At 62.7% G+C, this 56,307-nt stretch carries 55 protein-coding genes (2 of these 55 running past the window's edge); 40 read left to right on the forward strand and 15 right to left on the reverse strand.

Going from position 1 to position 56,307, the window contains the following annotated elements; genetic code table 11:
* Positions 1-198, forward strand: the 3' end of a protein-coding gene (locus tag GDH07_RS26320) for a LysR family transcriptional regulator (protein ID WP_152899383.1). Its footprint begins 711 nt before the window's first position; 198 of the gene's 909 nt are visible here — the last part of the coding sequence; its start codon lies off the left edge, out of view; the stop codon is at positions 196-198.
* A 71-nt stretch (positions 199-269) separates the two neighbouring features.
* Here GDH07_RS26320 and GDH07_RS26325 read toward each other — a convergent pair whose 3' ends face one another.
* Positions 270-1,022, reverse strand: a complete 753-nt coding sequence (locus tag GDH07_RS26325) for an outer membrane beta-barrel protein (RefSeq protein ID WP_152899384.1) — start codon at positions 1,020-1,022, stop codon at positions 270-272.
* 184 nt (positions 1,023-1,206) lie between these two features.
* Here GDH07_RS26325 and GDH07_RS26330 point away from each other — a divergent pair, with 184 nt between their 5' ends.
* From GDH07_RS26330 to GDH07_RS26340, 3 genes are all read left to right on the forward strand, one after another.
* Positions 1,207-1,662, forward strand: coding sequence for an RDD family protein (locus GDH07_RS26330; RefSeq protein WP_152899385.1), 456 nt, complete (start codon positions 1,207-1,209; stop codon positions 1,660-1,662).
* Positions 1,663-1,723: 61 nt separating this feature from the next.
* The gene (locus tag GDH07_RS26335) at positions 1,724-2,059 is read left to right on the forward strand and encodes a DUF6388 family protein (protein WP_085598566.1); all 336 of its coding nucleotides are present in this window, start codon (positions 1,724-1,726) and stop codon (positions 2,057-2,059) included.
* Positions 2,060-2,099: 40 nt separating this feature from the next.
* Positions 2,100-2,804 carry a YoaK family protein gene (locus GDH07_RS26340; protein WP_152899386.1) on the forward strand — a complete coding sequence of 235 codons (705 nt, stop codon included), beginning with the start codon at positions 2,100-2,102 and terminating at the stop codon, positions 2,802-2,804.
* A 12-nt stretch (positions 2,805-2,816) separates the two neighbouring features.
* On the opposite strand, the gene GDH07_RS26345 is transcribed toward GDH07_RS26340, so the two are convergent.
* A complete protein-coding gene (locus GDH07_RS26345) occupies positions 2,817-3,566 on the reverse strand; it encodes an SDR family oxidoreductase (protein ID WP_152899387.1) in 750 nt (249 codons plus the stop codon).
* A 173-nt stretch (positions 3,567-3,739) separates the two neighbouring features.
* Here GDH07_RS26345 and tusD point away from each other — a divergent pair, with 173 nt between their 5' ends.
* The 6 genes from tusD to GDH07_RS26375 all read left to right on the forward strand — a co-directional run bounded on the left by tusD (position 3,740) and on the right by GDH07_RS26375 (position 7,212).
* Complete coding sequence (gene tusD / locus GDH07_RS26350; protein ID WP_031320135.1) at positions 3,740-4,132, forward strand: sulfurtransferase complex subunit TusD; 393 nt, start codon at positions 3,740-3,742, stop codon at positions 4,130-4,132.
* A 1-nt stretch (position 4,133) separates the two neighbouring features.
* Complete coding sequence (tusC, locus tag GDH07_RS26355; RefSeq protein ID WP_152899388.1) at positions 4,134-4,496, forward strand: sulfurtransferase complex subunit TusC; 363 nt, start codon at positions 4,134-4,136, stop codon at positions 4,494-4,496.
* Entirely contained in the window at positions 4,496-4,792 is a 297-nt protein-coding gene (tusB, locus tag GDH07_RS26360) for a sulfurtransferase complex subunit TusB (RefSeq protein ID WP_022639620.1), read from the forward strand. Before tusC ends, tusB begins: the two co-directional genes overlap by 1 nt.
* Complete coding sequence (locus GDH07_RS26365) at positions 4,789-5,124, forward strand: TusE/DsrC/DsvC family sulfur relay protein (protein WP_022639621.1); 336 nt, start codon at positions 4,789-4,791, stop codon at positions 5,122-5,124. Before tusB ends, GDH07_RS26365 begins: the two co-directional genes overlap by 4 nt.
* Positions 5,121-6,122 (forward strand): glycosyl transferase family protein, encoded by a 1,002-nt coding sequence (locus tag GDH07_RS26370; protein ID WP_152899389.1) that lies wholly within the window; start codon positions 5,121-5,123, stop codon positions 6,120-6,122. Before GDH07_RS26365 ends, GDH07_RS26370 begins: the two co-directional genes overlap by 4 nt.
* A gap of 88 nt (positions 6,123-6,210) precedes the next feature.
* The gene (locus GDH07_RS26375; protein WP_152899390.1) at positions 6,211-7,212 is read left to right on the forward strand and encodes a glutathione S-transferase family protein; all 1,002 of its coding nucleotides are present in this window, start codon (positions 6,211-6,213) and stop codon (positions 7,210-7,212) included.
* A gap of 43 nt (positions 7,213-7,255) precedes the next feature.
* Here the strand turns inward: GDH07_RS26375 and cysG are convergent, their stop codons facing one another.
* The 6 genes from cysG to GDH07_RS26405 form a co-directional block, all read right to left on the reverse strand.
* A complete protein-coding gene (gene cysG / locus GDH07_RS26380; protein ID WP_152899391.1) occupies positions 7,256-8,650 on the reverse strand; it encodes a siroheme synthase CysG in 1,395 nt (464 codons plus the stop codon).
* On the reverse strand, positions 8,651-9,931 hold the full coding sequence (gene serS / locus GDH07_RS26385; protein WP_053136610.1) for a serine--tRNA ligase: 1,281 nt from the start codon (positions 9,929-9,931) through the stop codon (positions 8,651-8,653).
* A 16-nt stretch (positions 9,932-9,947) separates the two neighbouring features.
* Positions 9,948-10,322: a fluoride efflux transporter CrcB gene (crcB, locus tag GDH07_RS26390; RefSeq protein ID WP_022639626.1), complete on the reverse strand. Its 375-nt coding sequence runs from the start codon at positions 10,320-10,322 to the stop codon at positions 9,948-9,950.
* Positions 10,319-11,644 (reverse strand): replication-associated recombination protein A, encoded by a 1,326-nt coding sequence (locus GDH07_RS26395; protein ID WP_103325604.1) that lies wholly within the window; start codon positions 11,642-11,644, stop codon positions 10,319-10,321. The genes crcB and GDH07_RS26395 overlap by 4 nt, the downstream gene beginning before the upstream one ends.
* A 114-nt stretch (positions 11,645-11,758) precedes the next feature.
* Complete coding sequence (gene lolA, locus GDH07_RS26400; RefSeq protein ID WP_022639628.1) at positions 11,759-12,382, reverse strand: outer membrane lipoprotein periplasmic chaperone LolA; 624 nt, start codon at positions 12,380-12,382, stop codon at positions 11,759-11,761.
* 62 nt (positions 12,383-12,444) lie between these two features.
* Entirely contained in the window at positions 12,445-14,853 is a 2,409-nt protein-coding gene (locus tag GDH07_RS26405) for a DNA translocase FtsK (protein WP_031320136.1), read from the reverse strand.
* Between the two features lie 294 nt (positions 14,854-15,147).
* Between GDH07_RS26405 and trxB the strand changes: the two genes are divergently transcribed.
* From trxB to infA, 4 genes are all read left to right on the forward strand, one after another.
* On the forward strand, positions 15,148-16,098 hold the full coding sequence (trxB, locus tag GDH07_RS26410) for a thioredoxin-disulfide reductase (RefSeq protein WP_053136613.1): 951 nt from the start codon (positions 15,148-15,150) through the stop codon (positions 16,096-16,098).
* Positions 16,099-16,171: 73 nt separating this feature from the next.
* On the forward strand, positions 16,172-16,852 hold the full coding sequence (gene aat / locus GDH07_RS26415; protein ID WP_152899392.1) for a leucyl/phenylalanyl-tRNA--protein transferase: 681 nt from the start codon (positions 16,172-16,174) through the stop codon (positions 16,850-16,852).
* A 58-nt stretch (positions 16,853-16,910) separates the two neighbouring features.
* Positions 16,911-17,618: an arginyltransferase gene (locus GDH07_RS26420; protein WP_053136616.1), complete on the forward strand. Its 708-nt coding sequence runs from the start codon at positions 16,911-16,913 to the stop codon at positions 17,616-17,618.
* A 100-nt stretch (positions 17,619-17,718) separates the two neighbouring features.
* The gene (gene infA, locus GDH07_RS26425; RefSeq protein WP_002553999.1) at positions 17,719-17,937 is read left to right on the forward strand and encodes a translation initiation factor IF-1; all 219 of its coding nucleotides are present in this window, start codon (positions 17,719-17,721) and stop codon (positions 17,935-17,937) included.
* Between the two features lie 141 nt (positions 17,938-18,078).
* Here the strand turns inward: infA and clpA are convergent, their stop codons facing one another.
* Both clpA and clpS read right to left on the reverse strand, forming a co-directional pair.
* Positions 18,079-20,349 (reverse strand): ATP-dependent Clp protease ATP-binding subunit ClpA, encoded by a 2,271-nt coding sequence (gene clpA, locus GDH07_RS26430; protein WP_053136619.1) that lies wholly within the window; start codon positions 20,347-20,349, stop codon positions 18,079-18,081.
* Between the two features lie 29 nt (positions 20,350-20,378).
* Positions 20,379-20,741, reverse strand: a complete 363-nt coding sequence (clpS, locus tag GDH07_RS26435) for an ATP-dependent Clp protease adapter ClpS (RefSeq protein WP_011062173.1) — start codon at positions 20,739-20,741, stop codon at positions 20,379-20,381.
* A gap of 223 nt (positions 20,742-20,964) precedes the next feature.
* On the opposite strand from clpS, the gene cspD reads away from it, so the two are divergent.
* Complete coding sequence (gene cspD / locus GDH07_RS26440) at positions 20,965-21,222, forward strand: cold shock domain-containing protein CspD (RefSeq protein ID WP_031320140.1); 258 nt, start codon at positions 20,965-20,967, stop codon at positions 21,220-21,222.
* Between the two features lie 79 nt (positions 21,223-21,301).
* Here cspD and icd read toward each other — a convergent pair whose 3' ends face one another.
* Complete coding sequence (icd, locus tag GDH07_RS26445; protein ID WP_011062175.1) at positions 21,302-22,558, reverse strand: NADP-dependent isocitrate dehydrogenase; 1,257 nt, start codon at positions 22,556-22,558, stop codon at positions 21,302-21,304.
* Between the two features lie 507 nt (positions 22,559-23,065).
* Here icd and GDH07_RS26455 point away from each other — a divergent pair.
* The 23 genes from GDH07_RS26455 to GDH07_RS26565 all read left to right on the forward strand — a co-directional run bounded on the left by GDH07_RS26455 (position 23,066) and on the right by GDH07_RS26565 (position 49,753).
* Complete coding sequence (locus GDH07_RS26455; protein WP_022639636.1) at positions 23,066-25,291, forward strand: NADP-dependent isocitrate dehydrogenase; 2,226 nt, start codon at positions 23,066-23,068, stop codon at positions 25,289-25,291.
* 190 nt (positions 25,292-25,481) lie between these two features.
* On the forward strand, positions 25,482-25,928 hold the full coding sequence (locus GDH07_RS26460) for an NUDIX hydrolase (RefSeq protein WP_022639637.1): 447 nt from the start codon (positions 25,482-25,484) through the stop codon (positions 25,926-25,928).
* Between the two features lie 71 nt (positions 25,929-25,999).
* Complete coding sequence (gene mnmA / locus GDH07_RS26465; protein ID WP_031320144.1) at positions 26,000-27,133, forward strand: tRNA 2-thiouridine(34) synthase MnmA; 1,134 nt, start codon at positions 26,000-26,002, stop codon at positions 27,131-27,133.
* A complete protein-coding gene (hflD, locus tag GDH07_RS26470; RefSeq protein ID WP_022639639.1) occupies positions 27,130-27,753 on the forward strand; it encodes a high frequency lysogenization protein HflD in 624 nt (207 codons plus the stop codon). The genes mnmA and hflD overlap by 4 nt, the downstream gene beginning before the upstream one ends.
* 128 nt (positions 27,754-27,881) lie before the next feature.
* Complete coding sequence (gene purB / locus GDH07_RS26475) at positions 27,882-29,252, forward strand: adenylosuccinate lyase (protein ID WP_152899393.1); 1,371 nt, start codon at positions 27,882-27,884, stop codon at positions 29,250-29,252.
* A gap of 83 nt (positions 29,253-29,335) precedes the next feature.
* Positions 29,336-30,505, forward strand: a complete 1,170-nt coding sequence (locus GDH07_RS26480; protein ID WP_022639641.1) for a ribosomal protein uL16 3-hydroxylase — start codon at positions 29,336-29,338, stop codon at positions 30,503-30,505.
* Positions 30,498-30,920 carry a GNAT family N-acetyltransferase gene (locus tag GDH07_RS26485; RefSeq protein ID WP_022639642.1) on the forward strand — a complete coding sequence of 141 codons (423 nt, stop codon included), beginning with the start codon at positions 30,498-30,500 and terminating at the stop codon, positions 30,918-30,920. Before GDH07_RS26480 ends, GDH07_RS26485 begins: the two co-directional genes overlap by 8 nt.
* A 168-nt stretch (positions 30,921-31,088) precedes the next feature.
* The gene (locus tag GDH07_RS26490) at positions 31,089-31,859 is read left to right on the forward strand and encodes a secretin N-terminal domain-containing protein (protein ID WP_152899394.1); all 771 of its coding nucleotides are present in this window, start codon (positions 31,089-31,091) and stop codon (positions 31,857-31,859) included.
* A gap of 483 nt (positions 31,860-32,342) precedes the next feature.
* Entirely contained in the window at positions 32,343-33,668 is a 1,326-nt protein-coding gene (aceA, locus tag GDH07_RS26495) for an isocitrate lyase (protein WP_022639644.1), read from the forward strand.
* Between the two features lie 594 nt (positions 33,669-34,262).
* Positions 34,263-34,676, forward strand: a complete 414-nt coding sequence (locus GDH07_RS26500) for an NADH-quinone oxidoreductase subunit A (protein ID WP_022639645.1) — start codon at positions 34,263-34,265, stop codon at positions 34,674-34,676.
* 10 nt (positions 34,677-34,686) lie between these two features.
* Entirely contained in the window at positions 34,687-35,361 is a 675-nt protein-coding gene (locus GDH07_RS26505; RefSeq protein ID WP_022639646.1) for a NuoB/complex I 20 kDa subunit family protein, read from the forward strand.
* 71 nt (positions 35,362-35,432) lie between these two features.
* The gene (gene nuoC / locus GDH07_RS26510) at positions 35,433-37,214 is read left to right on the forward strand and encodes an NADH-quinone oxidoreductase subunit C/D (RefSeq protein WP_031320145.1); all 1,782 of its coding nucleotides are present in this window, start codon (positions 35,433-35,435) and stop codon (positions 37,212-37,214) included.
* A gap of 2 nt (positions 37,215-37,216) precedes the next feature.
* Complete coding sequence (gene nuoE, locus GDH07_RS26515) at positions 37,217-37,714, forward strand: NADH-quinone oxidoreductase subunit NuoE (RefSeq protein ID WP_012313767.1); 498 nt, start codon at positions 37,217-37,219, stop codon at positions 37,712-37,714.
* Positions 37,711-39,090, forward strand: a complete 1,380-nt coding sequence (gene nuoF, locus GDH07_RS26520) for an NADH-quinone oxidoreductase subunit NuoF (protein WP_022639648.1) — start codon at positions 37,711-37,713, stop codon at positions 39,088-39,090. The genes nuoE and nuoF overlap by 4 nt, the downstream gene beginning before the upstream one ends.
* A 132-nt stretch (positions 39,091-39,222) precedes the next feature.
* Positions 39,223-41,937 carry an NADH-quinone oxidoreductase subunit NuoG gene (gene nuoG / locus GDH07_RS26525; RefSeq protein WP_053136634.1) on the forward strand — a complete coding sequence of 905 codons (2,715 nt, stop codon included), beginning with the start codon at positions 39,223-39,225 and terminating at the stop codon, positions 41,935-41,937.
* Positions 41,934-42,941, forward strand: a complete 1,008-nt coding sequence (gene nuoH, locus GDH07_RS26530; RefSeq protein ID WP_022639650.1) for an NADH-quinone oxidoreductase subunit NuoH — start codon at positions 41,934-41,936, stop codon at positions 42,939-42,941. The genes nuoG and nuoH overlap by 4 nt, the downstream gene beginning before the upstream one ends.
* Before the next feature lie 11 nt (positions 42,942-42,952).
* A complete protein-coding gene (nuoI, locus tag GDH07_RS26535; RefSeq protein ID WP_022639651.1) occupies positions 42,953-43,501 on the forward strand; it encodes an NADH-quinone oxidoreductase subunit NuoI in 549 nt (182 codons plus the stop codon).
* A 9-nt stretch (positions 43,502-43,510) separates the two neighbouring features.
* The gene (gene nuoJ, locus GDH07_RS26540; RefSeq protein ID WP_022639652.1) at positions 43,511-44,011 is read left to right on the forward strand and encodes an NADH-quinone oxidoreductase subunit J; all 501 of its coding nucleotides are present in this window, start codon (positions 43,511-43,513) and stop codon (positions 44,009-44,011) included.
* Between the two features lie 4 nt (positions 44,012-44,015).
* Positions 44,016-44,324: an NADH-quinone oxidoreductase subunit NuoK gene (nuoK, locus tag GDH07_RS26545; RefSeq protein WP_022639653.1), complete on the forward strand. Its 309-nt coding sequence runs from the start codon at positions 44,016-44,018 to the stop codon at positions 44,322-44,324.
* Entirely contained in the window at positions 44,321-46,174 is a 1,854-nt protein-coding gene (gene nuoL / locus GDH07_RS26550; protein ID WP_022639654.1) for an NADH-quinone oxidoreductase subunit L, read from the forward strand. Before nuoK ends, nuoL begins: the two co-directional genes overlap by 4 nt.
* A gap of 39 nt (positions 46,175-46,213) precedes the next feature.
* Positions 46,214-47,746 (forward strand): NADH-quinone oxidoreductase subunit M, encoded by a 1,533-nt coding sequence (nuoM, locus tag GDH07_RS26555; RefSeq protein WP_022639655.1) that lies wholly within the window; start codon positions 46,214-46,216, stop codon positions 47,744-47,746.
* Positions 47,747-47,753: 7 nt separating this feature from the next.
* Positions 47,754-49,217, forward strand: coding sequence for an NADH-quinone oxidoreductase subunit NuoN (gene nuoN, locus GDH07_RS26560; RefSeq protein ID WP_022639656.1), 1,464 nt, complete (start codon positions 47,754-47,756; stop codon positions 49,215-49,217).
* Positions 49,218-49,435: 218 nt separating this feature from the next.
* Positions 49,436-49,753 (forward strand): helix-turn-helix domain-containing protein, encoded by a 318-nt coding sequence (locus GDH07_RS26565; protein ID WP_085598525.1) that lies wholly within the window; start codon positions 49,436-49,438, stop codon positions 49,751-49,753.
* Between the two features lie 69 nt (positions 49,754-49,822).
* Here the strand turns inward: GDH07_RS26565 and cysS are convergent, their stop codons facing one another.
* The gene (cysS, locus tag GDH07_RS26570; protein WP_022639658.1) at positions 49,823-51,205 is read right to left on the reverse strand and encodes a cysteine--tRNA ligase; all 1,383 of its coding nucleotides are present in this window, start codon (positions 51,203-51,205) and stop codon (positions 49,823-49,825) included.
* 18 nt (positions 51,206-51,223) lie between these two features.
* Complete coding sequence (locus tag GDH07_RS26575) at positions 51,224-52,921, reverse strand: glutamine--tRNA ligase/YqeY domain fusion protein (RefSeq protein ID WP_152899395.1); 1,698 nt, start codon at positions 52,919-52,921, stop codon at positions 51,224-51,226.
* Positions 52,922-53,191: 270 nt separating this feature from the next.
* Here GDH07_RS26575 and GDH07_RS26580 point away from each other — a divergent pair, with 270 nt between their 5' ends.
* Together GDH07_RS26580 and lpxH are read left to right on the forward strand one after the other, a co-directional pair.
* Positions 53,192-53,695, forward strand: coding sequence for a peptidylprolyl isomerase (locus tag GDH07_RS26580; protein WP_022639660.1), 504 nt, complete (start codon positions 53,192-53,194; stop codon positions 53,693-53,695).
* Positions 53,692-54,444 carry a UDP-2,3-diacylglucosamine diphosphatase gene (lpxH, locus tag GDH07_RS26585; protein WP_343038343.1) on the forward strand — a complete coding sequence of 251 codons (753 nt, stop codon included), beginning with the start codon at positions 53,692-53,694 and terminating at the stop codon, positions 54,442-54,444. The genes GDH07_RS26580 and lpxH overlap by 4 nt, the downstream gene beginning before the upstream one ends.
* 114 nt (positions 54,445-54,558) lie before the next feature.
* On the opposite strand, the gene GDH07_RS26590 is transcribed toward lpxH, so the two are convergent.
* Entirely contained in the window at positions 54,559-56,088 is a 1,530-nt protein-coding gene (locus GDH07_RS26590; RefSeq protein WP_053136644.1) for a DHA2 family efflux MFS transporter permease subunit, read from the reverse strand.
* A gap of 68 nt (positions 56,089-56,156) precedes the next feature.
* Positions 56,157-56,307 carry the final stretch of an HlyD/EmrA/EmrK family protein gene (locus GDH07_RS26595; protein WP_053136648.1) on the reverse strand. Its footprint extends 1,049 nt past the window's final position, so the window shows 151 of its 1,200 coding nt (coding positions 1,050-1,200); its start codon lies beyond the right edge, outside the window — the gene reads right to left on this strand; it ends in the stop codon at positions 56,157-56,159.

Below are 56,307 nucleotides of genomic sequence, written 5' to 3' on the forward strand. Positions count from 1 at the left end.
ATCACCCTGGTGCCGGCCTCGGTACAGGTGCTGCACCGCGACGACATCGGCTTTTGCCCGCTGCTGGAAACCGAGGCCACCTCGCCGATCATTCTCAGCCGCCGGATCGGCGAACCCTCGCCAGGGCTCACCCACTGCCTGCACCTGATCGCCCAGCTGCGTGCAGAGATCGGGCGCGAACCATCCGCGCTCAGCTGAAAGCACAACCGCCGGCCCCATCGAAGGACGGGGCCGGCGGTTCTGTCGCGGCTTGAGGCGAGCTGCCGCCCTTAGAAGGTCAGGCCGACCTTGAAGCCGTACTCGTCACGCTTGAGCTTGGTGTTGTCGGCCACAGGCGTATCCTCGTCCAGCTTGTACTCGGTGTGGGTGTAGTAGACCCCGGCCATTACCGGCAACGAACCGTTCTGGTTCATCAGGAAATTGACTTCGGCATAGGGGTTGGTGCGGTTCTTCAGGTCCACGGTGTCGCTGCCGACATCATCCACCTTCAAGCGTGCCCGGCCATTGATGGTATGACGGGCCCCCAGCTCCACACGCATGGTCACGTCGTCGAACTGGTGGTTGTAACCCAGGGCCGCCTTGGCGAAGGGTGACTTGTTGGTGAGCTTCATGTCGTAGTCGCCGGTGTCCGGCTCGTAGCGGGTCCAGGTGTAGCCGCCACCCACCAGCACATCGACGAAGTTGCGCGCATCCAGGGCGGCGCGCCAGCCCAGGTCGAGGTCGGCCTGGCCTTCCTTGAGCTTGTTGTCGTTCTTCTTGCCGAACTTGGCTTCGATCCCGGCCTGGTAGATCAGACCCGACTCGGCGGTCATCTTGTTGCCGAAGTTGTAGAACACGCCACCCTCGCCCAGGTGTTCCTTGTCGCTCTTGCTACCGCCTTCGAGCTTGAAGTCGTTGTAGCTGCCGAGAATCCCCAGGGTGGAGATCGGCCCGGTGTTCGGTGCGGCCATGGCATTGCTGGAAAGCGCCAGCAAGGTGGCTGCAGAAGTGCTGGCCAGGAGGGTTGCGAATACCTTTGACATCGTGTGTGAATCTCCCTGTTTGAGAAAGGCAAATGCTGCAGGAGCCTTTTCGAGGGAAACCAAAAGCAAAAGGTTCTATTTATTTTTCACGCTTTTTTCACATCCCTGTAGCGCCTCGCCACCCGTGGGGGCTTTAGGTCGTACAATAGGCCGCTCAATACAGAGCGTAGTCCTGGGGCAATGCATGGAAGTATCGAGAGCCGGCCTGATCATCCGGCGCATTCTGGCCTACCTCGCCGACGGCATGCTGGTACTGCTGCTGTGGTTTGTCCTGTGCCGGCTGGCCGAACACCTCCAATACCCGGATCTGGAGCAATTCTCCACCTGGTGCCTGTTGGCCACCTGGTGCCTGTATTTTCCCCTCAGCGAATACCTGTTGCGTGGCTACACCGCCGGCAAGGCCCTTTGCGGCCTGCAAGTGATCAATGGCATCGGCCAGCCACCGTCGCTGTTGCAGGTGCTGATCCGCTCGGCGACCCGGCCGTTCGAAGCCGCCATCAGCCCCGCGACCCTGCTGATTTGCTGCGAATCCAGCCGCTGCCAGCGCATTGGCGATCGCCTGGCGCGGACCTATGTCATCCCGCGCAAGGACCTGGTGCGGCTCCGTGGCTTGATGGCCGCCCAGACGGGCCTGCCCTGAGCATCTGCCCGTAACGAACTCAATCTCGCGCCTTGGCGTGGCGCTCTTTCCAGGAGTATTCATGACAATCGATCAATACCCGCATGAACAGGCCTTGGGCACGTTCCTCGAGCAGCGCCCCGAGTTGCGCGAACAACTGGACAACCTCAACCCGCTGGAAGCCCGGGCCCGGGGCGAAACCCCGGCGCAATACCGCGCCGAACGCCTGCACGAGGCGTTCGAGGCCGAAGCCGAGCGCCTGGGACTGTTCGCCTGGGAACTGAGCCTGCAACTGACCGCCGCCAGCCCGGAGGAATTCCACGCCCAGCGCCTTGAAGTGCACAAGGAGGTGGCGCAAATGGCCGGCATGCCATGGGACGAATATTGCACCCTGCATCACCTCGACCCACGGCCTTGAACCGCATCGCCCCCGCTGTCCCGGTACAGGAGAACCGCCGATGTTGCCTTCGACTTCCACTCACGCCGCCAACGCAGCCCTGCGGCACACGCAGAAATGGCGCGGGCGGATCGGCCTCGGACTAGTGGCGTGTCTCTCGGTACTGGCCGGGATGACCGACGCCATCGGCTTCATGGCCACCGGGGATTTCGTGTCCTTCATGAGCGGCAACACCACGCGCATGGCAGTGGCCATCAGCGATGGCGAGCCGGGCCTGGTACTGCGCCTGCTGATGCTGGTGGCGACGTTCATCGTCGGCAATGCGCTGGGGGTGATCGTCAGCCGCCTGGCTGGACATCGCACCCTGCCCTTGCTACTGAGCATCGCCGCCCTGTTGTGTGCCTCGGCGGCCTGGCCTTTCGAGCAGCAAATGCCGGCCCTGCTGGCGGCAATCGCCGCCATGGGCATGCTCAATGCCGTGGTGGAAGAAGTGAACGGCCTGCCCATTGGCCTGACCTATGTCACCGGCGCCCTGTCGCGCTTCGGGCGTGGCCTGGGCCGCTGGCTGCTGGGGGAGCGGCGCAATGGCTGGCGGGTACAGCTGATTCCCTGGACGGGAATGTTCGCCGGGGCGGTGCTGGGGGCACTGCTGGAACATCACCTGGGGCTCAAGGCGCTGTATGCCAGCGGGGCGTTCGCGGCGCTGCTGGGGGTGGCGTCGTTGAAGATTCCACGCCGCTGGCAACTGGGCTACAAGACCCGCTGACAACAGATGTGATCAGCTGAACAGGCCACCGTTGTCGGTATCGATGACGATGGACGACAAGCTCACATGCCGTGGCCGGGTGAGCGCGAAGATCACCGCCTCCACCACATCGCGGTTGGTCCCTGAATCGCCCTTGCGTCGCTCCGGCACCCGCTCCCAGGCCTCATCCAGGGGCGAGATGTCCTCCAGATAGGGCGGATGCACGCACAACGAGCGGACCGGCGTGCCCCGCAGGACCTGGCGCAGGCCATCGGCCAGGGCCAGTTGTCCATGCTTGGCCGCATAGAACGGCAGCGACACGCTGTGCAGGGGCGCATTGGGCAGGCCGCTGATGGAGCCTATGGTGACGATGTCCGGGCGGCTGGAGGCCTTGAGCGCCGGCAGCAGGCCCTGGGTCAGGAGGAAGGTGCCACTCAGGGCCGCGTCGATCACCCCGGTGACTTCGGCAACACTGTGGGGTCGCTCGCTCGCCTCCAGCCACATGGCACCGTTGTTGATCAGGATATCCACCTGGGGCTGGCGTACATGGATCTCGGCCAGGGCCGCCTTGACGCTGTCGCTGTCGGCCAGGTCCACCACCACTTGTTCGGCAGTGCACCCGGTGCGCTGCTCGATGGTGGCGGCGACTTCCGCCAGTGCCTGCGGGTTGCGCCCGCAGAGAATCAACTTGCAGCCCTGGTCCGCCAGGCTGATGGCCAGCGCCGCCCCCAATCCGCGCCCTGCGCCTGTTACCACGACTACCGCCGAATTCAAGCCAGTCATCCCTTGCTCCTTGTACCTGGTCGATTGAAGGCGCGAGTCTATCCACATCATGAGGTGGTGGCTGGGGTAAAGCTTTTCCCGATATGTCCCACCCCGGCAGCCAGCCGAAACGGGTTTAGCCGATCCCCGGATAAAGCTTTATCATGGCCGCCGAGTTATCCATCGAGGCCGTCATGAAGTTCGCCATCGCCCTGTTCTCCGCCGCCCATGCGCCCTCTTCGCGCCGCGCCCTGCTGTTCGCCCAGGCGGCGCTGGCGGGCGGACACGAGATCGTCCGGCTGTTTTTCTACCAGGACGGCGTATACAACGCCGTCAACAGCATCGTCACGCCCCAGGACGAGCAGGACCTGCCCCGGGAATGGCGCGAATTCGTGCGCCAGCATCAGCTGGACGCGGTGGTGTGCATCGCCGCCGCCCTGCGCCGGGGCACGCTGAATGCCGACGAGGCCCAGCGTTACCAGCGCGCCGCGGTGAACGTCGAGGCACCCTGGGAGCTTTCCGGGCTTGGCCAGTTGCATGACGCGGTGCAGAGCGCCGACCGCCTGATCTGTTTTGGAGGAGCCTGAGATGGCCAAGTCCCTGCTGCTGGTCAGCCGCCAGGCGCCCTGGTCCGGTCCCGGAGCCCGCGAGGCCCTGGATATCGTCCTGGCCGGCGGCGCCTTCGACCTGCCCATCGGCCTGCTGTTTCTCGACGATGGCGTGCTGCAACTGATGCCCGGCCAACAGGCCAAGGCCCTGCGCCAGAAGGACCTGGCCGCCAACCTGCAGGCGCTGTCGCTGTTCGGGATCGACGAGGTCTTTGCCTGCCGCAGCAGCCTCGACGCCCGGGGCCTGGACCCGAGCACCCTGGGCCTTAATGCCGTACAACTGCTCAGCAGCCCGGAACTGGCCGGGATCATCGACCGTTATGACCAGGTGATTACCCTCTGATGTCGACCTTGCATGTGTTGTCCCACTCACCCTTCACCGACGATCGCCTGGCCAGTTGCCTGCGCCTGCTGGGGAGCGCCGATGCGCTGCTGCTGTGCGGCGACGCGGCCTATGCCCTGCAACCCGGTACCGCGCCCGGCAATGAACTGGAAGCACGCGACGGCCTGAAACTCTACGTCCTGGAAGAAGACCTGCGCGCCCGGGGCCTGGCCCTGCCCGCCTGGGCCGAAGCCGTGGACTATCCGGGGTTCGTCGAATTGTCGATCCAGCATGACAAGGTCAATACCTGGCTATGAATACCCTGACCCTGGGCGAGCGCGCCATCGAACTGGACAAGGACGGCTACCTGGTCGACCTCGCCGACTGGTCCGCCGAGGTGGCCCAGGCCCTGGCGGCCACCGAGGAACTGGAGCTGGGCCCGGAGCACTGGGAAATCATCGAGCTGCTCCAGGCTTTCTACCGGGAGTTCCAGCTGTCGCCTGCCACCCGCCCCTTGATCAAGTACACCGCCCTCAAGCTGGGACCGGACAAAGGCAACAGCCTGCACCTGAACCGCCTGTTCAAGGGCACTCCCGCCAAACTCGCCGCCAAGCTGGCAGGCCTGCCGAAGCCGACCAATTGCCTATGAACGATCATGCCCCGCTGCTCATGCAAACCCCGGACGAACATCCTTTCGCCCAGTTCGTACGGATTCTCGGCAAGGGCAAGCGCGGCGCCCGCGGCCTGACCCAGGAAGAAGCCCGGCAAGCCATGGGCATGCTGCTGGACGAACAAGTCGAGGATACCCAGCTGGGCGCCTTCCTCATGCTGCTGCGGCACAAAGAGGAGAGCCCGGAGGAACTGGCCGGCTTCACCCAGGCCCTGCGCGAGCGCCTGGACGCCCCGGCCATCCGGCTCGACCTGGACTGGCCGAGCTATGCCGGCAAGAAGCGCCACCTGCCCTGGTACCTGCTGGCAGCCAAATGCCTGGCCCAGAACGGCGTGCGTATCCTGCTCCACGGCGCCGGCGCCCACACCGCCGGACGCCTGTATGCCGAACAACTGCTGGAGCCCCTGGGCATTCCCCTGTGCCGTGACTGGCAAGCGGTGGGCGCGGCCCTGGACCGGGGCAACCTGGCGTTCATCCCCCTGGTCGACTGGGCTCCACAGCTGCAACGGATGATCGACCTGCGCAACGTCCTCGGCTTGCGCTCGCCGATCCACTCCCTGGCTCGGCAACTCAACCCGCTGGGCGCCCGTTGCGGCCTGCAGAGCATCTTCCACCCTGGCTACCAGGCGGTGCACCGCGAGGCCGCCAGCCTTTTGGGGGACAACGTCATAGTGATCAAGGGCGATGGTGGCGAGATCGAGATCAACCCCGACACCACCAGCCATCTATATGGCACCTGCGCCGGAGTTGCCTGGGACGAGGAATGGCCCGCGCTATCGGCGCAACGCCATGTGAAACCGGCCAGCCTGGAACCCGAGCACCTGAAGGCGCTGTGGCGCGGCGAGGTTGAAGACAGCTACCCGCAACTGGCGCTGCTGGCGACCATGGCCCTGGCCCTGCGCGGCCTGGGCACGCCCCGGGAGCAGGCCTTCGAACTGGCCCAGCAGTATTGGGATGCCCGCGATAGATCGATCTGATCGATCCTGATCACCCAGGTTTTGCGCTTTTTGTTCGAACGCCCAGGCATAGACTGCACTCCTACGCATAACAGCTGAGGAGCATTCCATGGGTTTGCTGATCGAAGGACGCTGGCATGACCAGTGGTACGCCAGCGGCAAGGACGGGTCTTTCCAACGCGAACAGGCCCAGCGGCGCCACTGGATCACCGCCGATGGCCGGCCCGGCCCCAGTGGCGAAGGCGGTTTCGCGGCCGAGGCCGGACGCTATCACCTCTACGTATCCCTGGCCTGTCCCTGGGCCCATCGCACCCTGATCCTGCGCCGGCTCAAGGGCCTGGAGAGCCTGGTGGAGGTGTCGGTGGTGAGCTGGCTGATGGGCGAACATGGCTGGACCTTCGACCAGTCCCAAGGCTCCAGCGGCGATCGCCTGGACGACTTGGACTTCCTGTACCAGCGCTATACCGCCGACACCCCGGACTATACCGGCCGAGTCACCGTGCCCTTGCTGTGGGACAAGCAGCAGCGGCGCATCGTCAGCAATGAATCGGCGGAGATCATCCGCATGTTCAACAGCGCCTTCGACCACCTGACCGGCAATCGCCTGGACTTCTATCCGCAAGCCCTGCGCTCGCGCATCGACCAGCTCAACGGGCGCATCTACCCGGCATTGAACAATGGCGTGTACCGCGCCGGCTTCGCCACGTCGCAACAGGCCTACGAAACGGCCTTCGATGAGGTATTTGCCGAGCTGGACACCTTGGAGGCGCTGCTCGCCGGGCAACGCTACCTGGCCGGTGAGTACCTGACCGAAGCGGATGTACGCCTGTTCACCACGCTGATCCGTTTCGACGCGGTGTACCACGGCCACTTCAAATGCAACCTGCGGCGTATCGCCGACTACCCGAACCTGTCCAACTGGCTAAGGGAGCTGTACCAGTGGCCGGGAGTCGAAGGGACCGTGGACTTCCGTCATATCAAGAACCACTACTACGCCAGCCACGCCACCATCAATCCGACTGGTATCGTGCCCAAGGGGCCATTGCTGGACTTCGGCGTCAGCCATGACCGGCAGCGCCTGGACGGACGTGGAGTGTGGTGCAGGGATTGAGCGCCGTCGCCGCCACCAGGCTGCAACCTGGCGGCGACGGGTTTCAGGACTGGGGCTGGGCGCCTTCGAACCAGGCCAGCTTGTCGCGCAGCTGGACCACTTCGCCGACGATCACCAGGGTTGGAGCATGGACTTCGTGCTCCGCCACCAGGGCCGGCAGGTCCGCCAGGGTCCCGGTGAAGACTCGCTGGTTGCTGGTGGTGCCCTGCTGGATCAACGCCGCCGGGGTGCTGGCAGCGCGGCCGTGCTTGATCAACTGCTCGCAGATGACCGGCAGCCCCACCAGGCCCATGTAGAACACCAGGGTCTGGGCGGGCGCCACCAGATCGGCCCACGGCAGGTTGGTGGTGCCATCCTTGAGGTGACCGGTGACGAAGCGTACCGATTGCGCATAGTCGCGATGGGTCAGCGGAATCCCGGCGTAGGCCGAGCAACCACTGGCCGCGGTGATCCCCGGCACCACCTGGAAGGCGATGCCCTGGGCCGCCAGTTCCTCGATCTCTTCGCCACCACGGCCGAAGATGAACGGATCACCACCCTTGAGCCGCACCACGCGCTTGCCTTGCCGGGCCAGGTCCACCAGTTGCTGGTTGATCTGGTCCTGGGGTACCGCATGGTCGGCACGACGCTTGCCCACATAGATGCGCTCGGCGTCACGCCGGCACAACTCGAGGATCGCCGGCGCCACCAGGCGATCGTAGAGCACCACATCGGCCTGTTGCATCAGGCGCAGGGCACGGAAGGTCAGCAGGTCCGGATCACCCGGGCCGGCCCCCACCAGGTACACCTCGCCCTGGGCACTGGGCGCCCGGCCGTCGATTCGCGCTTGCAGCAGGCGCTCGGCCTCGGCCCCTTGCCCGGCCAGTTGGCGGTCGGCGACAGGCCCCTGGAATACCTCTTCCCAGAACGCCCGGCGCTGTTGCACATCCGGGAACAGGTTCTTGACCTGGGTCCGGAAGCGCGCGGCCAGGCCGGCCAGCTGGCCGTAGGTGGACGGGATCCAGGTTTCCAGCTTGGCCCGGATCAACCGCGCCAGCACCGGAGCATCGCCACCGCTGGAGACGGCGATGACCAATGGCGAACGATCGACGATAGCCGGGAAGATCACGCTGCACAGGGCTGGCGCATCCACCACGTTGACTGGCAGGCCGCGCCGATGGGCGTCGGCGGAAACCTGGGCATTGAGGGGCTGGTCGTCGGTAGCGGCGATGACCAGGGTGCAGCCGTCGAGGTCGGCCTCGACATACCCGCGCAGCAGGGACTGGCCGCCGCTGGCGACCACCAGTTCCTGCAATTGCGCTTCTATCTCAGGTGCGACCACCCGCAGCTGCGCACCGGCATCGGCCAGCAGACGGGATTTGCGCAAGGCAATCTCCCCTCCACCGACCACCAACACACGACTGCCGCGAAGCTTGTGAAACAGCGGCAGGAATTCCATTTAGCCGATGACCTCGATGCCGCCCATGTAAGGCTTGAGTACATCCGGCACGCGGATCGAACCGTCGGCCTGCTGGTAGTTCTCCAGCACCGCCACCAGGGTCCGGCCTACGGCCAGGCCGGAACCGTTGAGGGTGTGCACCAGCTCCGGCTTGCCGGTTTCCGGGTTGCGGAAACGCGCCTGCATGCGGCGGGCCTGGAAGTCGCCACAGTTGGAGCACGAGGAGATCTCGCGATACTTGTCCTGGCTCGGGATCCAGACTTCCAGGTCGTAGGTCTTGACCGCGCTGAAGCCCATGTCGCCGGTGCACAGGGCCAATACGCGATAGGGCAGTTGCAGCAACTGCAGGACTTTCTCGGCGTTGGCGGTCAGGCCTTCCAGGGCTTGCATGGAAGTGGACGGCTCCACCACCTGGACCATCTCGACCTTGTCGAACTGGTGCTGGCGGATCATGCCGCGGGTATCACGGCCGGAAGCACCGGCTTCGCTGCGGAAGCACGGGGTGTGGGCGACCAGTTTCAGCGGCAGTTGCTTGGAGTCGAGGATCTCCCCGGCGACGATGTTGGTCAGCGACACTTCGGCGGTCGGAATCATGTACAGATCGGCCTCGCCTTCGCGGGTGATCTTGAACAGGTCTTCCTCGAACTTGGGCAACTGGCTGGTGCCGAACAGCGCCGGCGCCTGCACCAGGTACGGGGTGTAGGCCTCTTCGTAGCCATGCTCGCCGGTGTGCAGGTTGATCATGAACTGCGCCAGGGCGCGATGCAGGCGGGCGATAGGACCGCGCAGCAGGGCAAAACGCGCGCCCGACAGCTTGGCCGCGGTTTCAAAGTCCAGCCAGCCGTGGGTTTCACCCAGGGCCACGTGGTCCTTGATCGGGAAGTCGAAGCTGGCCGGAGTGCCCCAGCGGCGCACTTCGACGTTACCGTCCTCATCTGCGCCGACCGGCACCGATTCGTGAGGCAGGTTGGGAATGCCGAACAGGATCGAGTCCAGCTCGCCCTGGATGCTTTCCAACTCGGCCTTGCCGGAGCTGAGCTCGTTCCCCATGCGCTCGACATCGGCCATCAGCGGGGCGATATCTTCGCCGCGCTGCTTGGCTTGTCCGATGGACTTGGAGCGCGCGTTACGTTCGGCCTGCAGTTGCTCGGTGCGGGTCTGCACGGTCTTGCGCTGTTCTTCCAGCGCTTCGATGCGTGCCACATCCAGGGCGAAGCCGCGGGATGCCAGACGATCCGCTACGTCCTGAAGGTTGCTACGTAACAGTTTGGAATCGAGCATGTCGTTCTCTCGTTTATCAAAGTTTGGTCAGGGACAGGCCGGCCCAGGTGGCGAGCAGCCCGCCGAATACACTCAGCGCCGCATAGCCCAGGGCCAGCGCCACTTGTCCGCTTTCCAGCAGACGCACGGTATCCAGTGAAAAGGATGAAAAAGTCGTCAGCCCGCCGAGGAAACCGACGATCAATCCGGCACGCACTTCGATCGGCACTTCCGGACGGATCAGGAACAGTCCGTACAATACGCCGATCAGCAGGCAGCCCACGATATTAACGGCCAGCGTCGCGGTATAGAAGTGCCGCGGCCAATTGGCGCTGATCCAGTTGCCGGTAGCGAAGCGCAACAGGGTGCCGGCGACGCCGCCGGCCGAAACCGCGAGTATCAACGGGATCAAGGTTTTCTCCGCTGCAAGGGGCTGGCCCTGTCCAGGGCGGCCAGGTGCTTGAGCTTCTCGCCGATCTTCAATTCCAGGCCACGGGGTACCGGCTGGTAGAGAGCCAGGGGCTCCAGCGCCTCGGGGAAGTAGTCCTCGCCGGCAGCATAGGCGTCCGGCTCGTCATGGGCGTAGCGATACTCCTCGCCGTAGCCCAGTTGCTTCATCAGCTTGGTCGGGGCGTTGCGCAGGTGCAGCGGCACTTCCAGCGAACCGTGCTCGGCAGCGGCACGCATGGCGTTCTTGAAGCCCATGTACACCGCATTGCTCTTCGGCGCACAGGCGAGGTAGGTGATGGCCTGGGCCACTGCCAGCTCGCCCTCGGGGCTGCCCAGGCGCTCTTGCACATCCCAGGCCGCCAGGCACAGGCTCAGGGCCCTGGGGTCGGCATTGCCGATGTCCTCGCTGGCCATGCGCACCACGCGCCGGGCGATGTACAGCGGATCGCAGCCGCCGTCGAGCATGCGGGCGAACCAGTACAGGGCGCCATCGGGATTGGACCCACGCACCGACTTGTGCAACGCGGAAATCTGGTCGTAGAACGCCTCGCCGCCCTTGTCGAAGCGCCGCCGGGTATCGCCCAGCAAGCTCTGCAGCAGGTCGGTGCCGATCTCGCCGCCGTCCTCGGCCAGGTCGGAGGCGTTCTCCAGCAGGTTGAGCATGCGCCGGCCATCGCCATCGGCGGCCGACATCAGCATCTGGAAGCCTTCGTCGCTCAGGCTCAGGTGTCGCTTGCCCAGGCCGCGTTCCTCGCCCAGGGCACGCTGCACCAGCTTGCGCAGCGCCGTCTCGTCCAGGCTCTTGAGTACATAGACCCGAGCCCGGGACAGCAGCGCATTGTTGAGTTCGAAGGAGGGGTTTTCCGTAGTGGCGCCGATGAAGATCAGCGTGCCGTCTTCCACGTAGGGCAGGAAGGCATCCTGTTGCGACTTGTTGAAACGATGCACTTCATCGACGAACAGGATGGTGCGCCGGCCATATTGCCCGGCGTGCTGCTTGGCGACCTCCACCGCCTGGCGGATCTCCTTGACCCCGGACAACACCGCCGAGACAGTCTCGAAATGCGCATCGGAAACGTCCGCCAGCAGCCGCGCCAGCGTGGTCTTGCCCACGCCCGGCGGGCCCCAGAAGATCATCGAATGCAGCGCGCCCTGCTCCAGGGCTTCGCGCAACGGCTTGCCCCGGGCCAGCAAGTGCTCCTGGCCGACGTACTCGTCCAGGTTGGTGGCACGCAAGCGCGCAGCCAGCGGCTGGGCGATCGGTGCACTTCGAAACAGGTCCATGGACTTTCTTCAAACCTCGAGACGGCGACGCGGAACGGGCCGCTCCCGACAGCGCCAGGCCGCATCCTGTCGATGCGGGCCTGGACGAACGCCGCCGGGGCGCGGAAACGGCTCTTATTCCTGGATCACATCGGCACCCTTGGGGATGTCGAACTTGAACCTGGAAGCCGGGATCGACTCGTTGGCCTTGACCCCGGTGAACAGGATATTGGTACGCTGGCCGACGCTGTCGATCAGCTGCATGTCGTTGATCATGCCGTTGCGAAACGACAGGCGCAGGCTGTCGAACAAGGTGTCTCGGGTCTTGGGCTTGAGGACGAAGTCCATCACCCCACCGGCTTCCTTGGAGGTGATATCGAAGCTTTCGCTGATCTTCGACACATCGCCGGAGAGCAGCAGCGCCGGGGTCTGGGTCAGGCGCTGGTCAAGCTTCTTGATGGTCACCTGCTCCAGGTCAGGGTCCCAGAGCGAAACCTTCTGGCCATCGGAAACCATCAACTGCTCCTGGGGAGCATCGGTGTGCCAGTAGAACAGGCCAGGACGCTGCAGGGACATCTCGCCCGCGGTTTCCTGCAACTGGGTGCCACTGCCGTCGAGGGTCAGTTGCGAGAAGCGCGCGCTCAGGGTCTGGGACTTTTCCAGCAACTGGGTCAGGCGGGCCACATCCTTGGGATCGGCGTGGGCCGACAGGGTGGTCACGGCCAATACCGGCAGCAGCAACATGCGAATCAGGCGCATGGGATTCCTCATTCAGGTAGATGGAGCGGCGTGGCCTCACGCCGCTGATATCGAAACCGCGATCAGTCGCGCGAAGGGCCGGGAGCCAGGACTTCGCGGGAACCGTTGGTGTTCATCGCCGTCACCACCCCGGCCATTTCCATGGCCTCGATCATCCGGGCAGCGCGGTTGTAGCCAATCTTCAGCTTGCGTTGGACCGCGGAAATCGAGGCCCGGCGGCTTTCCAGCACGAACTGCACCGCTTCGTCGTAGAGCGCGTCGGCTTCCGGATCATCGCCCTCGCCACCGCCGCTGCTGCCTTCGAAGCCGCTACCGGCCTCTTCGACGCCATTGAGGATGTCGTCGTTGTATTCGGGCGCGCCGCGCAGCTTCCAGGCCTCCACCACCCGATGCACTTCATCGTCGGATACGAAGGCGCCATGGACCCGGATCGGCAGGCTGGTACCGGGCGGCATGTAGAGCATGTCACCGTGGCCCAGCAGTTGCTCGGCGCCACCCTGGTCGATGATGGTCCGCGAGTCGATCTTGCTCGATACCTGGAACGCCATGCGGGTCGGGATGTTGGCCTTGATCAGGCCGGTGATCACGTCCACCGACGGCCGCTGGGTCGCCAGGATCAGGTGGATACCGGCGGCCCGGGCCTTCTGGGCGATACGGGCGATCAGCTCTTCGACCTTCTTGCCGACGATCATCATCATGTCGGCGAATTCGTCGACCACCACCACGATGGTCGGCAGCTTGGTCAGCAAAGGCGCTTCGTCGTGGATGCTCTCGCGGTTGTACAGCGGGTCGGCCAGCGGCGTGCCAGCCTCTTCCGCTTCCTTGACCTTGGCGTTGAAGCCCGAGAGGTTGCGCACGCCCATCTTGGCCATGAGCTTGTAGCGCCGCTCCATCTCGGCCACGCTCCAGCGCAGGGCGTTGGCCGCGTCCTTCATGTCGGTGACCACCGGGCACAGCAAGTGCGGAATGCCCTCGTAGATCGACAGTTCGAGCATCTTCGGGTCGATCATGATCAGCTTGGCGTCTTCCGGGCCGGACTTGAACAGGATCGACAGGATCATCGCGTTGACCCCCACCGACTTACCGGAACCGGTGGTACCGGCCACCAGCAGGTGCGGCATCTTCGCCAGGTCGGTGATGATCGGCTTGCCGCCGATATCGTGGCCCAGGGCCAGGGTTACCGGGGACTTGAAGTTGTCGTATTCCGGAGTCGAGAGCACTTCGGAGAAGCGCACTATCTGCCGGTCTTCGTTGGGAATCTCGATGCCCACGGTGGTCTTGCCGGGAATCACTTCCACCACCCGCACGCTGGTCACGGCCAGGGAACGGGCCAAGTCCTTGGCCAGGTTGGCGATCCGGCTGACCTTGACCCCGGCCGCTGGCTGGATTTCGTAACGGGTGATCACCGGCCCTGGGTGGATGGAGTCCACCGCGACCTCGACCCCGAACTCCTTGAGCTTGATCTCCAGCAAGTGGCCGACGGCCGCCAGGGACTCAGGGGAGTAGTTGAGCTGTTTCTTTTCCGCAGGGTCGAGGATCGAGATCGGCGGCAAGGTACCTTCCACCGCGCTGTCGATGAACAACGGTACCTGCTTCTCCTTCTGCACCCGCTTGCTCGGCTCCGGCGGCTTGGTGGCCACTGGCGTAATCACCGGCGGCACCTGCTTCTCGCGCTCGGACATATGCTTGCTCAGGGCTTGCTCACGCTCGATCAGGCGCTCCTTGACCTTGGCCTGCTCGCGCTTGTCGGCGACGCTCGGCGCTACGACTTCGTCGACCCGGGCGTCCACTTCGCGCAGTTGCGCCACCAGTTGCTTGCGCTCCATACGCTCGTCCCACCAGCGATTGGCAGCGCCATGGACCAACTCGAACAGATCGAGAGTGATCTTGCCGGTGACATCCATGACCTTGAACCAGGACAGGTCGGTGAACACCGTCAGGCCGAACAGGAACAGGGCGATGAACATCAGGGTACTGCCCTGTATGTTCAGGGCGTTCTTGGCCAGGTCGCCCAGGCTCTCGCCCAGGGCGCCGCCAGCACCGGCCGGCAGGCCCGTGGCGGCATGGAAATGGATATGCGCCAGCGCCGCGCCGGATAGCACCAGGAATACCAGGCCGATCAGGCGCCAGGAAAACAGCCAGCCACTCCACTGCCAGGGCTCATGGCGCTGGCGGAAGATCTGGTAGGTCTTGATCGCCAGTAACAGCGGGAAGATATAGGCGAAGTAACCCAACACCATGAACAACATGTCGGCGCTGTAGGAACCGGCGGGACCACCGAAGTTCTGCACGTCCTCGATCTTGCTGTTATGACTCCAACCCGGATCGTCCTTGCCATAGGTCAAAAGCGCCATCATCAAGAACAGGCACAAGGCTCCGATGGCGATCAGCGCACCTTCCTTGAGCCGGTAGTGCAACTGTTGACGCCAGAGCGGAACAACGGGTTTGGGTGCTGCGGTGGATTTCTTCAAAACGCGTCTTTTCCTGCGCCAAGGGCGCGTCCAACGGGTGATTGACTACAAATACTGCTCAATCCGAGCAGGTAAATAAAGTTGACCGGCGTAACTGGGGCTACTTTTAACATTCAGTCACTTGCTTCTGAAACAGTGCAATTGCGAATAAGCCCGCCATAACGCCACATTGTACGGGTTTGTTCACTCCATGCCACGCCAGGAAGGCTCGCCGGGCATCGTTTTCTGCCTGTCATACGCTGTTCAATTGGAGCATGCATTCTCTTTGCTGACAAAGGCTTATGAGGTGTTTTTATGAACGACGCGAAGCATTCACGCCTGATCATCCTGGGCTCTGGCCCTGCCGGCTACAGCGCCGCGGTCTACGCCGCCCGGGCCAACCTCAAACCGACCGTGATCACCGGCCTGCAGGCCGGCGGCCAACTGACCACCACCACGGAAGTGGACAACTGGCCTGGCGATGTCGAAGGCCTGACCGGTCCCGTGCTGATGGAACGCATGCAGAAACACGCCGAGCGCTTCGACACCCAGATCGTCTATGACCACATTCACACCGCTCAGTTGCAGCAACGGCCTTTTGTCCTGGTCGGCGACAGCGGCAGCTATAGCTGCGACGCGCTGATCATCGCCACCGGGGCATCGGCGCAATACCTGGGCCTGCCCTCCGAGGAAGCCTTCTCCGGCAAGGGCGTTTCGGCTTGCGCGACCTGCGACGGTTTTTTCTATCGCAACCAGGTAGTGGCGGTGATCGGCGGCGGCAACACCGCGGTAGAGGAAGCCCTGTACCTATCGAACATCGCTCGGGAGGTGCACCTGGTGCATCGCCGCGACAAGCTCCGGGCGGAGAAGATCCTCCAGGACAAGCTGTTCGACAAAGCGGCCAATGGCAACATCCGCCTGCACTGGAACCAGCATCTGGATGAAGTACTCGGCGATGCCAGCGGAGTCACGGGCGCGCGCTTGAGGGACAGCCAGACCGGCACCACCACCGACCTGGCGCTGTCCGGGGTATTCATCGCCATCGGCCACAAGCCCAACACCGACCTGTTCCAGGGCCAACTGCAGATGCGCGACGGCTACCTGCTGGTCAAGGGCGGCAGCGAAGGCGACGTCACCGCCACCGACATCCCCGGAGTGTTCGCCGCTGGCGATGTGGCCGACCACGTCTACCGCCAGGCCGTCACTTCCGCCGGGGCCGGTTGCATGGCTGCCCTGGACGCGGAAAAATTCCTCGACGACAACTAGGGCCTCGCCCTAGGCTTGTGGTAGGTCGCCTGACGGCCTGCCACCGCCCTCCCCTGCCGCAAGTCTGGATGCCATGCTGACCTGGTTACAACGCAACAATCTTGATTTCCCCCCCCTGGAAAAAGCCATGCGCGAGCCCAACGGCCTGTTGGCTGCAGGGGGCGACCTGTCAGCCGAGCGCCTGGTCCAGGCCTACCGCCACGGCTGCTTTCCCTGGTTTTCCGAGGGCCAGCCAATCCTCTGGTGGTCGCCGGATCCGCGTACCGTGTTGTTTCCGAACGAACTGCATGTATCCCGCAGCCTGGCCAAGCTCCTGCGCCAGCAGCGCTACCAGGTCACGTTCGACCAAGACTTCGCCGCGGTCATCAGCGCCTGCGCGGCGCCCCGAACCTATGCCGATGGCACCTGGATCAGCGAGGCGATGCAGAACGCCTACCTGCAACTGCACCAGCGTGGCTACGCCCATTCGGTGGAGGTCTGGGACCAGGGAGTGCTGGTAGGCGGGCTTTACGGACTGGCCATGGGACAGCTGTTCTTCGGCGAATCGATGTTCAGCCGCGCCGACAATGCATCGAAGTTCGGTTTCGCCACACTGGTGGAGCGACTGAAGGACTGGGGTTTCGTCCTGATCGACTGCCAGATGCCCACCGACCATCTGCATAGCCTGGGTGCCCGCGCCATCACCCGCAGGGAATTTTCCGATTACCTGCAACGCCACCTGGACCAGCCGAGCCGCGCCACATGGGTTCCCTAGGCGGGTTTGGCGGGGGTGGCTTACACTTAGAGCCAAAGCTTATCCCGAGGGTTGACTCATGACCGAGTTGGCGCGCCTGAAGTTTTATGCCACTCAACCCCATTCTTGCAGCTACCTGCCCGGCGAACAGGCCACCACCCTGTTCCTCGATCCCAGCCAGCCCATGGATGTGCATGTCTATGCGGATCTGTCGGAAATGGGCTTTCGCCGCAGCGGTGATCATCTGTACCGGCCCCATTGCCAAAACTGCAACGCTTGTGTGCCGGCGCGCATCCCGGCAGCGCAGTTCCTGCCCAATCGCCAGCAAAAACGCATCCTCAAGCGCAACAGCGACCTGACCGTGCAAGCGGCCAAACCCAGTTTCAGCGAAGAATATTTCGACCTGTACCAGCGCTACATCGAGCAACGCCACGCCGATGGCGACATGTTCCCCCCCAGTCGCGATCAATTCTCGACTTTCCTGGTCCGCGACCTGCCTTTCTCGCGCTTCTATGAGTTTCGTCTCGAAGGCCGCTTGCTGGCCGTAGCCGTCACCGATCTGCTGCCCAACGGCCTGTCGGCGGTCTACACCTTCTATGAACCCGACGAAGAACGCCGCAGCCTCGGGCGCTACGCGATCCTCTGGCAGATCGGCGAAACCCTGCGCCTGGGCCTTGACGCGGTCTATCTCGGCTATTGGATCAAGAACTGCAAAAAGATGAATTACAAGACTCAATACCGCCCCATCGAGCTTCTGATCAACCAGCGCTGGGTGCTCCTGAACTAGAAGGTCTTGGCTTGAACCCCACTTTTCGGGCACAATGCACGCCGCTTTTGCCTGGCGCAGTTGCACCGGGCCATTAACTGGACACCGAGGGCTTTACTGCATGTCGAAAGAAGACAGCTTCGAAATGGAAGGCACTGTCGTCGACACCCTGCCCAACACCATGTTTCGCGTGGAGTTGGAAAATGGGCACGTCGTAACCGCGCACATCTCCGGCAAGATGCGCAAGAACTACATTCGTATTCTTACCGGTGACAAGGTGCGCGTCGAGCTGACGCCCTATGACTTGAGCAAAGGGCGTATCACTTACCGCGCTCGCTAAGCAAGTCAATACAAGACGCCCGGCCAAGCCGGGCGTTTTTGTTGGCGCCTGAAAAACCTGCCTGCAGGTTTCAACATCCATTCTCCAGATAGCACAAAGGCACCTTGCGGTGCCTTTGGCATTTCTACGAGACGAACTCTATCAGGCCATTTCCGCCGTGGTCTCGAAATCGAAGGTCAGCTCGCCATCCTTGATGTCGATGTGCACCACACCGCCATGGTCGGACAACTCGCCGAACAGGATCTCTTCGGCCAACGGGCGCTTGATCTTGTCCTGGATCAGGCGCGCCATCGGACGGGCCCCCATGGCTACGTCGTAGCCACCGGCGGCCAGCCAGCTGCGGGCAGCATCGGTCACCTCCAGCTGCACGCGCTTGTCTTCCAACTGCGCCTGAAGCTCGGTAAGGAACTTGTCCACCACGCTCTTGATCACTTCATGGCTCAAGCGACCGAACTGGATGATGGTATCCAGGCGGTTGCGGAACTCCGGCGTGAAGCTCTTCTTGATCACTTCCATGGCATCGGAAGAGTGATCCTGATGAGTGAAACCGATGGAGGCTCGCGCCGCGGTTTCAGCACCGGCGTTGGTGGTCATGATGATGATCACGTTGCGGAAATCCGCCTTGCGCCCGTTGTTGTCGGTCAGGGTTCCGTGATCCATCACCTGCAGGAGCAGGTTGAAGACTTCCGGATGGGCCTTCTCGATTTCATCGAGCAGCAGCACGCAGTGCGGTTGCTTGGTGATCGCCTCGGTCAGCAGTCCGCCCTGGTCGAAACCGACATAACCGGGAGGCGCACCGATCAGGCGCGAAACGGTATGCCGCTCCATGTACTCGGACATGTCGAAGCGCACCAGCTCGATCCCCATGGCCTTGGCCAGTTGCCGCGCCGCTTCGGTCTTGCCGACACCGGTAGGGCCCGCGAACAGGAAGGAACCGACCGGCTTGTCCGGCGACTTCAGGCCCGCACGGGACAGCTTGATGGCGGTAGCCAACGAGTCGATCGCCGCATCCTGGCCGAACACCGTCAGCTTGAGGTCACGCTCGAGGTTGCGCAGCAACTCCTTGTCGGAACTGGTGACATGCTTCGGCGGAATACGGGCAATCTTCGCCACGATATCTTCGACCTGCGCCACTTCGATGCGCTTGACGCGCTTCTCGGCCGGCTGCAGGCGCTGGAAGGCGCCCGCTTCGTCGATGACGTCGATGGCCTTGTCAGGCATATGCCGGTCATTGATATAGCGCGAGGCCAATTCCGCCGCGGCACGCAAGGCTTCGTCGCTGTATTCGATGCCGTGGTGCTGCTCGAAGCGCGCCTTGAGCCCGCGCAGGATACCGATGGTGTCCTCGACCGAAGGCTCGGTGACGTCGACCTTCTGGAAGCGCCGGGCCAGTGCCCGATCCTTCTCGAAAATCCCACGGAACTCCTGGAAAGTGGTCGAGCCGATGCAACGGATGTCACCGGAAGAAAGCAGCGGCTTGAGCAGGTTGGAGGCGTCCATCACCCCACCGGACGCCGCACCGGCACCGATGATGGTATGAATCTCGTCGATGAACAGGATCGCCTGCGGACGCTTCTTCAGCTCGCCCAGAAGCGCCTTGAAGCGCTTCTCGAAGTCGCCACGGTACTTGGTACCTGCGAGCAGGGCGCCCAGATCCAGGGAATACACCACGCTGTTGATCAGCAGGTCTGGCACCTGATTGTCGACGATACGCTTGGCCAGGCCTTCGGCAATCGCGGTCTTGCCCACCCCTGCCTCACCCACCAGCAGCGGGTTGTTCTTGCGCCGGCGAGCCAGGATCTGCGCCACGCGCTCGACCTCATGCTCACGCCCAACCAACGGGTCGATGCGTCCCTGACGGGCCAGTTCATTGAGATTGCTGGCATAGGCATCCAGAGGATTGCCCGAAGAAGACGGCTCACCACCCTCCTCGTCCTGCATTTCCTGCTCACCCTCGGAATGGTCGCCATGCCCGGGCACCTTGGAGATGCCATGGGCGATATAGTTGACCACGTCGATGCGGGCAACGCTCTGCTGCTTGAGCAGGAACACTGCCTGGCTCTCCTGCTCACTGAAGATCGCTACCAGTACGTTGGCACCGGTAACTTCACGCTTGCCAGAACTCTGCACATGAAATACCGCGCGCTGCAGCACCCGCTGGAAACCCAGGGTTGGCTGAGTCTCGCGATCTTCATCGTGTACAGGAATCAATGGCGTAGTGGAGTCGATGAACTCCTGCAGGTCATGCTTGAGCTTGTCGAGGTTCGCTCCGCAGGCACGGAGAACAGTGGCAGCGGCCTCATTATCCAATAGAGCCAACAGGAGGTGCTCGACGGTCATGAACTCATGACGCTTCGAACGGGCCTCCTTGAAGGCGAGATTGAGGGTGACTTCGAGCTCGCGGTTTAACATAGCTTCACCTCATACCCAAGTGGTCGGCGTTAACCGTCCTTCTCGATTTCACAGAGTAGCGGATGCTGGCTTTCCCTGGCGTACTGGTTGACCTGCATGGCCTTGGTCTCGGCGATGTCGCGGGTAAACAATCCACACACTGCCCGTCCTTCGGTATGGACGGCCAGCATGACCTTGGTCGCCAGCTCGCGATTCAGGTTAAAAAACATCTCGAGCACTTCGACGACGAAATCCATCGGGGTGTAGTCATCGTTGAACAAAACCACCTTGTACATCGGCGGCGCCTGAAGCGCAGGCTTGGCCTCCTGTACCGCCAAGCCAGCGGAATCGTCGTCGTGCAAGTCCGGGCGATCCTGATTGAATGTTAGTCGAATCTGGCTGATTGCATGCATGGAAAGAAGGTTCGTCAGTTGTGCAAATACAGTGGTGGGGGCGCCCTGGGGGGAATTCAACTCCGACCGCCGGGTCACCTTGACTATCGGCAAAACGGTGTTACAACCAATAGGGCCCACATTGGGTAATAAACGTCCACGGCGTCAACCTTTTTACCAAGTTTGGCGGTGGATGAACTGGATGATACTCCAGTGATGGAGTCTGTTGCAGAGGGATATGAGTATGGCTAGCGGTAAGGTCAAGTGGTTCAACAATGCCAAGGGTTACGGCTTTATTAATGAGGAGGGCAAGAGCGACGATCTCTTCGCCCACTACTCGGCCATCGAAATGGATGGCTACAAGACCTTGAAAGCCGGGCAGGCCGTGAGCTTCGAGATCATCCAAGGACCCAAGGGGCTGCATGCGGTCAAGATAAGCTCCTTGAAGGCGCCCGGAGAAATCCTTGCCGCCGAGGCCCAGCACGAAAGCGCCTTGAGCTGATTTACCCAACATCCAGTCATAAAAAAACCGGCCGATTCAAGGGATTGAATCGGCCGGTTCGTTTTGCTCGCAGCGTGGCTTACATGTGCGAGATCAGCGCATCACCGAAGGCCGAGGAAGACAGCAGGGTCGCACCGTCCATCAGGCGCTCGAAGTCATAGGTCACGGTCTTGGCCGAGATCGCGCCGTTGGTGCCCTTGATGATCAGGTCCGCCGCTTCGGTCCAGCCCATGTGGCGCAGCATCATCTCGGCCGAGAGGATCAGCGAGCCCGGGTTGACCTGGTCCTTGCCGGCATACTTGGGCGCAGTACCGTGGGTGGCTTCGAACATTGCCACGGTGTCGGACAGGTTGGCGCCTGGAGCGATACCGATGCCACCGACTTCCGCCGCCAGGGCGTCGGACAGGTAGTCACCGTTGAGGTTGAGGGTAGCGATCACATCGTATTCGGCCGGGCGCAGCAGGATCTGCTGGAGCATGGCGTCGGCGATGGCATCCTTGACGATGACGTTCTTGCCGGTTTTCGGGTTCTTGAACTGCATCCACGGGCCACCGTCCAGCAGGGTCGCGCCGAACTCCTCGGCCGCCACTTCATAGGCCCACTCCTTGAAGGCACCTTCGGTGAACTTCATGATGTTGCCCTTGTGCACGATGGTCAGCGAGTCACGATCGTTATCCACCACGTATTGCAGCGCCTTGCGCGCCAGACGCTTGGTGCCCTGCAGGGAGACCGGCTTGACGCCGATGCCGCAGTTTTCATCGAAACGGATCTTGGTGACGCCCATTTCCTCTTTAAGGAACTTGATCACCTTGGTGGCTTCTGCCGAGCCGGCTTTCCACTCGATACCGGCGTAGATGTCCTCGGAGTTCTCACGGAAGATGGTCATGTCCACATCGCCAGGCTTCTTCACCGGGCTGGGCACGCCTTCGAACCAGCGCACCGGACGCAAGCACACATACAGGTCCAGTTGCTGGCGCAGCGCCACGTTCAGGGAGCGGATGCCGCCACCGACCGGAGTGGTCAGCGGGCCCTTGATGGAAACCACGTAATCCTTCACCGCGTCCAGGGTTTCCTGGGGAAGCCAGGTGTCCTGGTCGTACACTTGAGTCGCTTTTTCCCCGGCATACACTTCCATCCAGGAAATCTTGCGTTCGCCGCCGTAGGCTTTTTTCACTGCAGCATCGACAACCTTGATCATGACCGGGCTGATATCAACACCAATACCGTCGCCTTCGATGAAAGGGATAATCGGGTTGTTAGGAACATTGAGAGAATGGTCTGCATTGACGGTGATTTTGTCGCCGACTGCTGGAACCTGAATCTTCTTGTATCCCATGCTGAACTCCGTTGTGTGGATTGAACATCTGGCTGCATTCGAGCGTAACCCAGTTGTATCTGGACGGGAACCTCATGTTCCACCCGGATGCCGTGAAAGCGTTGCAATTCGCGGCCTACAAGCCTGAAAGCAAAGGGAAAAGCGCCAAATTCGAGCACTGGCGACGACTCTACGCCGCCACCTTGCCTGCGACCTTTAGACCAATGGACGAGCGCCCATGCATATGAAGCACCGGCGTTTTGCTAGCCACCTATGTATAATGCCGCCGCTGACCACAGAGTCACGACGGCCGAACGCTCTGCAACCGGAAAAAGACTAGCCGAGACTGGCCGCACGAAGCCGGGTTGTTACCGCAACCCACCCGCTTGACGCTCGACTGATGCACCCAACATCACCGCGAAGAAACCTCGACATTCGGCTCATGGATGACCTTTGAACGAAAGCGCTTTACCCGGCGCACCTCGAGTTTCTGCGCACGCTTTAGCAAAGAAGAGAGTTAATCCGAATATGCCCACCCGCTCGAAGATCATCTACACCTTCACCGACGAAGCACCCGCCCTCGCCACCTATTCCCTGCTGCCTATCGTAGAAGCCTTCACCGCTTCGGCTGATATCGCCGTGGAAACCCGCGACATCTCCCTGGCCGGACGCATCCTCGCCAGCTTCCCCGAGCAGTTGGGCAGCAAAGCCGTGCCGGACCACCTCGCCGAACTGGGCGAGCTGGCGGTCACCCCGCAAGCCAACATCATAAAGCTGCCGAACATCAGCGCCTCGGTACCGCAGCTGCAGGCCGCAATCAAAGAGCTCCAAGCCCAGGGCTACGCCCTGCCGGACTACCCGGAAAACGCCACCACCGACGCCGAGAAAGACGCCAAGGCCCGTTACGACAAGGTCAAGGGCAGCGCCGTGAACCCGGTCCTGCGTGAAGGCAACTCCGACCGCCGCGCTCCACTGTCGGTCAAGAACTACGCACGCAAGCACCCGCACAAGATGGGCAGCTGGGCCCAGGACTCCAAGTCCCACGTGGCCCACATGAGCAACGGCGACTTCTACGGCAGCGAGAAGGCCGCACTGATCGAAGCCGCAGACAGCGTCAAGATCGAGTTGATCGCCCAGGACGGCACCGCCACCGTCCTGAAGGAAAAGACCAGCGTACAAGCCGGTGAGATCCTCGACTGCGCCGTAATGAGCAAGAAGGCCCTGCGCGCCTTCATCGCCGCCGAAATCGAAGACGCCAAGGCAAAGGGCGTACTGCTGTCGGTCCACCTGAAAGCCACCATGATGAAGGTCTCCGACCCGATCATGTTCGGCCAGATCGTTGCCGAGTTCTACCAGGACGCCCTGGCCAAGCACGCCCAGGTGCTGCAGGAAATCGGCTTCAACCTGAACAACGGCATCGGCGACCTGTACGCCCGCATCAAGGCCCTGCCAGCCGAGCAGCAAGCTGCGATCGAGGCTGACATCCAGGCCGTCTACGCCGCTCGCCCTGCCCTGGCCATGGTCAACTCCGACAAGGGCATCACCAACCTGCACGTGCCGAGCGACGTGATCGTCGACGCCTCGATGCCGGCCATGATCCGTGACTCCGGCAAGATGTGGGGCACCGATGGCCAGCTGCACGACACCAAGGCGGTGATTCCGGATCGCTGCTACGCCACCATCTACCAGGCCGTGATCGAAGACTGCAAGGCCAATGGCGCCTTCGATCCGACCACCATGGGCAGCGTGCCGAACGTTGGCCTGATGGCGAAAAAAGCCGAAGAGTACGGCTCCCACGACAAGACCTTCCAGATCAAGGCCGACGGCGTGGTACGCGTTACCGACAGCAAGGGCAACCTGCTGCTGGAACAGAAAGTCGAGGCCGGCGATATCTTCCGCATGTGCCAGACCAAGGACGCGCCGATCCAGGACTGGGTCAAGCTGGCCGTCAACCGCGCCCGTGCCAGCAGCACCCCGGCGATCTTCTGGCTCGACCCGATGCGCGCCCACGACGGCGTGATGATCGAGAAGGTCCAGGCCTACCTGAAGGACCACGACACCAGCGACCTGGACATCCGCATCATGTCGCCGGTCGAAGCCATGAAGTTCACCCTGGCCCGCACCCGCGACGGCAAGGACACCATCTCGGTGACCGGTAACGTACTGCGTGACTACCTGACCGACCTGTTCCCGATCATGGAACTGGGCACCAGCGCCAAGATGCTGTCGATCGTGCCGCTGATGAACGGTGGCGGCCTGTTCGAGACCGGTGCCGGCGGTTCCGCTCCGAAGCACGTGCAACAGCTGCTGGAAGAGAACTTCCTGCGCTGGGACTCCCTGGGTGAGTTCCTGGCCCTGGCCGCCTCCCTGGAGCACCTGGGCAACACCTACGACAACGCCAAGGCCCTGGTCCTGGCCAAGACCCTGGACCAGGCCACCGGCCAGTTCCTGGACAACAACAAGTCGCCATCGCGCAAAGTCGGCAACATCGACAACCGCGGCAGCCACTTCTACCTGGCGCTGTACTGGGCCCAGGCCCTGGCAGCCCAGACCGAGGACGCAGCACTGCAAGCGCAGTTCGCTCCCCTGGCCAAGGCCCTGACCGAGAACGAAGCGACCATCGTCGCCGAGCTCAACGGCGTACAAGGCAAGCCAGTGGACATCGGCGGCTATTACGCAGCCAACCCTGAGCTGGTGAGCAAGGCCATGCGCCCGAGCGCCACGCTCAATGCGGCTATCGCCGCACTGGTTTAAGTCATACCGCTGTAACGCAAACCCCGGCCCTGTGCCGGGGTTTGTGTTTTCTGTACAACACCCTTGCTTGCGACAAGGGGCCGCGATGGGCCAGGCGAAACGCCCGACCTTCATCGCGAGCAAGCTTCGCTCCTACAGGCACGGGTGTTCGTTTTATGATGATCGCCCCACTCAAGACAGAGCCCTACCTATGGAATGGCAACCTCACATCACCGTCGCCACCATCGTCGAGGACCAGGGACGCTTCCTGTTCGTCGAGGAGTTCCAGGGCGAACAGGCCGTGCTCAACCAGCCCGCCGGACACCTGGACGCGAATGAAAGCCTGCTGCAGGCAGCCGTGCGCGAAACCCTTGAAGAAACCGGTTGGGACGTGGAATTGACCGGCGTAGTGGGCATCTACCTCTACACCGCCCCCAGCAACGGCGTGACCTACCAGCGCGTGTGCTTCGCCGCCAGGCCGCTGCGCCACCATCCCGACTACCCACTGGACCACGGCATCATCGGCCCACGCTGGCTGACCCGCGAGCAATTGCTGGAGCAGCGCCCCCAGTGGCGCAGCGAGCTGGTCCTGCAGTGCCTGGACGATTACCTGGCTGGCCAGCCCCACAGCCTGGCACTGATCCGTCCGTCGCTTTGATCGCAGTTTCCCCCTTGCAGGCGTCAGCCTGTTAGAATCCCGTCCTTTTTCCAGACATCCGTTGAATTCCTATGCGTGATCCAGCCCCTTCTGACACCCAAAAGAAGCGCGTCATTGTCGGCATGTCCGGCGGCGTGGATTCTTCCGTTTCCGCCCTCCTGCTGATGGAGCAGGGTTACCAGGTGGAAGGCCTGTTCATGAAGAACTGGGAGGAAGACGACGGAACCGAATACTGCACCGCCATGGACGACCTGGCCGACGCCCAGGCCGTCTGCGACAAGCTGGGCATCAAGCTGCACACCGCCAACTTCGCCGCCGAGTACTGGGACAACGTGTTCGAGCACTTCCTGGAGGAGTACAAGGCTGGCCGCACGCCGAACCCGGACATCCTGTGCAACCGGGAAATCAAGTTCAAGGCGTTCCTGGACTACGCCATGATGCTCGGCGCCGACCTGATCGCCACCGGCCACTATGTGCGTCGCCGTGATATCGACGGCCGCACCGAATTGCTCAAGGGCCTGGACCCGAACAAGGACCAGAGCTACTTCCTGCATGCAGTGGGCGGCGAGCAGATCGCCAAGACCCTGTTCCCGGTGGGCGAACTGGAAAAACCCGAAGTACGCGCCATTGCCGAGAAACATGACCTGGCCACCGCCAAGAAAAAGGACTCCACCGGCATCTGCTTCATCGGTGAACGACGCTTCAGCGACTTCCTCAAGCAGTACCTGCCGGCCCAGCCCGGCGAGATCAGGACCACCGAGGGCGAAGTCATCGGCCGCCATCACGGCCTGATGTACCACACCATCGGCCAGCGCCAGGGCCTGGGCATCGGCGGCCTGAAGGACGCTGGCGACGAGCCGTGGTACGTGCTGGTCAAAGACCTGGAGCACAACGAGCTGATCGTCGGCCAGGGTAATGACCACCCCTGGCTGTTCTCTCGTGCCCTGCTGGCCTCGGAGATCTATTGGGTCAACCCCGTCGATCTCAGCCAGCCTCGGCGCCTGACCGCCAAGGTACGCTACCGCCAGGGCGACCAGCCCTGCACCCTGGAAAAGACCGCCAACGGCTACCGCGCAACCTTCGACGACCCGCAACGCGCCGTGACCCCCGGCCAGTCCGTGGTGTTCTATGACGGTGAAATCTGCCTCGGCGGCGGCGTCATCGAAGTCGCCGAGCCCTGGACCAGCAAGGACCAGCGCCCATGAGCCCGATCCAGGAGCAGTTGACGGCACTGGGCGGGGTGTTCCTGGCCGCGGTACTGGTGGACCGGATCGCCAAGACCGGCCAAGTCAGCGAAGCCGCCCTGAGCTGCATGCTCGGCAGCCTGCTGATCCGCGACCCCAAGGACACCCTGGAAGTCTATGGCGGCGATGATCTGAACCTGCGTGAAGGCTACCGAGCCCTGATCGGCGCCCTGGAGCGCGACCCCAGCTCGCTGCAACGCGAGCCGTTGCGCTACGCCCTGTCGATGCTCGGCCTGGAACGCCAGTTGGCCAAGCGTGGCGACATGCTCGATACCATCGGCAAGCGCCTGCCGCAGATCCAGTCCCAGGTGGAGCACTTCGGCCCAGCCCATGAAAACGTGATCGCCGCTTGCGGCGGGCTGTACCAGGACACCCTGAGCACCCTGCGCCAGCGCATCCAGGTCCATGGCGACATGCGCAACCTGCAGCAGCCGAGCAACGCCTCGAAGATCCGCGCCCTGCTCCTGGCCGGTATCCGCTCGGCACGCCTGTGGCGGCAGCTGGGCGGCCATCGCTGGCAGCTGGTACTGAGCCGGCGCAAACTGCTCAAAGAACTCTACCCCCTGATGCGCAGCCACTGAGCTGCGCTCGCCCAAGCGCTTTTTTCAAGAGCTGCGCGTAAGACGCCGGTCAGTTGGCAACGGACCGGCGGATATTTTCATGTATGATACGCGCCCCATTTCGTTGCCCGACTGTCCGAGAACACCCCATGCAGCTCTCTTCGCTCACTGCGGTTTCCCCTGTTGACGGCCGCTACGCCGGCAAAACCCAGGCCCTGCGGCCCATTTTCAGCGAATACGGCCTGATCCGTTTCCGTGCCCTGGTCGAGGTGCGCTGGCTCCAGCGCCTGGCCGCCCACCCGCAAATCGCTGAAGTGCCGGCCTTCTCCGCCGACGCCAACGCCCTGCTCAACAGCCTGGCCGACGACTTCGCCCTCGAGCACGCCGAGCGCGCCAAGGAAATCGAGCGCACCACCAACCACGACGTCAAGGCCATCGAATACCTGCTCAAGGAGCAAGCCGCCAAGCTCCCTGAGCTGGCCAAGGTCAGCGAATTCATCCACTTCGCCTGCACCAGCGAGGACATCAACAACCTGTCCCACGCCCTGATGCTGCGCGAAGGCCGCGACAGCGTGCTGCTGCCACTGATGCGCCAGATCGCCGAGTCGATCCGCGAACTGGCCCACCGCTTCGCCGACGTGCCGATGCTCTCGCGCACCCACGGCCAGCCAGCCTCCCCGACCACCCTGGGCAAGGAGCTGGCCAACGTGGTGTACCGCCTGGAGCGCCAGATCGCCCAGGTTGCCGCCGTACCGCTGCTGGGCAAGATCAACGGCGCCGTGGGCAACTACAACGCCCACCTGTCGGCCTACTCGGACATCGACTGGGAAGCCAACGCCCGCGCCTTCATCGAAGATGAGCTGGGCCTGGCCTTCAACCCCTACACCACGCAGATCGAGCCGCACGACTACATCGCCGAGCTGTTCGACGCCATTGCCCGCTTCAACACCATCCTGATCGACTTCGACCGGGATATCTGGGGCTACATTTCCCTGGGCTACTTCAAGCAGAAGACCATCGCCGGCGAAATCGGCTCCTCGACCATGCCGCACAAGGTCAACCCGATCGACTTCGAGAACTCCGAAGGCAATCTGGGCATCGCCAACGCATTGTTCCAGCACCTGGCCAGCAAACTGCCGATTTCCCGCTGGCAGCGCGACCTGACCGACTCCACCGTGCTGCGCAATCTGGGCGTCGGCTTCGCCCACAGCGTGATCGCCTACGAAGCCAGCCTCAAGGGAATCGGCAAGCTGGAGCTCAACGCCCAGAAGATCGCCGACGACCTGGACGCCTGCTGGGAAGTACTGGCCGAGCCGATCCAGACCGTGATGCGTCGCTACAACATCGAAAACCCGTACGAAAAACTCAAGGAACTGACACGCGGCAAGGGCATCAGCCCAGAAGCGCTGCAGACTTTCATCGACGGGCTGGACATGCCAGCGGCCGCCAAGGCCGAGCTGAAGCAGCTCACCCCGGCCAGCTACATCGGCAACGCCGCGGCCCAGGCAAAACGCATCTGACGCGCGGCCTGACCTTCTGACGCCCGGCCGCGCCGGGCGTTTTTATTCCTGCTAGAAAAATACATTTTTTCAATAGGTTACACATGAATCCTGATACTCCTCTGCAACTTCTGGGCGGCCTCACCGCGCGGGAATTCCTGCGTGACTACTGGCAGAAGAAACCGCTACTGGTGCGCCAGGCCATGCCTGACTTCCAAAGCCCGATCGATGCCGACGAACTGGCCGGCCTGGCCCTGGAAGAAGAAGTCGAGTCGCGCCTGGTAATCGAAAACGGCGAGCGCCCCTGGGAGCTGCGTCGCGGCCCCTTCGCCGAGGACGAGTTCAGCAAGCTGCCCGAGCGCGACTGGACCCTGCTGGTACAGGCGGTGGATCAGTTCGTGCCGGAAGTCGCCGAGCTGCTGGAACATTTCCGCTTCCTGCCCAGCTGGCGTATCGACGACGTGATGATCAGCTTCGCCGCCCCTGGCGGTAACGTCGGCCCGCACTTCGACAACTACGACGTGTTCCTGCTGCAGGGCCACGGCAAGCGCAACTGGAAGATCGGCCAGATGTGCGACGCTGAAAGCCCGCTGCTGCAGCACGCGGACCTGCGCATCCTCGCCGAATTCGAAGAAACCGAAAGCTGGGTCCTGGAACCCGGAGACATGCTGTACCTGCCGCCACGCCTGGCCCACTACGGCATCGCGGTCAACGACTGCATGACCTACTCGGTAGGCTTCCGCGCACCGAGCGCCGCCGAAGTGCTGACCCACTTCACCGACTTCCTCAGCCAGTTCCTGCCAGACGAAGAGCGCTATACCGACGCTGACGCACAACCGGTCGCCGATCCGCACCAGATCCAGCACGATGCCCTCGACCGCCTCAAGGGCCTGCTGGCCGAACACATGGGCGATGAGCGCCTGCTGCTGACCTGGTTCGGCCAGTTCATGACCGAGCCGCGCTATCCGGAGCTGGTGACAGGCCCGGAAGCGATGGAAGAAGACGAACTGCTGGACAGCCTGGAACAGGGCGCGGTGTTGATTCGCAACCCGAGCGCACGCCTGGCCTGGTCCGAGGTGGATGAAGACTTGTTACTGTTTGCCAGCGGCCAAAGCCGGTTGCTTCCCGGTAAACTGCGCGAACTGTTGAAAATGATTTGCGCCGCCGATGCGCTGCACATCGACAACCTCGGCCCCTGGCTGGCGGATGACGACGGGCGCGGCCTGCTGTGCGAACTGGTCAAGCAAGGGAGCCTGGGATTTGCCGATGAATAAGATTCACGTACGTGTCGCAGACTGGCAAAAGGATAACGCCGAGATCCGGCGCATTCGTGAAGCGGTATTCATTGCCGAACAATCGGTCCCACCCGAGCTGGAGTGGGATTCCGACGATAACGGCGCCGTGCACTTCCTGGCTTTCGAGGGCGACTTCGCCATCGGCACCGCGCGCCTGCTGCCCGACGGCCACGTCGGCCGGGTCTCGGTACTCAAGGACTGGCGCGGCCTGAAAGTCGGCGACGCGCTGATGCGCGCCGTCATCGATGAAGCCGAGAAACGCGGCCTCAAGCAGCAGATGCTCAGCGCCCAGGTCCAGGCCACGCCGTTCTACGAGCGCCTGGGCTTCTCCATCGTCAGCGAGGAATTCCTCGAAGCGGGCATCCCCCACGTCGACATGGTGCGTGGCGCCTGACAGCCCACTCACCCCAGCGTGCAACAGACGCCCCGCCACCCCCTGCGCCTCGAGGCCAGGACCAGGATGGCGGGGCGTTTTGCCGTCCAGGATTCAACTTGCCCCACCCCGGGCCGACAAAGTGTCAAACTCAAGGCCTTACGCCAGCTATTCGCGGAGATAACGGATATGTCCCTACGCACCCTGCTCACGACACTGCTGCTGACCTTCAGCTGTTCGGTCTTCGCCGCCAGCGAAATCGTGCCCCTGAACAACCGCACCAGCGCAGATCTGCTGCCGGTGGCACAGAATTTCCTCGGCAAGGACGGCAAGGTCAGCGCCTACGGCAACCAGTTGATCGTCAACGCCGAGCCGAGCCGCATCGCCGAGCTGCGCGCCTTCATCGCCCAGCTCGACACCCCGGCCAGGCGCCTGCTGATCACCGTCGATACCAACGAGAACAACTTCCAGGGCAACCAGGGCTACGCGGTCAACGGTGCGCCGCAGGCTCGCATCATCAACCGCAGTACCGAAAGCCGTGACGGCGGCATCCAGCAGGTCCAGGCCAGCGAAGGCGTGCCGGCACTGATCCAGGTCGGCCAGAGCATACCCCTGACCAGCACCCAGACGGACTCCTACGGCCGCCTGCAGAACCAGACCCAGTATCGCAACGTCACCCAAGGCTTCTACGTGACAGCAAGCGTCACCGGCGAGACCGTGCACCTGAGCATCAGCACCAACCGTGACCGCATGAGCCAGGAACGTCCCGATGTAGTGAACGTGCAAAGTACCGACACAACGGTCAGCGGACGGCTGGGCGAGTGGATCACCCTGGCTGGCGTCAATCGCCAGACCCAGGCCGACAAACAGGGCCTGGGCCGCAGCTACTCGACCCAGGGCCGGGATGACATGACCTTGCGGGTCAAGGTCGACACCCTGGACCAAGGCACCGAAAACTGACTGATTAGTCGTATTAGACCAAAGATGTAGTGCCTCAAAAAAAGCACTACAAAACATTTGACGAGCCAAAAAACCGCGGGCATGATGGCCTCGCTCCCGCTAATCAGGGGCCCTGGCAAGGGCCTTCGGATCGTTGCTCTAACCCACCCACCTGAGCCGATTCGTGTCTGTACCGCCCACAAGGCGCGTTTGACGAGATTGCGACTGGAACGAAGTTGTCCCGAGGGACGGAAGCGTAATTAGGTAGATCGGCAACACACTGAAGGATCGCATAAAGGCCCACGACGCCCGGACGCACCCTGCAGCTGGCCTCCACCTGCTCACTTCCCCTCGAGCCCATCGTTCACCCGTCGCCATCGCGCCAGACCGACTTGAGCATCCAGCCCCTGGTCAGCGAACAGCCTTCTACGCACTTTTTCAGGACCTGCGTAATCGGCGGAGCAGGAATTTTCCACCAAGACCTATGCGACGAGGTTTATCTCCATGGCACTGACACGCGAACAGCAAATTGCAGCCCTCGAAAAAGACTGGGCCGAAAACCCGCGCTGGAAAGGCGTGACCCGTACCTACACCGCCGCCGATGTCGTTCGCCTGCGTGGTTCCGTCCAGCCAGAGCACACCCTGGCCCGCATGGGCGCGGAAAAACTGTGGAACCTGGTGACCAAGGGCGCCCACCCATCCTTCCGCCCTGAAAAAGATTTCGTCAACTGCATGGGCGCCCTGACCGGCGGCCAGGCCGTGCAACAGGTCAAGGCTGGCATCCAGGCCATCTACCTGTCCGGCTGGCAAGTGGCTGCCGACAACAACTCGGCCGAGTCCATGTACCCAGACCAGTCGCTGTACCCGGTGGATTCGGTTCCAACCGTGGTCAAGCGCATCAACAACTCGTTCCGTCGTGCCGACCAGATCCAGTGGAAAGCCGGCAAGAACCCAGGCGACGAAGGCTACGTCGACTACTTCGCACCGATCGTGGCTGACGCCGAAGCCGGTTTCGGTGGCGTACTGAACGCCTACGAGCTGATGAAGAACATGATCGAGGCAGGCGCTGCCGGCGTTCACTTCGAAGACCAGCTCGCTTCCGTGAAGAAGTGCGGCCACATGGGCGGCAAGGTACTGGTTCCAACCCAGGAAGCCGTACAGAAGCTGACCGCTGCACGTCTGGCAGCCGACGTTGCCGGCGTACCGACCATCATCCTGGCCCGTACCGACGCCAACGCCGCCGACCTGCTGACCAGCGACTGCGACCCATACGACCAGCCATTCGTGGTCGGCGAGCGCACCCAGGAAGGTTTCTACAAAGTACGCGCCGGCCTCGACCAGGCGATCGCCCGAGGCCTGGCCTACGCGCCATACGCCGACCTGATCTGGTGCGAAACCGCCAAGCCGGACCTGGACGAAGCCCGTCGTTTCGCTGAAGCGATCAAGAAGGAATACCCGGACCAGATCCTGTCGTACAACTGCTCGCCTTCCTTCAACTGGAAGAAGAACCTGGACGACGCCACCATCGCCAAGTTCCAGCGCGAGCTGTCGGCAATGGGCTACAAGCACCAGTTCATCACCCTGGCCGGCATCCACAACATGTGGCACGGCATGTTCAACCTGGCGCACGACTACGCCCGCAACGACATGACCGCCTACGTGAAGCTGCAAGAGCAGGAATTCGCCGACGCCTCCAAAGGCTACACCTTCGTGGCGCACCAGCAGGAAGTGGGCACCGGCTACTTCGACGACATGACCACCGTGATCCAGGGCGGCAAGTCCTCGGTAACCGCCCTGACCGGCTCCACCGAAGAAGAGCAGTTCCATTGATCCGGCATCACGCCCCGATCGAGCGGCCAATGCAGACCCGGTAAGAACAACTGCATTGCTGTAAATCTGACGCCCCGACTGGTTCGGGGCGTTTTTTTTACCATCCTGAAGTGGCCAGGGCGATACGGCCGGTATCACCCCCTGCCTCACCTCCCGATTCACAACGCAACCAACGTACAAAAACTGGCAAAACATTGACCCAGGACGGTATCCACTGCAGCGAAACAGGCTAAAAGGTGCGGCCCTGCTACTTGCAGTAACAGGGATATAACAAACAACTTTCCTACCCCCTCGAGGAAAGCAGTTTAAATCAGCGCCCAAACAATATTGATTATCATTTAGATATTGCGACTTTCGTTACAGCCACAACAAAAGATAATTAACGAAACTCCCGCTAATGCCCGCAGGCCGCGGCTTGCGGGGCTACGAAGGCGAGCTATGTCCTTATTACGATAAACAATTTCGCTTCAGAAATTTTACTTGCCCGGTGTTTAGCCATAAAATCAGCGCGATTGATTGCACTGCGACATATCGTCACTGCTTTGTTTCTTTATCAAGCTCAGAGACTCTTGCTCTCTGTTAAGGATTACCAGCATGCCCGAAGCGACAGGACTCATGGCCCACAACTGGGGCTTTGCCATTTTCCTTCTGGGTGTTGTCGGCCTATGCGCCTTCATGCTCGGCCTCTCCAGCCTCCTCGGGTCAAAAGCCTGGGGCCGCAGTAAAAACGAACCGTTCGAGTCCGGCATGCTACCTACAGGTGGCGCCCGCTTGCGGCTCTCAGCCAAATTCTATCTGGTCGCGATGCTCTTCGTGATCTTCGATATCGAAGCCCTATTTCTCTTTGCCTGGTCTGTGTCCGTCCGCGAAAGCGGCTGGACCGGATTCGTCGAAGCTCTCGTTTTCATAGCAATTCTGTTGGCAGGTCTTGTCTACCTTTGGCGGGTGGGGGCTCTTGATTGGGCTCCGGAAGGTCGTCGTAAGCGGCAGGCGAAGCTAAAACAATGAGGCTTTGGCAATGCAATACAATCTCACCAGGATCGACCCCGATGCTCCTAACGACCAGTATCCAATCGGCCAGCGGGAAACCGTCGCCGATCCGTTAGAGGATCAGGTCCACAAAAACATCTTCATGGGCAAGCTGGAAGACGTGCTGAGTGGCGCGGTCAACTGGGGTCGCAAGAACTCCCTGTGGCCGTACAACTTCGGTCTCTCCTGCTGCTACGTGGAAATGACCACCGCCTTCACGGCTCCCCATGACATCGCGCGCTTCGGCGCCGAGGTTATCCGGGCATCGCCACGCCAGGCGGACTTCATGGTCATTGCCGGTACCTGCTTCATCAAGATGGCACCGATCATCCAGCGTCTCTACGAGCAAATGCTCGAGCCCAAGTGGGTCATCTCCATGGGTTCGTGCGCCAACTCCGGTGGCATGTACGACATCTACTCTGTAGTTCAGGGGGTGGACAAGTTCCTGCCCGTGGACGTCTACGTACCTGGCTGCCCGCCCCGTCCCGAGGCATTCCTGCAGGGCTTGATGCTCTTGCAAGAATCCATTGGCCAGGAGCGTCGCCCACTTTCCTGGGTCGTCGGCGACCAAGGCGTATATCGCGCTGAAATGCCGTCGCAGAAGGAACAGCGCCGCGAACAGCGTATTCAGGTCACCAACCTGCGCAGCCCTGACGAAGTCTGATCCAGATCTGTTCTTAACCAAGAAACGAAACTGGCTTCACTCTTTACGTTGACCGAAAGCGATAAAAAACCATGACTACAGGCAGTGCTCTGTACATCCCGCCTTATAAGGCTGACGACCAGGATGTGGTCGTCGAACTCAATAACCGTTTTGGCCCCGAGGCGTTCACCGCCCAGGCCACCCGCACCGGCATGCCGGTGCTGTGGGTCGAGCGCTCCAAGCTCGTCGAAGTCCTGACCTTCCTGCGCAACCTGCCCAAGCCGTACGTCATGCTCTATGACCTGCACGGTGTGGACGAGCGCCTGCGCACCAAGCGCCAGGGCCTGCCAAGTGCCGACTTCAGCGTGTTCTACCACCTGCTGTCGATCGAGCGAAACAGCGACGTGATGATCAAGGTAGCCCTGTCCGAGGGCGACCTGAACCTGCCATCCGTGACCAGTATCTGGCCCAACGCCAACTGGTACGAGCGCGAAGTCTGGGACATGTTCGGCATCGATTTCGCCGGCCACCCTCACCTCTCTCGGATCATGATGCCGCCGACCTGGGAAGGTCACCCGCTGCGCAAGGACTTCCCGGCCCGTGCCACCGAATTCGACCCGTTCAGCCTGAACCTGGCCAAACAGCAGCTGGAAGAAGAAGCAGCCCGCTTCCGCCCTGAAGACTGGGGCATGAAGCGCTCCGGGGCGAACGAGGACTACATGTTCCTCAACCTGGGCCCGAACCACCCTTCGGCCCACGGTGCCTTCCGCATCATCCTGCAGCTGGACGGCGAAGAGATCGTCGACTGCGTACCGGACATCGGCTACCACCACCGTGGCGCCGAGAAAATGGCCGAGCGCCAGTCCTGGCACAGCTTCATCCCCTACACCGACCGCATCGACTACCTCGGCGGGGTGATGAACAACCTGCCGTACGTGCTCTCGGTCGAGAAGCTGGCTGGCATCAAGGTGCCGGAGAAGGTCGACACCATCCGCATCATGCTGGCCGAGTTCTTCCGGATCACCAGCCACCTGCTGTTCCTGGGTACCTACATCCAGGACGTGGGCGCCATGACCCCGGTGTTCTTCACCTTCACCGACCGCCAGCGCGCCTACAAGGTCATCGAGGCCATCACCGGCTTCCGCCTGCATCCGGCCTGGTATCGCATCGGCGGCGTGGCCCACGACCTGCCGCGCGGCTGGGACAAGCTGGTCAAGGAATTCGTCGACTGGTTGCCCAAGCGCCTCGACGAATACACCAAGGCCGCCCTGCAGAACAGCATCCTCAAGGGTCGGACCATCGGTGTCGCCGCCTACAACACCAAGGAAGCCCTGGAGTGGGGCACCACCGGTGCCGGCCTGCGTTCCACCGGTTGCGACTTCGACCTGCGCAAGGCCCGTCCGTACTCGGGTTACGAGAACTTCGAGTTCGAAGTCCCGCTGGCCCACAACGGCGATGCCTACGATCGCTGCATGGTCCGTGTCGAAGAGATGCGCCAGAGTATCCGCATCATCGACCAGTGCATGCGCAACATGCCGGAAGGCCCGTACAAGGCGGACCACCCGCTGACCACGCCGCCACCTAAAGAGCGCACCCTGCAGCACATCGAGACCTTGATCACGCACTTCCTGCAAGTTTCGTGGGGCCCGGTGATGCCGGCCAACGAATCCTTCCAGATGATCGAAGCGACCAAGGGCATCAACAGTTATTACCTGACGAGCGATGGCGGCACCATGAGCTACCGCACCCGGATCCGTACTCCGAGCTACGCGCACCTGCAGCAGATCCCTTCGGTGATCCGCGGCAGCATGGTCGCGGACTTGATCGCGTACCTGGGTAGTATCGACTTCGTTATGGCCGACGTGGACCGCTAAGCATGAACAGCACGCTTATCCAGACAGACCGTTTCGCCCTGAGCGAAACCGAGCGCTCGGCCATCGAGCACGAGATGCATCACTACGAGGACCCGCGCGCGGCGTCCATCGAAGCCTTGAAGATCGTCCAGAAGGAACGTGGCTGGGTGCCGGACGGCGCCATCTATGCCATCGGCGAAGTGCTGGGCATCCCCGCCAGCGACGTCGAGGGTGTGGCTACCTTCTACAGCCAGATCTTCCGCCAGCCAGTGGGCCGCCACATCATTCGCGTATGCGACAGCATGGTCTGCTACATCGGCGGCCATGAGTCGGTGGTCAGCCAGATCCAGAGCGAACTGGGCATCGGCCTCGGCCAGACCACCGCCGACGGTCGCTTCACCCTGCTGCCAGTGTGCTGCCTGGGCAACTGCGACAAGGCCCCGGCACTGATGATCGACGACGATACCTTTGGCGACGTGCAACCTGCCGGCGTCTCCAAGCTGCTGGAGGGTTACGTATGACCATTACTTCCTTCGGCCCGGCCAACCGCATCGCGCGCACGGCCGAAACCCACCCGCTGACCTGGCGCCTGCGTGACGACGGCGAGCCGGTCTGGCTGGCCGAGTACGAATCCAAGAACGGCTATGCCGCAGCCCGCAAGGCGCTGGCGCAGATGTCCCAGGACGATATCGTCCAGGCCGTCAAGGACTCCGGCCTCAAGGGCCGTGGTGGCGCAGGCTTCCCCACCGGCGTGAAGTGGGGCCTGATGCCCAAAGACGAATCCATGAACATCCGCTACCTGCTGTGCAACGCGGACGAAATGGAACCCAACACCTGGAAGGACCGCATGCTGATGGAGCAACAGCCCCATCTGCTGGTCGAAGGCATGCTGATCAGCGCCCGTGCGCTGAAGGCCTACCGCGGCTACATCTTCCTGCGTGGCGAGTACACCACCGCGGCCAAGCACCTGAACCGTGCCATCGAGGAAGCCAAGGCCGCAGGCCTTCTGGGCAAGAACATCCTCGGCAGCGGCTTCGACTTCGAGCTGTTCGTGCACACCGGTGCCGGTCGCTACATCTGCGGTGAAGAAACCGCGCTGATCAACTCCCTGGAAGGCCGTCGCGCCAACCCGCGCTCCAAGCCGCCCTTCCCTGCCGCCGTCGGCGTGTGGGGCAAGCCGACGTGCGTGAACAACGTCGAGACCCTGTGCAACGTGCCGGCCATCGTCGCCAACGGCAACGACTGGTACAAGTCGCTGGCCCGTGAAGGCAGCGAAGACCACGGCACCAAGCTGATGGGCTTCTCCGGCAAGGTGAAGAACCCGGGCCTGTGGGAACTGCCATTCGGCGTCACCGCCCGCGAGCTGTTCGAAGACTACGCCGGCGGCATGCGCGATGGCTTCAAGCTCAAGTGCTGGCAGCCAGGCGGCGCCGGTACCGGCTTCCTGCTGCCCGAGCACCTGGATGCGCAGATGTACGCCGGCGGCATTGCCAAGGTCGGCACCCGTATGGGTACCGGCCTGGCCATGGCGGTGGACGACAGCGTCAACATGGTGTCCCTGCTGCGCAACATGGAAGAGTTCTTCGCCCGTGAGTCGTGCGGCTGGTGCACCCCATGCCGCGACGGTCTGCCATGGAGCGTGAAGATGCTGCGCGCCCTGGAAAAAGGCCAGGGCCGCGCCGAAGACATCGAGACCCTGCTGGGTCTGGTCAACTTCCTCGGCCCAGGCCGTACCTTCTGTGCTCACGCACCGGGTGCCGTCGAGCCATTGGGCAGTGCCATCAAGTATTTCCGGTCCGAGTTCGAGGCCGGTGTCGCTCCAGCAAGTGCTGGCGACGCCCTGCGCCCGAACCTGGCCAAGCCAATCCAGGCCGGGCCGATCGTGGTCGGCGCATAACAAGATGAATTGCGGATGGTCCGTGCCATCCGCCGGCCTCGTGGCCCGCCCGACTCGTTCGGTGCGGGCCGCAGGCCCACCGATTTCCATTAGCCACGCCCGCTCACGCGGGCCAACGAAGAACTTTGAACCATGGCCACTATCCACGTAGACGGCAAAGCGCTCGAAGTCAACGGTGCGGACAACCTGCTACAGGCTTGTCTGTCACTCGGCCTCGACATCCCCTATTTCTGCTGGCACCCGGCGCTCGGTAGCGTCGGCGCCTGCCGGCAGTGTGCGGTCAAGCAGTACACCGACGAGAACGACACCCGCGGTCGTATCGTCATGTCCTGCATGACACCTGCCTCCGACGGCACTTGGATCTCCATCGAAGACGAGGAATCCAAGGCGTTTCGCGCCAGCGTCGTCGAATGGCTGATGACCAACCACCCGCACGACTGCCCGGTGTGCGAGGAAGGCGGTCACTGCCACCTGCAGGACATGACGGTAATGACCGGCCACAACGAGCGCCGCTACCGTTTCACCAAGCGTACCCACCAGAACCAGGAGCTCGGCCCGTTCATCGCCCACGAGATGAACCGCTGCATCGCCTGCTATCGCTGCGTGCGCTACTACAAGGACTACGCTGGCGGCACCGACCTGGGTGTCTACGGCGCCCACGACAACGTGTACTTCGGTCGCGTCGAAGATGGCGTGCTGGAAAGCGAATTCTCCGGCAACCTCACCGAGGTCTGCCCGACCGGTGTGTTCACCGACAAGACCCACTCCGAGCGCTACAACCGCAAGTGGGACATGCAGTTCTCGCCGAGCATCTGCCATGGCTGCTCCAGCGGCTGCAACATCAGCCCCGGCGAGCGCTACGGTGAACTGCGACGCATCGAGAACCGCTTCAACGGTTCGGTCAACCAGTACTTCCTCTGCGACCGTGGCCGCTTCGGTTATGGCTACGTCAATCGCAAGGATCGTCCTCGCCAGCCACGCCTGGCCGACGGCACCAAGCTGAACCTGGACCAGGCCCTGGACCAGGCTGCCGACCTGCTGCGCGGACGCAACATCGTTGGCATCGGCTCGCCACGCGCCAGCCTGGAAAGCAACTATGCGTTGCTGGAACTGGTCGGCGCCGAGCACTTCTATTCCGGTATCGAAGCCAGCGAGCTGGAGCGTATCCGCCTGGCGATGCAAGTGCTCAAGGACAGCCCGCTGCCAATTCCCAACCTGCGTGAAGTGGAAGACCACGACGCGGTGTTCGTCCTCGGCGAGGACCTGACCCAGACCGCCGCCCGCATGGCCCTGGCCCTGCGCCAGTCGGTCAAGGGCAAGGCCGAGGAAATGGCCGACGCCATGCGCGTCCAGCCATGGCTCGACGCTGCGGTGAAGAACATCGGCCAGCACGCGCTGAACCCGCTGTTCATCGCCAGCCTGGCTGCAACCCGCCTCGATGACGTCGCCGAAGAGTGTGTACACGCCGCTCCCGACGACCTGGCCCGCATCGGTTTCGCCGTGGCCCACGCCATCGACGCCAGCGCGCCGGCGGTGGAAGGCCTGGACCGCGAAGCCCAGGAACTGGCCCAGCGCATCGCCGATGCCCTGTTGGCAGCCAAGCGCCCGCTGATCGTGTCCGGTACCTCCCTGGGCTCCAAGGCACTGATCGAGGCCGCGGCCAACATCGCCAAGGCCCTGAAGCTGCGTGACAAGGCCGGCTCCATCAGCCTGGTGGTGCCAGAGGCCAACAGCCTCGGCCTGGCCATGCTCGGTGGCGAATCGGTGGACGCGGCCCTGCAAGCGGTGATCGACGGCCGTGCCGACGCCATCGTGGTCCTGGAAAACGACCTGTACACCCGCACCGACGCGGCCAAGGTGGATGCCGCACTGAGCGCCGCCAAGGTGGTGATCGTGGCCGACCACCAGCAGACTGCTACCGTGGAACGCGCGCACCTGGTGCTGTCCGCGGCGAGCTTCGCCGAAGGCGATGGCACCCTGGTCAGCCAGGAAGGTCGCGCCCAGCGCTTCTTCCAGGTCTTCGACCCGACCTACCTGGACGCCAGCATCATGGTCCACGAAGGCTGGCGCTGGCTGCACGCCCTGCGCAGCACCCTGCTGAACAAGCCGGTGGACTGGACCCAGCTGGACCAGGTGACCGCTGCCTGCGCCGCGAGCAACACGCAACTGGCCAGCATCGTCGATGCCGCGCCGTCCGCTGCGTTCCGCATCAAGGGCATGAAGCTGGCGCGCGAACCCCTGCGCTACAGCGGCCGGACCGCCATGCGCGCCAACCAGAGCGTGCACGAACCGCGCACTCCGCAAGACCCGGATACCGCCTTCGCCTACTCCATGGAAGGTTACTCGGGCTCCGCCGAGCCTCGCTCGCAAGTGCCATTCGCCTGGTCGCCGGGCTGGAACTCGCCGCAAGCCTGGAACAAGTTCCAGGACGAAGTCGGCGGCCACCTGCGCGCCGGTGACCCGGGTACCCGCCTGATCGAAAGCCAGGGCGATCGCCTGAGCTGGTTCGCCAGCGCACCGAAGGCCTTCTCCCCGGCCCAGGGCACCTGGCAGGCCGTGCCGTTCTACCACCTGTTCGGCAGCGAGGAGAACTCCTCGAAGGCCGCTCCGGTACAGGAACGCATTCCAGCTGCCTACGTGGCCCTGGCCAAGTCCGAGGCCGACCGCCTGGGCGTCAACGATGGCGCCATGCTCGCGGTGAGCCTGGCTGGCCAGACCCTGCGCCTGCCGCTGCGGATCAACGAAGAGCTGGGTGCCGGCCTGGTAGCCCTGCCAGTCGGCCTGGCCGGAATTCCTCCGGCGTTCGCTGGCTTTTCCGTTGACGGTCTGCAGGAGGCGGCGCAATGAGTTGGTTTACCCCTGAAGTGATCGACGTGATCCTCACGGTCGTCAAGGCGATCGTCATCCTGCTGGCGGTGGTGATCGCCGGTGCGTTGCTGAGCTTCGTCGAACGTCGCCTGCTGGGCTGGTGGCAGGACCGCTACGGTCCGAACCGCGTTGGCCCGTTCGGCATGTTCCAGATCGCCGCCGACATGCTGAAGATGTTCTTCAAGGAAGACTGGACCCCGCCGTTCGCCGACAAGGTGATCTTCACCCTGGCACCGGTGGTGGCCATGAGCGCCCTGTTGATCGCCTTCGCGATCATCCCGATCACCCCGACCTGGGGTGTCGCGGACCTGAACATCGGCCTGCTGTTCTTCTTCGCCATGGCTGGCCTGTCGGTCTACGCGGTGCTGTTCGCCGGCTGGTCGAGCAACAACAAGTTCGCCCTGCTGGGCAGCTTGCGTGCCTCGGCCCAGACCGTGTCCTACGAAGTGTTCATGGGCCTGGCGCTGATGGGCATCGTGGCCCAGGTCGGTTCGTTCAACATGCGCGACATCGTCGAGTACCAGGCGCAGAACCTGTGGTTCATCATTCCGCAGTTCTTCGGCTTCTGTACCTTCTTCATCGCAGGCGTGGCCGTGACTCACCGTCACCCCTTCGACCAGCCCGAAGCGGAACAGGAACTGGCCGACGGTTACCACATTGAATATGCCGGCATGAAGTGGGGCATGTTCTTCGTTGGCGAATACATCGGCATCATCTTGATCTCGGCACTGCTGGTCACCCTGTTCTTCGGTGGCTGGCACGGTCCGTTCGGCATCCTGCCGCAACTGTCCTTCGTCTGGTTCGCTTTGAAAACCGCGTTCTTCATCATGCTGTTCATCCTGCTGCGCGCCTCGATCCCGCGCCCACGCTATGACCAGGTGATGGACTTCAGCTGGAAGTTCTGCCTGCCGCTGACCCTGATCAATTTGCTGGTGACCGCTGCGCTCGTGCTCTACAACGCGCCAGCCGTTGCGGCCCAGTGAGGATTTGACCCATGTTCAAATATATTGGCGACATCGTGAAGGGTACTGGTACCCAGTTGCGCAGCCTGGTCATGGTCTTCGGCCATGGCTTTCGCAAGCGCGACACCCTGCAATACCCGGAAGAGCCGGTGTACCTGCCACCCCGCTATCGTGGTCGCATCGTACTGACCCGCGATCCCGACGGCGAAGAGCGCTGCGTAGCCTGCAACCTGTGCGCGGTGGCCTGCCCGGTGGGCTGCATCTCGCTGCAAAAAGCTGAAACCGAAGACGGTCGCTGGTACCCGGACTTCTTCCGCATCAACTTCTCGCGCTGCATTTTCTGTGGTCTCTGCGAGGAAGCCTGTCCGACCACCGCGATCCAGCTGACACCGGATTTCGAGATGGCCGAGTTCAAACGTCAGGACCTGGTTTACGAGAAGGAAGATCTGCTGATCTCCGGTCCCGGAAAGAACCCTGATTACAACTTCTATCGTGTTGCAGGTATGGCCATTGCCGGTAAGCCCAAAGGCACCGCGCAGAACGAAGCCGAGCCGATCAACGTGAAGAGCTTGCTGCCTTAAGGAAGAACGATGGAATTCGCTTTCTATTTCGCGTCAGGTGTTGCGGTGGTCTCCACGCTTCGTGTGGTGACCAATACCAACCCTGTGCACGCCCTGCTCTACCTGATCATTTCGCTGATCGCCGTGGCGATGACCTTCTTCAGCCTCGGCGCGCCGTTCGCCGGAGCCCTGGAAGTGATCGCCTACGCCGGCGCCATCATGGTGCTGTTCGTATTCGTGGTGATGATGCTCAACCTCGGTCCGGCTGCCGTCCAGCAAGAGCGTATCTGGCTCAAGCCGGGCATCTGGATCGGGCCGGTGATCCTCGCTGCCCTGCTGCTGGTCGAACTGCTGTACGTACTGTTCAGCCACCAGAGCGGTGCCGGCATCGGTCAAACCACCGTAGACGCCAAGGCCGTGGGCATCAGCCTGTTCGGTCCTTACCTGCTGGTGGTCGAACTCGCCTCGATGCTGCTGCTCGCCGCAGCCGTCACGGCGTTCCACTTGGGCCGCAACGAGGCGAAGGAGTAATACGATGCCTACTATCCCTCTCGAGCATGGGCTGGCGGTTGCCGGCATCCTGTTCTGCCTCGGTCTGGTCGGCCTGATGGTCCGCCGTAACATCCTCTTCGTGTTGATGAGCCTGGAAGTGATGATGAACGCCTCGGCACTGGCCTTCATCGTCGCTGGCGCCCGCTGGGCGCAGCCGGATGGACAAGTGATGTTCATCCTGGTGATCAGCCTGGCAGCCGCCGAGGCCAGTATTGGCCTGGCGATCCTGCTGCAGTTGTATCGCCGCTTCCACACTCTCGACATCGATGCTGCCAGTGAGATGCGCGGATGAACCTTCTCTTCCTGACTTTCGTCTTCCCCCTGATCGGCTTCCTGCTGCTGTCGTTCTCCCGCGGGCGGTTCTCGGAGAACCTGTCCGCGCTGATCGGCGTCGGCTCGGTAGGCCTCTCTGCCGCCACCGCCGCCTACGTGATCTGGCAGTTCAATGTCGCGCCGCCCGCAGGCGGCGCGTACAGCCAGCTGCTGTGGCAGTGGATGTCGGTGGACGGCTTCGCGCCGAACTTCACCCTGTACCTGGACGGCCTGTCGGTGACCATGCTCGGCGTGGTGACCGGCGTCGGCTTCCTGATCCACCTGTTCGCCTCCTGGTACATGCGTGGCGAAGCCGGCTACTCGCGGTTCTTCTCCTACACCAACCTGTTCATCGCCAGCATGCTGTTCCTGATCCTCGGCGATAACCTGCTGTTCATCTACTTCGGTTGGGAAGGCGTGGGCCTGTGCTCGTACCTGTTGATCGGTTTCTACTACAGCAACCGCAACAACGGTAACGCCGCACTCAAGGCCTTCATCGTCACCCGTATCGGCGACGTGTTCATGGCCATCGGCCTGTTCATCCTGTTCCAGCAACTGGGCACCCTGAACGTCCAGGAGCTGCTGGTAGCCGCGCCGCAGAAGTTCCAGGCCGGTGACTTCTGGATCACCCTGGCCACCCTGATGCTGCTCGGCGGCGCCGTCGGTAAATCGGCCCAGCTGCCGCTGCAGACCTGGTTGGCGGACGCGATGGCGGGCCCGACCCCGGTTTCGGCACTGATCCACGCCGCGACCATGGTGACCGCGGGTGTCTACCTGATCGCCCGTACCCACGGCCTGTTCACCCTGGCGCCGGAAATCCTGCACCTGGTGGGCCTGGTCGGCGGCGTGACCCTGGTACTGGCCGGCTTCGCCGCGCTGGTGCAGACCGACATCAAGCGCATCCTCGCCTACTCGACCATGAGCCAGATCGGCTACATGTTCCTGGCCCTGGGCGTGGGTGCCTGGGATGGCGCGATCTTCCACCTGATGACCCACGCCTTCTTCAAGGCCCTGCTGTTCCTGGCCTCCGGTGCGGTGATCGTGGCCTGCCACCACGAGCAGAACATCTTCAAGATGGGCGGCCTGTGGAAGAAACTGCCCCTGGCCTACGCCAGCTTCATCGTCGGTGGCGCGGCCCTGGCGGCCCTGCCCCTGGTTACCGCCGGTTTCTACTCCAAGGACGAGATCCTCTGGGAAGCCTTCGCCAGCGGCAACCAGGGCCTGCTGTATGCCGGCCTGGTGGGTGCGTTCATGACCTCGCTGTACACCTTCCGCCTGATCTTCATCGCCTTCCACGGTGAAGCCAAGACCGAAGCTCACGCCGGTCACGGTATTTCCCACTGGCTGCCGCTGGTGGTGCTGATCGTGCTGTCCACCGGTATCGGCGCGATGATCACTCCGCCCCTGCACGGCGTGCTGCCCCTGAGCGCCGGCCATGCTGGCGGCGAAGCCAAGCACAGCCTGGAAATCGCCTCGGGCGCCATCGCCCTGGCCGGTATCCTGCTGGCCGCCCTGTTGTTCCTTGGCAAGCGTCGCGTGGTAACTGCCATCGCCAACAGCGGCATCGGGCGTCTGCTCTCGGCCTGGTGGTTCGCCGCCTGGGGCTTCGACTGGATCTACGACAAACTGTTCGTCAAGCCATACCTGGCGATCAGCCATGTACTGCGCAAGGACCCGCTCGATCAGACCATCGGTTTGATCCCGCGTATGGCCAAGGGGGGCCACAACTCCCTGAGCCGTACCGAAACCGGTCAACTGCGTTGGTACGCCGCCTCGATGGCTGCCGGTGCCGTGCTGGTCATCGGCGCCGTCGTGCTGGTAGCGGTCTGATATGAACCTTGCGAACTTGCGAAAGGAATTGAGCCCGTCATGATTCTGCCTTGGCTAATCCTGATCCCCTTCATCGGCGGCCTGCTGTGCTGGCTGGGTGAGCGCTTCGGCGCCACCCTCCCCCGCTGGATTGCGCTGTTGACCATGACCCTGGAACTCGCCCTCGGCCTCTGGCTGTGGGCCCACGGTAACTATTCATTTGCTCCGGCGCCTGGCGTCGATCCGACTTGGGCCATCGAGTTCAAGCACCAGTGGATCCAGCGCTTCGGCATCAACGTGCACCTGGCCCTGGACGGCCTGTCGCTGTTGATGATCCTGCTGACCGGCCTGCTGGGTATCCTCTCGGTACTCTGCTCCTGGAAAGAGATCGAGCGCCACGTGGGCTTCTTCCACCTGAACCTGATGTGGATCCTGGGCGGCGTTGTCGGCGTGTTCCTGGCGCTGGACCTGTTCATGTTCTTCTTCTTCTGGGAAATGATGCTGGTGCCGATGTACTTCCTCATCGCGCTCTGGGGTCATAGCTCGGCCGATGGCAAGAAGACCCGGATCTACGCGGCGACCAAGTTCTTCATCTTCACCCAGGCTTCCGGCCTGATCATGTTGGTGGCGATCCTGGGTCTGGTGCTGGTCAACTTCAACAACACCGGGGTGATCACCTTCGATTACGCCCAGTTGCTGAAGACCAAGATGTCCACCGCCACCGAGTACATCCTGATGCTCGGCTTCTTCATCGCCTTCGCGGTGAAGCTGCCGGTGGTGCCGTTCCACTCCTGGCTGCCTGACGCTCACGCCCAGGCACCGACCGCCGGTTCCGTGGACCTGGCCGGTATCCTGCTCAAGACCGCGGCCTATGGCCTGCTGCGCTTCGCCCTGCCGTTGTTCCCCAACGCTTCGGCGGAGTTCGCACCGATCGCCATGACCCTGGGCCTGATCGGCATCTTCTACGGTGCCTTCCTGGCCTTCGCCCAGACCGACATCAAGCGCCTGATCGCCTTCTCCAGCGTGTCCCACATGGGCTTCGTGCTGATCGGCATCTACTCCGGCAGCCAGCAAGCCCTGCAGGGCGCGGTGATCCAGATGCTGGCCCACGGTGTTTCGGCAGCCGCGCTGTTTATCCTCAGCGGCCAGCTGTACGAGCGCACCCATACTCGCGACATGCGGGAAATGGGCGGCCTGTGGTCGCGTATCGCCTACCTGCCGGCCATCAGCCTGTTCTTCGCAGCCGCCTCCCTGGGGCTGCCGGGCACCGGCAACTTCGTCGGCGAGTTCCTGATCCTGATCGGTACCTTCGTCAGCGCGCCATGGATCACCGCGATCGCCACTTCCGGCCTGGTGTTCGGCTCGGTCTACTCGCTGATCATGATCCACCGTGCCTACTTCGGCCCCTCCAAGTCGGATGCGGTGCTGCACGGCATGGATGCTCGCGAACTGATCATGGTGCTGGGACTGGCGGTACTGCTGATCTACATCGGCGTGTACCCGCAACCGTTCCTCGATACCTCTGCCGCCACCATGCATGGCGTGCAGCAATGGCTCAGCACCGCCTTCACTCAACTCGCTTCGGCCCGGTAAGAGCGCTATGGACTTTACGATTCAACACTTTATCGCCCTGGCGCCGCTGTTGATCACCAGCGCCACCCTTGTGGTGGTGATGTTGGCGATCGCCTGGCGTCGCAATCACGCCCAGACCTTCCTCCTCTCGGTGGCGGGCCTGAACCTGGCATTGCTGTCGATCTTCCCGGTGCTGAAAGTGGCACCCATCGCGGTCACGCCGCTGTTGCAGATAGACCAGTTCGCATGCCTCTACATGGCCCTGATCCTGGTGGCCACCCTGGCCTGCGTGACCTTGGCCCACGCCTACCTGGGCGACGGCAGCAGCGGTTACCCGGGCAACCGTGAAGAACTGTACCTGCTGATCCTCCTGGCCGCCGCAGGTGGCCTGGTGCTGGTCAGCGCGCAGAACCTGGCTGGCCTGTTCATCGGCCTGGAACTGCTGTCGGTACCGGTCTACGGCCTGGTGGCCTATGCCTTCTTCAACAAGCGCTCCCTGGAAGCCGGCATCAAGTACATGGTGCTGTCGGCCGCCGGCTCGGGCTTCCTGTTGTTCGGCATGGCCCTGCTCTACGCCGAAGCCGGCAGCCTGAGCTTCAGCGGCATCGGCCAGGCCCTGGCGGCCACCGGCCTGCCAAGCCCGCTGGCACAGCTGGGCCTGGGCATGATGCTGGTCGGCCTGGCGTTCAAGCTGTCGCTGGTGCCTTTCCACCTGTGGACCCCGGACGTCTACGAAGGGGCTCCTGCCCCGGTAGCCGCCTTCCTGGCCACCGCCAGCAAGGTCGCGGTGTTCGCGGTGCTGGTGCGCCTGTTCCAGCTGTCGCCAGTGGCCAGCAGTGGCGTCCTGAGCAACGTCCTGACCGTGATCGCCATTGCCTCCATCCTGGTGGGTAACCTGCTGGCGCTGACCCAGAGCAACCTCAAGCGCCTGCTGGGTTACTCGTCCATCGCCCACTTCGGCTACCTGCTGATCGCCCTGGTGGCGAGCAAGGGCCTGGCGATGGAAGCCATCGGCGTGTACCTGGTCACCTACGTGATCACCAGCCTCGGCGCCTTCGGCGTGATCACCCTGATGTCCTCGCCTTACAAAGGTCGCGACGCCGACGCCCTGTACGAGTACCGCGGCCTGTTCTGGCGCCGTCCGTACCTGACCGCCGTGCTGACCGTGATGATGCTGTCCCTGGCCGGTATCCCGCTGACCGCGGGCTTCATCGGCAAGTTCTACATCATCGCCACCGGTGTCGAAGCGCATCAATGGTGGCTGGTAGGCTCGCTGATCCTGGGTAGCGCCATCGGCGTGTTCTACTACCTGCGCGTGATGGTCACCCTGTACCTGATCGAGCCGAACCTGCGTCGCGTCGATGCCCAGCTGCACTGGGAACAGAAAGCCGGTGGCGTCATGCTGCTGGCCATCGCGCTGCTGGCGTTCTTCCTCGGCGTGTACCCGCAGCCACTGCTGACCCTGGTCCAGCATTCCGGCCTGGCGGGCTGATCGCCCAAGCAACGACGCTCCACACAAAACGGCACCTTCGGGTGCCGTTTTGCATTTCAGGCGCCCTGCCCTCCCCTCTTCCCATCAATACTCGGAATCCTCCCTGGCGCTCCGGCGATTGATTCCGAAAGCCGCTTGCGGATCCCCGTCCTAGGCTATCCCCTCGGTCTGGCAACGAGCCGGAGCATCTCTGGAAAATGAGGTCGAGGACAGAAGCAATGAGCAGACACGAGATCTTTCCCGAGCCACTGGAGGGCGTCCAGGCCCTCACCCTGGAGCGCCAGGGCAAGATCACCCTGCGCAGCCAGCAGGTGAAGCTCGCCAAGCTGCCGCCCATCAGCGCTGCCGAGGTCCTGAAGGTCCGCCAGCGACTGAACCTGTCGCGCTCGGTATTCGCCATGTACCTGCGCACCAACACCCGTACCCTGGAGAATTGGGAACAAGGCCGCGCCACTCCCAGTGCCCAGGCCACCACCTTGATCCGCCTGGTCGAACGCTTCCCGGATACCATGCAGCGCCTGGCAGCGCTGACCTGAGGGGGCTTTTTCCCGCAGCCAATAAAAAACCCGCACGAGGCGGGTTTTTTATTGCTTGCGAACCAGGGCTCAGTCAGCCAGGCGCCAGGTGGTGCCGCCCTTGCCGTCTTCCAGGATCACGCCCATGGCGGTGATCTGGTCACGGATCCGGTCGGACTCGGCCCAGTCCTTGTTGGCCCGGGCCGCCAGGCGGGCCTGGATCAGCGCTTCGACCTGCGCCGCGTCGACTCGACCACCGGCATCGGCCTGCAGGAAGTCCTCGGCCTCCAGTTGCAGTACGCCCAGTACGTCTGCCAGTTGCCGCAAGCGGGCCGCCAGGCCTGCCGCCGCGTCGAGATCGCTCTCACGCAGGCGGTTGATCTCGCGCACCATCTCGAACAGCACGGCACAGGCTTCCGGGGTACCGAAGTCGTCGTTCATCACCTGGGTGAAACGCTCGACGAAGGCCTCGCCGCCGGCAGGGGTCACTTTAGGCAAGCCCTTGAGCGCGTGGTAGAACCGCTCCAGGGCGCCCTTGGCGTCCTTGAGGTTGTCTTCCGAGTAGTTGATCGCGCTGCGGTAGTGGCTGGACACCAACAGGTAGCGCACCACCTCCGGATGGTACTTGTCGAGCACGTCGCGGATGGTGAAGAAGTTGTTCAAGGACTTGGACATCTTCTCGCCATTGATGCGGATCATGCCGCAGTGCATCCAGGCATTGGCGTAGGTCTTGCCGGTGGCCGCCTCGCTCTGGGCGATCTCGTTCTCATGGTGCGGGAACTCCAGGTCGCTGCCGCCACCATGGATGTCGAAGGTCTCGCCCAGGCAGCAGGTGGACATCACCGAGCACTCGATATGCCAGCCCGGACGCCCGGCGCCCCACGGCGACTCCCAGCTCGGCTCGCCCGGCTTGGTGGCCTTCCACAGGACGAAGTCCAGCGGGTCCTGCTTGGCTTCGTCGACCTCGATCCGCGCACCGATGCGCAGGTCCTCGATCTTCTTGCGCGACAGCTTGCCGTAGCCCATGAACTTGGCGACGCGGTAGTACACGTCGCCATTGCCAGGTGCGTAGGCATAACCCTTGTCGATCAGGGTCTGGATCATGCTCAGCATGCCCGGGATATGATCCGTGGCCCGTGGTTCCAGGTCCGGCTTCTTGATGTTCAGCCGGGCCTCGTCCTCGTGCATGGCCGTGATCATGCGCTCGGTCAAGGCGTTGTACGGCTCGCCGTTCTCCCGCGCCCGATTGATGATCTTGTCTTCGATATCGGTGATGTTGCGCACGTAGGTCAGGTTGTAGCCGCTGAAACGCAACCAGCGGGTCACCAGGTCGAAGGCGACCATGCTGCGGCCATGGCCGATGTGGCAGTAGTCGTATACGGTCATGCCGCACACGTACATGCGCACATTGTTGCCATCCAGGGGCTTGAAGACTTCTTTGCTCTTGGTGAGCGTGTTGTAGATCGTTAGCACGTTAGTTCCTTGACTGAATCACTGACCCCAGGAGTCGCGCAGGGTCACGGTACGGTTGAATACCGGGGCACCTGGTTTCGAGTCCTTGATATCCGCGCAGAAGTAGCCTTCGCGCTCGAACTGGAAACGGTCCTCCGGCTGTGCGTTGCCCAACGAGGGTTCGGCACGACAACCAGTGAGCACTTGCAGGGAGTCAGGGTTGATGTTGTCCAGGAAACTCGCGCCGTCCTCGGCCTTCTCCGGGTTCGACGAACGGAACAGGCGATCGTACAGGCGCACTTCGCACTCGACGCTGGCGGCCGCCGGCACCCAGTGGATCACGCCCTTGACCTTGCGGCCCTCCGGGTTCTTGCCCAGGGTGTCCGGATCGTAGGAGCAGCGCAGTTCGACGATGTTGCCATCGGCATCCTTGATCGCCTCGTCGGCGCGGATCACGTAGCTGCCGCGCAGGCGCACTTCACCGGCCGGCTCCAGGCGCTTGTAGCCTTTTGGTGGCTCTTCCATGAAGTCGTCACGATCGATGTAGATTTCACGGGCGAATGGCAGCACGCGCACGCCCATGTCTTCTTTCGGATGACGCGGCAGCTCGAGGTTCTCGACCTGGTCTTCCGGGTAGTTGGTGATCACCACCTTCAATGGGCGCAGCACGCACATGGCACGCGGAGCGCTCTGGTCGAGGTCGTCACGGATGCTGAATTCGAGCATGCCGAAATCCACCACGCCGTCGGAACGGTTGGTGCCGATCATCTCGCAGAAGTTGCGGATCGACTTGGGGGTGTAGCCGCGACGGCGGAAGCCCGACAGGGTCGACATGCGCGGGTCGTCCCAGCCATTGACGTGCTGCTCGTCCACCAGTTGCTTGAGCTTGCGCTTGCTGGTGATGGTGTAGTTCAGGTTCAGGCGGCTGAACTCGTACTGGCGTGGCTTGCACGGCACCGACAGGTTGTCCAGGAACCACTCGTACAGCGGACGATGGCTCTCGAACTCCAGGGTGCAGATCGAATGGGTGATGCCTTCGATGGCGTCCGACTGGCCGTGGGTGAAGTCGTAGATCGGGTAGATGCACCACTTGTCGCCGGTCTGGTGGTGATGGGCATGGCGGATGCGGTAGAGGATCGGGTCACGCAGGTTCATGTTCGGCGAAGCCATATCGATCTTGGCCCGCAGTACGCGCTCGCCGTCCTTGAACTCGCCGGCCTTCATGCGGGCGAACCAGTCCAGGTTCTCTTCCACCGAGCGCTCGCGGAACGGGCTGTTCTTGCCCGGCTCGGTGAGGGTGCCACGGTATTCCTTGGCCTGCTCGGGAGTCAGGTCGTCGACATAGGCCTTGCCTGCCTTGATCAGCTCCACTGCCCAATCGTGCAACTGGTCGAAATATTGCGAGGCATAGCGCACTTCACCGGCCCATTCGAAGCCCAGCCACTTGACGTCGCGCTCGATGGCGTCGATGTACTCCTGGTCTTCCTTGGCCGGGTTGGTGTCGTCGAAACGCAGGTGGGTGACGCCACCGAATTCCTGGGCCAGGCCGAAGTTCACGCAGATCGACTTGGCGTGACCGATGTGCAGGTAGCCGTTGGGCTCCGGCGGGAAGCGGGTCACGATCTGCGTGTGTTTACCCGAGTCCAGGTCCGCCTGGATGATCGGGCGCAGGAAGTTGACCGGTACGGCCGGTCCAGTCTTGGAATTGGAGGTAGGGTCGACAGTGGGCTTGCTCATAGGATCCTTGAACGTACAAGTGCGCGGCCGGATGCGGCCTGATAAATCAAAACGGATATCATAGCCGATGCTGTCAAGTGCCTGACAGAGCGCAGCTTTAAAACTGCGGCTATTAATAGCAGGCAAGTTAAAAAACCACCTCGAAATTCATGGCTCTCAGGCTAAACTGCGCTCCTTGGCCGCAGGATGCGCCAGATCGGTCCGGACCGCTTGCCTGTCCCGGCCGCGAAGATTTTCTTGAAAACGCTTTCCTTATAAAGAGTACCGACCATGACCCAAGTCAAACTGACCACCAACCACGGCGAGATCGTGCTGGAACTGAACGCCGAGAAAGCCCCGTTGACCGTGGCCAACTTCGTCGAATACGTGAAAGCCGGTCATTACGAAAACACCATTTTCCACCGCGTCATCGGTAACTTCATGATCCAGGGCGGCGGCTTCGAACCTGGCATGAAAGAGAAGAAAGACAAGCGCCCAAGCATCCAGAACGAAGCGGACAACGGCCTCTCCAACGACAAGTACACCATCGCCATGGCCCGTACCATGGAGCCGCACTCGGCCTCCGCGCAGTTCTTCATCAACGTCACCGACAACAGCTTCCTCAACCACAGCGGCAAGACCGTGCAGGGCTGGGGCTACGCAGTATTCGGCAAGGTGATCGCCGGTAGCGAAGTGGTCGACAAGATCAAGGGCGTGGCCACCACCATGAAGGCCGGCCACCAGGACGTACCGGCAGAAGACGTGATCATCGAGAAAGCCGAGATCATTGAGTGATACTGCTGATTTCAGACCTGCATCTGGAAGAGCAACGCCCGGACATCACCCGGGCGTTTCTGGATTTACTCGGTGGCCGCGCCCGCGACGCCGAGGCGCTGTACATCCTCGGCGACTTCTTCGAGGTATGGATCGGCGACGATGCCATGACCCCCTACCAGCTTTCCATCTGCCAGGCCCTGCGGGAGCTGAGCGATAGCGGTACCCAGGTATTCCTGATGCACGGCAATCGCGACTTCCTGCTCGGCCAGGCCTTCTGCAAGGCCGCCGGCGCCACCCTGCTCAAGGACCCCAGCGTCGTCGACTTCTACGGCGAGCCGGTGCTGCTGATGCATGGCGACAGCCTGTGCACCCGCGACGAAGCCTACCAGCGCATGCGCCGTTACCTGCGCAACCCGATGAGCCTGTGGATCCTGCGCCACCTGCCATTGCGTACCCGCCACAAGCTGGCACGCAAGCTGCGCAGCGAAAGCCGGGCGCAGACCCGCATGAAGGCCAACGACATCGTCGACGTCACCCCGGAGCAGGTGCCGCTGGTGATGCAGCAACAGGGGGTCCGCACCTTGGTGCATGGCCACACCCATCGTCCGGCGATCCACAAGTTGCAGATCGGCGATCAGGCGGCCCGGCGCATCGTGCTGGGCGACTGGGACCGCCAGGGCTGGGCGCTGCAGGTGGACGAACAAGGCATGCAACTGGCGGCCTTCGACTTCGTGCCCACCCAACTGGCGCTACCGGACTCTCCCTGAAGCAACGCTTGCCTGAAACGAAAACCGGCGTGCCGGCGAAGAGGTTCTCGAACTTGCCATAGGTTCGAGGAGCGCTCCGCCGGCACGCCGGTGTTCTTTATCGCTGCTATGCCGTCAGTGTCCGCCCGAGGCCGGGCCGGCCTTGGCGGCGAACGGCGGCTTGGCCATCCAGACCAGCAGGATCAGGCCCATGAAGCTCCATCCCAGCAAGGTGAAGTAGTCCACGGTGGAGAGCATGTACGCCTGGCTGGTGAGGATCTGGTCCATCTGCGCGTAGGCCTTGGTGCTCGCGCCGCCCAGGCTGTTCAGGGTTTCCCGGGTGGCCGGGTCGAAGACACTCATGTGCTCGCTCATGTAGGCGTGGTGCTGGTCCGCCCGGCGAATCCAGATCCAGGTGGTCAGCGAAGCCGCGAAGCTGCCGCCCAGGGTCCGCAGGAAGGTCGCCAGGCCGGCGCCATCGGCGATCTCGTGAGGTGGCAGGTCCGACATCAGGATGCTCAGGGTCGGCATGAAGAACAGCGCCACGCCGATGCCCATGAACAACTGCACCAGGGCCACATGCTGGAAGTCCACTTCGTTGGTGAAGCCGGCACGCATGAAGCAGCTCAGGCCCATGGCCAGGAACGCCAGGCCCGCCAGCAGGCGCAGGTCGATCTTGTGCGCATACTTGCCGACAAAGGGCGACATCAGCACCGGCAGGATGCCGATCGGCGCCACGGCCAGGCCGGCCCAGGTGGCGGTGTAGCCCATCTGCGTCTGCAACCACTGCGGCAGGATCAGGTTGATCCCGAAGAACCCCGCGTAACCGGCCACCAGCACGATGGTGCCGATGCGGAAGTTGCGATGGGCGAACAGCCGCAGGTTGACCACCGGATGGCGGTCGGTCATTTCCCAGATCACGAACGCTGTCAGGGCGATCACCGAGATCACGCTGCCGATGATGATGAAGTTGGATTCGAACCAGTCCAGGTCGTTGCCCTTGTCGAGGACGATCTGCAAGGCGCCGACACCGATGATCAGCGCCAGCAGGCCGATGTAGTCCATCGGTTGGCGACTGGTGACCACCGGCCGCGCCTTGAGCTGCTGCATCACCACCCAGGCGGCGAACAGCCCGATGGGGATATTGATGAAGAAAATCCAGGGCCAACTGTAGCTGTCGGTGATCCAGCCGCCGAGGATCGGCCCGGCGATGGGCGCAACCACCGTGACCATCGCCAGCAATGCCAGGGCCATGCCTCGCTTCGCCGGCGGATAGACGGCGATCAGCAGGGTCTGGGTCATCGGGTACAGCGGCCCGGCCACCACCCCTTGCAGCACCCGGAAGCCCACCAGCTCGGGCATCGAGGTGGAAATGCCGCACAGGAACGAAGCCAGCACGAACAGCAGCGTGGCCCAGATGAACAGCTTCACTTCGCCGAAGCGCCGGCTCAGCCAGCCGGTCAGCGGCAAGGCGATGGCGTTGCTCACGGCAAACGAGGTGATGACCCAGGTGCCCTGCTCCGAACTCACCCCCAGGTTGCCGGAGATGGTCGGCAGCGCCACGTTGGCGATGGTGGTGTCGAGCACCTGCATGAAGGTCGCCAGCGACAGGCCGATGGTGCTCAGCAGCAAGCTGGGCGGGGTGAAAGAGGCGTTATTGCTCATCGCGAATCCTTTGAAACGGGACAGGCCTCCCGGCTCCTAGGCGGAGCCGGGACGGACGGATTGGCGAATCAGCGCTTGGCCGTCTTGCCGATGGCCGCGCTGTTGTCGTGGATCAGCCGGGTGATCAGGGCATCGGCTTCCACCAACTGGCGGTCGTAGACAGCGGTGCTGAACGAGGCCTTTTGCGGTGGCTGCTGGGCCAGCACCGGGCCGCTCTGG

It is taken from the genome of Pseudomonas piscis, assembly GCF_009380155.1.
Taxonomy (GTDB): domain Bacteria; phylum Pseudomonadota; class Gammaproteobacteria; order Pseudomonadales; family Pseudomonadaceae; genus Aquipseudomonas; species Aquipseudomonas piscis.

Excerpts from the sequence above, each read along its gene's own strand:
- nuoE (WP_012313767.1), top strand. The coding sequence starts at position 37,217 with ATGAACAGCACGCTTATCCAGACAGACCGTTTCGCCCTGAGCGAAACC.
- GDH07_RS26340 (WP_152899386.1), top strand. The coding sequence starts at position 2,100 with ATGTTGCCTTCGACTTCCACTCACGCCGCCAACGCAGCCCTGCGGCAC.
- trxB (WP_053136613.1), top strand. The coding sequence starts at position 15,148 with ATGAACGACGCGAAGCATTCACGCCTGATCATCCTGGGCTCTGGCCCT.
- GDH07_RS26375 (WP_152899390.1), top strand. The coding sequence starts at position 6,211 with ATGGGTTTGCTGATCGAAGGACGCTGGCATGACCAGTGGTACGCCAGC.
- purB (WP_152899393.1), top strand. The coding sequence starts at position 27,882 with ATGCAGCTCTCTTCGCTCACTGCGGTTTCCCCTGTTGACGGCCGCTAC.
- icd (WP_011062175.1), bottom strand. The coding sequence starts at position 22,558 with ATGGGATACAAGAAGATTCAGGTTCCAGCAGTCGGCGACAAAATCACC.
- nuoK (WP_022639653.1), top strand. The coding sequence starts at position 44,016 with ATGCCTACTATCCCTCTCGAGCATGGGCTGGCGGTTGCCGGCATCCTG.
- GDH07_RS26395 (WP_103325604.1), bottom strand. The coding sequence starts at position 11,644 with ATGGACCTGTTTCGAAGTGCACCGATCGCCCAGCCGCTGGCTGCGCGC.
- GDH07_RS26590 (WP_053136644.1), bottom strand. The coding sequence starts at position 56,088 with ATGAGCAATAACGCCTCTTTCACCCCGCCCAGCTTGCTGCTGAGCACC.
- GDH07_RS26420 (WP_053136616.1), top strand. The coding sequence starts at position 16,911 with ATGACCGAGTTGGCGCGCCTGAAGTTTTATGCCACTCAACCCCATTCT.
- GDH07_RS26575 (WP_152899395.1), bottom strand. The coding sequence starts at position 52,921 with ATGAGCAAGCCCACTGTCGACCCTACCTCCAATTCCAAGACTGGACCG.
- serS (WP_053136610.1), bottom strand. The coding sequence starts at position 9,931 with ATGCTCGATTCCAAACTGTTACGTAGCAACCTTCAGGACGTAGCGGAT.
- cysG (WP_152899391.1), bottom strand. The coding sequence starts at position 8,650 with ATGGAATTCCTGCCGCTGTTTCACAAGCTTCGCGGCAGTCGTGTGTTG.
- GDH07_RS26480 (WP_022639641.1), top strand. The coding sequence starts at position 29,336 with ATGAATCCTGATACTCCTCTGCAACTTCTGGGCGGCCTCACCGCGCGG.
- aat (WP_152899392.1), top strand. The coding sequence starts at position 16,172 with ATGCTGACCTGGTTACAACGCAACAATCTTGATTTCCCCCCCCTGGAA.
- GDH07_RS26365 (WP_022639621.1), top strand. The coding sequence starts at position 4,789 with ATGAATACCCTGACCCTGGGCGAGCGCGCCATCGAACTGGACAAGGAC.
- GDH07_RS26505 (WP_022639646.1), top strand. The coding sequence starts at position 34,687 with ATGCAATACAATCTCACCAGGATCGACCCCGATGCTCCTAACGACCAG.
- cspD (WP_031320140.1), top strand. The coding sequence starts at position 20,965 with ATGGCTAGCGGTAAGGTCAAGTGGTTCAACAATGCCAAGGGTTACGGC.
- GDH07_RS26330 (WP_152899385.1), top strand. The coding sequence starts at position 1,207 with ATGGAAGTATCGAGAGCCGGCCTGATCATCCGGCGCATTCTGGCCTAC.
- GDH07_RS26460 (WP_022639637.1), top strand. The coding sequence starts at position 25,482 with ATGGAATGGCAACCTCACATCACCGTCGCCACCATCGTCGAGGACCAG.
- hflD (WP_022639639.1), top strand. The coding sequence starts at position 27,130 with ATGAGCCCGATCCAGGAGCAGTTGACGGCACTGGGCGGGGTGTTCCTG.
- nuoC (WP_031320145.1), top strand. The coding sequence starts at position 35,433 with ATGACTACAGGCAGTGCTCTGTACATCCCGCCTTATAAGGCTGACGAC.
- tusD (WP_031320135.1), top strand. The coding sequence starts at position 3,740 with ATGAAGTTCGCCATCGCCCTGTTCTCCGCCGCCCATGCGCCCTCTTCG.
- GDH07_RS26455 (WP_022639636.1), top strand. The coding sequence starts at position 23,066 with ATGCCCACCCGCTCGAAGATCATCTACACCTTCACCGACGAAGCACCC.
- nuoJ (WP_022639652.1), top strand. The coding sequence starts at position 43,511 with ATGGAATTCGCTTTCTATTTCGCGTCAGGTGTTGCGGTGGTCTCCACG.
- tusC (WP_152899388.1), top strand. The coding sequence starts at position 4,134 with ATGGCCAAGTCCCTGCTGCTGGTCAGCCGCCAGGCGCCCTGGTCCGGT.
- clpA (WP_053136619.1), bottom strand. The coding sequence starts at position 20,349 with ATGTTAAACCGCGAGCTCGAAGTCACCCTCAATCTCGCCTTCAAGGAG.
- GDH07_RS26580 (WP_022639660.1), top strand. The coding sequence starts at position 53,192 with ATGACCCAAGTCAAACTGACCACCAACCACGGCGAGATCGTGCTGGAA.
- infA (WP_002553999.1), top strand. The coding sequence starts at position 17,719 with ATGTCGAAAGAAGACAGCTTCGAAATGGAAGGCACTGTCGTCGACACC.
- GDH07_RS26565 (WP_085598525.1), top strand. The coding sequence starts at position 49,436 with ATGAGCAGACACGAGATCTTTCCCGAGCCACTGGAGGGCGTCCAGGCC.
- GDH07_RS26500 (WP_022639645.1), top strand. The coding sequence starts at position 34,263 with ATGCCCGAAGCGACAGGACTCATGGCCCACAACTGGGGCTTTGCCATT.
- nuoM (WP_022639655.1), top strand. The coding sequence starts at position 46,214 with ATGATTCTGCCTTGGCTAATCCTGATCCCCTTCATCGGCGGCCTGCTG.
- GDH07_RS26490 (WP_152899394.1), top strand. The coding sequence starts at position 31,089 with ATGTCCCTACGCACCCTGCTCACGACACTGCTGCTGACCTTCAGCTGT.
- nuoG (WP_053136634.1), top strand. The coding sequence starts at position 39,223 with ATGGCCACTATCCACGTAGACGGCAAAGCGCTCGAAGTCAACGGTGCG.
- mnmA (WP_031320144.1), top strand. The coding sequence starts at position 26,000 with ATGCGTGATCCAGCCCCTTCTGACACCCAAAAGAAGCGCGTCATTGTC.
- nuoH (WP_022639650.1), top strand. The coding sequence starts at position 41,934 with ATGAGTTGGTTTACCCCTGAAGTGATCGACGTGATCCTCACGGTCGTC.
- clpS (WP_011062173.1), bottom strand. The coding sequence starts at position 20,741 with ATGCATGCAATCAGCCAGATTCGACTAACATTCAATCAGGATCGCCCG.
- nuoI (WP_022639651.1), top strand. The coding sequence starts at position 42,953 with ATGTTCAAATATATTGGCGACATCGTGAAGGGTACTGGTACCCAGTTG.
- lolA (WP_022639628.1), bottom strand. The coding sequence starts at position 12,382 with ATGCGCCTGATTCGCATGTTGCTGCTGCCGGTATTGGCCGTGACCACC.
- nuoF (WP_022639648.1), top strand. The coding sequence starts at position 37,711 with ATGACCATTACTTCCTTCGGCCCGGCCAACCGCATCGCGCGCACGGCC.
- GDH07_RS26335 (WP_085598566.1), top strand. The coding sequence starts at position 1,724 with ATGACAATCGATCAATACCCGCATGAACAGGCCTTGGGCACGTTCCTC.
- nuoL (WP_022639654.1), top strand. The coding sequence starts at position 44,321 with ATGAACCTTCTCTTCCTGACTTTCGTCTTCCCCCTGATCGGCTTCCTG.
- aceA (WP_022639644.1), top strand. The coding sequence starts at position 32,343 with ATGGCACTGACACGCGAACAGCAAATTGCAGCCCTCGAAAAAGACTGG.
- GDH07_RS26485 (WP_022639642.1), top strand. The coding sequence starts at position 30,498 with ATGAATAAGATTCACGTACGTGTCGCAGACTGGCAAAAGGATAACGCC.
- GDH07_RS26325 (WP_152899384.1), bottom strand. The coding sequence starts at position 1,022 with ATGTCAAAGGTATTCGCAACCCTCCTGGCCAGCACTTCTGCAGCCACC.
- tusB (WP_022639620.1), top strand. The coding sequence starts at position 4,496 with ATGTCGACCTTGCATGTGTTGTCCCACTCACCCTTCACCGACGATCGC.
- nuoN (WP_022639656.1), top strand. The coding sequence starts at position 47,754 with ATGGACTTTACGATTCAACACTTTATCGCCCTGGCGCCGCTGTTGATC.
- GDH07_RS26370 (WP_152899389.1), top strand. The coding sequence starts at position 5,121 with ATGAACGATCATGCCCCGCTGCTCATGCAAACCCCGGACGAACATCCT.
- GDH07_RS26345 (WP_152899387.1), bottom strand. The coding sequence starts at position 3,566 with ATGACTGGCTTGAATTCGGCGGTAGTCGTGGTAACAGGCGCAGGGCGC.